Annotated in this window: 54 protein-coding genes and 1 riboswitch (2 of these 55 running past the window's edge); of the genes, 30 read left to right on the top strand and 24 right to left on the bottom strand. The window is 66.5% G+C overall.

Going from position 1 to position 55,900, the window contains the following annotated elements; all coding sequences use genetic code 11:
* On the bottom strand, positions 1-40 hold the 5' end (the start) of the coding sequence (locus ACQPZ2_RS08230; RefSeq protein WP_433525005.1) for an AraC family transcriptional regulator. 947 nt of this gene lie to the left of the window's left edge; 40 of the gene's 987 nt are visible here — the first part of the coding sequence; the start codon lies at positions 38-40; its stop codon lies off the left edge, out of view.
* A 164-nt stretch (positions 41-204) separates the two neighbouring features.
* Between ACQPZ2_RS08230 and ACQPZ2_RS08225 the strand changes: the two genes are divergently transcribed.
* A complete protein-coding gene (locus ACQPZ2_RS08225; RefSeq protein ID WP_433525004.1) occupies positions 205-1,155 on the top strand; it encodes an alpha/beta hydrolase in 951 nt (316 codons plus the stop codon).
* A gap of 147 nt (positions 1,156-1,302) precedes the next feature.
* On the opposite strand, the gene ACQPZ2_RS08220 is transcribed toward ACQPZ2_RS08225, so the two are convergent.
* Positions 1,303-2,808 carry an FAD-dependent monooxygenase gene (locus ACQPZ2_RS08220; protein ID WP_433525003.1) on the bottom strand — a complete coding sequence of 502 codons (1,506 nt, stop codon included), beginning with the start codon at positions 2,806-2,808 and terminating at the stop codon, positions 1,303-1,305.
* 144 nt (positions 2,809-2,952) lie between these two features.
* On the opposite strand from ACQPZ2_RS08220, the gene ACQPZ2_RS08215 reads away from it, so the two are divergent.
* Entirely contained in the window at positions 2,953-3,708 is a 756-nt protein-coding gene (locus tag ACQPZ2_RS08215) for a TetR/AcrR family transcriptional regulator (protein WP_433525002.1), read from the top strand.
* Positions 3,709-3,792: 84 nt separating this feature from the next.
* On the opposite strand, the gene ychF is transcribed toward ACQPZ2_RS08215, so the two are convergent.
* The 3 genes from ychF to ACQPZ2_RS08200 form a co-directional block, all read right to left on the bottom strand.
* Positions 3,793-4,872: a redox-regulated ATPase YchF gene (gene ychF / locus ACQPZ2_RS08210; RefSeq protein WP_433525001.1), complete on the bottom strand. Its 1,080-nt coding sequence runs from the start codon at positions 4,870-4,872 to the stop codon at positions 3,793-3,795.
* Between the two features lie 234 nt (positions 4,873-5,106).
* Positions 5,107-6,030, bottom strand: coding sequence for a quinone oxidoreductase family protein (locus tag ACQPZ2_RS08205; RefSeq protein WP_433525000.1), 924 nt, complete (start codon positions 6,028-6,030; stop codon positions 5,107-5,109).
* Positions 6,031-6,156: 126 nt separating this feature from the next.
* The gene (locus ACQPZ2_RS08200) at positions 6,157-6,732 is read right to left on the bottom strand and encodes a TetR/AcrR family transcriptional regulator (RefSeq protein WP_433524999.1); all 576 of its coding nucleotides are present in this window, start codon (positions 6,730-6,732) and stop codon (positions 6,157-6,159) included.
* A 78-nt stretch (positions 6,733-6,810) separates the two neighbouring features.
* On the opposite strand from ACQPZ2_RS08200, the gene ACQPZ2_RS08195 reads away from it, so the two are divergent.
* The 3 genes from ACQPZ2_RS08195 to ACQPZ2_RS08185 are packed head-to-tail and all read left to right on the top strand — an operon-like array spanning position 6,811 to position 8,760.
* Complete coding sequence (locus ACQPZ2_RS08195; protein ID WP_433524998.1) at positions 6,811-7,443, top strand: NAD(P)-dependent oxidoreductase; 633 nt, start codon at positions 6,811-6,813, stop codon at positions 7,441-7,443.
* Between the two features lie 41 nt (positions 7,444-7,484).
* Entirely contained in the window at positions 7,485-8,321 is an 837-nt protein-coding gene (locus tag ACQPZ2_RS08190; RefSeq protein ID WP_433524997.1) for a helix-turn-helix domain-containing protein, read from the top strand.
* Positions 8,322-8,331: 10 nt separating this feature from the next.
* The gene (locus tag ACQPZ2_RS08185) at positions 8,332-8,760 is read left to right on the top strand and encodes a VOC family protein (RefSeq protein ID WP_433524996.1); all 429 of its coding nucleotides are present in this window, start codon (positions 8,332-8,334) and stop codon (positions 8,758-8,760) included.
* A 27-nt stretch (positions 8,761-8,787) separates the two neighbouring features.
* Here the strand turns inward: ACQPZ2_RS08185 and ACQPZ2_RS08180 are convergent, their stop codons facing one another.
* From ACQPZ2_RS08180 to ACQPZ2_RS08170, 3 genes are read right to left on the bottom strand one after another with little or no spacing between them, the layout of a single operon-like run.
* Positions 8,788-9,660 (bottom strand): carbohydrate ABC transporter permease, encoded by an 873-nt coding sequence (locus tag ACQPZ2_RS08180; protein ID WP_433527357.1) that lies wholly within the window; start codon positions 9,658-9,660, stop codon positions 8,788-8,790.
* Positions 9,661-9,689: 29 nt separating this feature from the next.
* Positions 9,690-10,616 carry a carbohydrate ABC transporter permease gene (locus tag ACQPZ2_RS08175; protein WP_433524995.1) on the bottom strand — a complete coding sequence of 309 codons (927 nt, stop codon included), beginning with the start codon at positions 10,614-10,616 and terminating at the stop codon, positions 9,690-9,692.
* Positions 10,613-11,905 (bottom strand): ABC transporter substrate-binding protein, encoded by a 1,293-nt coding sequence (locus tag ACQPZ2_RS08170; protein WP_433524994.1) that lies wholly within the window; start codon positions 11,903-11,905, stop codon positions 10,613-10,615. The genes ACQPZ2_RS08175 and ACQPZ2_RS08170 overlap by 4 nt, the downstream gene beginning before the upstream one ends.
* Before the next feature lie 203 nt (positions 11,906-12,108).
* On the opposite strand from ACQPZ2_RS08170, the gene ACQPZ2_RS08165 reads away from it, so the two are divergent.
* Positions 12,109-14,421, top strand: coding sequence for a carbon starvation CstA family protein (locus ACQPZ2_RS08165; protein WP_433524993.1), 2,313 nt, complete (start codon positions 12,109-12,111; stop codon positions 14,419-14,421).
* Positions 14,418-14,681 (top strand): YbdD/YjiX family protein, encoded by a 264-nt coding sequence (locus tag ACQPZ2_RS08160; RefSeq protein ID WP_433524992.1) that lies wholly within the window; start codon positions 14,418-14,420, stop codon positions 14,679-14,681. The genes ACQPZ2_RS08165 and ACQPZ2_RS08160 overlap by 4 nt, the downstream gene beginning before the upstream one ends.
* Positions 14,682-14,690: 9 nt before the next feature.
* Here the strand turns inward: ACQPZ2_RS08160 and ACQPZ2_RS08155 are convergent, their stop codons facing one another.
* Both ACQPZ2_RS08155 and ACQPZ2_RS08150 read right to left on the bottom strand, forming a co-directional pair.
* Positions 14,691-15,209 carry a methylated-DNA--[protein]-cysteine S-methyltransferase gene (locus tag ACQPZ2_RS08155; RefSeq protein ID WP_433524991.1) on the bottom strand — a complete coding sequence of 173 codons (519 nt, stop codon included), beginning with the start codon at positions 15,207-15,209 and terminating at the stop codon, positions 14,691-14,693.
* The gene (locus ACQPZ2_RS08150; RefSeq protein WP_433527356.1) at positions 15,206-16,834 is read right to left on the bottom strand and encodes a DNA-3-methyladenine glycosylase 2 family protein; all 1,629 of its coding nucleotides are present in this window, start codon (positions 16,832-16,834) and stop codon (positions 15,206-15,208) included. Before ACQPZ2_RS08150 ends, ACQPZ2_RS08155 begins: the two co-directional genes overlap by 4 nt.
* Before the next feature lie 200 nt (positions 16,835-17,034).
* Here ACQPZ2_RS08150 and ACQPZ2_RS08145 point away from each other — a divergent pair, with 200 nt between their 5' ends.
* The 3 genes from ACQPZ2_RS08145 (at position 17,035) to ACQPZ2_RS08135 (ending at position 20,428) form a co-directional block, all read left to right on the top strand.
* Positions 17,035-18,723 (top strand): protein kinase domain-containing protein, encoded by a 1,689-nt coding sequence (locus ACQPZ2_RS08145; protein WP_433524990.1) that lies wholly within the window; start codon positions 17,035-17,037, stop codon positions 18,721-18,723.
* Positions 18,720-19,619, top strand: coding sequence for a hypothetical protein (locus ACQPZ2_RS08140; protein WP_433524989.1), 900 nt, complete (start codon positions 18,720-18,722; stop codon positions 19,617-19,619). Before ACQPZ2_RS08145 ends, ACQPZ2_RS08140 begins: the two co-directional genes overlap by 4 nt.
* A 449-nt stretch (positions 19,620-20,068) precedes the next feature.
* On the top strand, positions 20,069-20,428 hold the full coding sequence (locus ACQPZ2_RS08135) for a hypothetical protein (RefSeq protein ID WP_433524988.1): 360 nt from the start codon (positions 20,069-20,071) through the stop codon (positions 20,426-20,428).
* A gap of 165 nt (positions 20,429-20,593) precedes the next feature.
* Here the strand turns inward: ACQPZ2_RS08135 and ACQPZ2_RS08130 are convergent, their stop codons facing one another.
* Together ACQPZ2_RS08130 and ACQPZ2_RS08125 are read right to left on the bottom strand one after the other, a co-directional pair.
* Entirely contained in the window at positions 20,594-23,872 is a 3,279-nt protein-coding gene (locus ACQPZ2_RS08130) for an AAA family ATPase (RefSeq protein WP_433524987.1), read from the bottom strand.
* Positions 23,873-24,078: 206 nt separating this feature from the next.
* The gene (locus tag ACQPZ2_RS08125) at positions 24,079-25,260 is read right to left on the bottom strand and encodes an exonuclease SbcCD subunit D (RefSeq protein WP_433524986.1); all 1,182 of its coding nucleotides are present in this window, start codon (positions 25,258-25,260) and stop codon (positions 24,079-24,081) included.
* Between the two features lie 381 nt (positions 25,261-25,641).
* On the opposite strand from ACQPZ2_RS08125, the gene ACQPZ2_RS08120 reads away from it, so the two are divergent.
* A complete protein-coding gene (locus tag ACQPZ2_RS08120; protein WP_433524985.1) occupies positions 25,642-26,799 on the top strand; it encodes a DNA recombination protein RmuC in 1,158 nt (385 codons plus the stop codon).
* Positions 26,800-26,855: 56 nt separating this feature from the next.
* Positions 26,856-27,851, top strand: coding sequence for a DUF6542 domain-containing protein (locus tag ACQPZ2_RS08115; protein ID WP_433524984.1), 996 nt, complete (start codon positions 26,856-26,858; stop codon positions 27,849-27,851).
* A 93-nt stretch (positions 27,852-27,944) separates the two neighbouring features.
* On the opposite strand, the gene ACQPZ2_RS08110 is transcribed toward ACQPZ2_RS08115, so the two are convergent.
* Positions 27,945-28,955, bottom strand: coding sequence for a 4-hydroxy-3-methylbut-2-enyl diphosphate reductase (locus ACQPZ2_RS08110; RefSeq protein WP_433524983.1), 1,011 nt, complete (start codon positions 28,953-28,955; stop codon positions 27,945-27,947).
* Positions 28,956-29,180: 225 nt separating this feature from the next.
* Between ACQPZ2_RS08110 and ACQPZ2_RS08105 the strand changes: the two genes are divergently transcribed.
* The 4 genes from ACQPZ2_RS08105 to ACQPZ2_RS08090 are packed head-to-tail and all read left to right on the top strand — an operon-like array spanning position 29,181 to position 31,754.
* Positions 29,181-29,804 carry a lipid droplet-associated protein gene (locus ACQPZ2_RS08105; protein ID WP_433524982.1) on the top strand — a complete coding sequence of 208 codons (624 nt, stop codon included), beginning with the start codon at positions 29,181-29,183 and terminating at the stop codon, positions 29,802-29,804.
* Between the two features lie 23 nt (positions 29,805-29,827).
* Complete coding sequence (xseA, locus tag ACQPZ2_RS08100; RefSeq protein WP_433524981.1) at positions 29,828-31,168, top strand: exodeoxyribonuclease VII large subunit; 1,341 nt, start codon at positions 29,828-29,830, stop codon at positions 31,166-31,168.
* Between the two features lie 2 nt (positions 31,169-31,170).
* Entirely contained in the window at positions 31,171-31,413 is a 243-nt protein-coding gene (locus tag ACQPZ2_RS08095) for an exodeoxyribonuclease VII small subunit (RefSeq protein WP_040695202.1), read from the top strand.
* Positions 31,410-31,754, top strand: a complete 345-nt coding sequence (locus ACQPZ2_RS08090; protein WP_063036456.1) for a VOC family protein — start codon at positions 31,410-31,412, stop codon at positions 31,752-31,754. Before ACQPZ2_RS08095 ends, ACQPZ2_RS08090 begins: the two co-directional genes overlap by 4 nt.
* 116 nt (positions 31,755-31,870) lie before the next feature.
* Here the strand turns inward: ACQPZ2_RS08090 and ACQPZ2_RS08085 are convergent, their stop codons facing one another.
* On the bottom strand, positions 31,871-32,437 hold the full coding sequence (locus ACQPZ2_RS08085) for a DUF4245 domain-containing protein (protein WP_433524980.1): 567 nt from the start codon (positions 32,435-32,437) through the stop codon (positions 31,871-31,873).
* Positions 32,438-32,606: 169 nt separating this feature from the next.
* Here ACQPZ2_RS08085 and glpX point away from each other — a divergent pair, with 169 nt between their 5' ends.
* The 3 genes from glpX (at position 32,607) to ACQPZ2_RS08070 (ending at position 35,897) form a co-directional block, all read left to right on the top strand.
* A complete protein-coding gene (gene glpX, locus ACQPZ2_RS08080; protein ID WP_063036460.1) occupies positions 32,607-33,650 on the top strand; it encodes a class II fructose-bisphosphatase in 1,044 nt (347 codons plus the stop codon).
* A gap of 115 nt (positions 33,651-33,765) precedes the next feature.
* Positions 33,766-34,329: a YbhB/YbcL family Raf kinase inhibitor-like protein gene (locus tag ACQPZ2_RS08075; protein WP_433524979.1), complete on the top strand. Its 564-nt coding sequence runs from the start codon at positions 33,766-33,768 to the stop codon at positions 34,327-34,329.
* A 161-nt stretch (positions 34,330-34,490) separates the two neighbouring features.
* Positions 34,491-35,897: a class II fumarate hydratase gene (locus ACQPZ2_RS08070; RefSeq protein ID WP_433524978.1), complete on the top strand. Its 1,407-nt coding sequence runs from the start codon at positions 34,491-34,493 to the stop codon at positions 35,895-35,897.
* A 45-nt stretch (positions 35,898-35,942) separates the two neighbouring features.
* Here the strand turns inward: ACQPZ2_RS08070 and ACQPZ2_RS08065 are convergent, their stop codons facing one another.
* The 3 genes from ACQPZ2_RS08065 to ACQPZ2_RS08055 all read right to left on the bottom strand — a co-directional run bounded on the left by ACQPZ2_RS08065 (position 35,943) and on the right by ACQPZ2_RS08055 (position 39,048).
* A complete protein-coding gene (locus tag ACQPZ2_RS08065; protein ID WP_433524977.1) occupies positions 35,943-36,812 on the bottom strand; it encodes an acyl-ACP desaturase in 870 nt (289 codons plus the stop codon).
* A gap of 148 nt (positions 36,813-36,960) precedes the next feature.
* Positions 36,961-37,497, bottom strand: coding sequence for an LGFP repeat-containing protein (locus ACQPZ2_RS08060; protein ID WP_063036474.1), 537 nt, complete (start codon positions 37,495-37,497; stop codon positions 36,961-36,963).
* A 156-nt stretch (positions 37,498-37,653) separates the two neighbouring features.
* Entirely contained in the window at positions 37,654-39,048 is a 1,395-nt protein-coding gene (locus ACQPZ2_RS08055; RefSeq protein ID WP_063036468.1) for a PhoH family protein, read from the bottom strand.
* Positions 39,049-39,329: 281 nt separating this feature from the next.
* Between ACQPZ2_RS08055 and ACQPZ2_RS08050 the strand changes: the two genes are divergently transcribed.
* The gene (locus ACQPZ2_RS08050) at positions 39,330-39,602 is read left to right on the top strand and encodes a hypothetical protein (protein ID WP_357468071.1); all 273 of its coding nucleotides are present in this window, start codon (positions 39,330-39,332) and stop codon (positions 39,600-39,602) included.
* A 2-nt stretch (positions 39,603-39,604) separates the two neighbouring features.
* Here ACQPZ2_RS08050 and ACQPZ2_RS08045 read toward each other — a convergent pair whose 3' ends face one another.
* Positions 39,605-40,024 carry a limonene-1,2-epoxide hydrolase family protein gene (locus ACQPZ2_RS08045; RefSeq protein WP_433524976.1) on the bottom strand — a complete coding sequence of 140 codons (420 nt, stop codon included), beginning with the start codon at positions 40,022-40,024 and terminating at the stop codon, positions 39,605-39,607.
* Positions 40,025-40,041: 17 nt separating this feature from the next.
* Positions 40,042-40,788, bottom strand: a complete 747-nt coding sequence (locus ACQPZ2_RS08040; protein ID WP_433524975.1) for a TetR/AcrR family transcriptional regulator — start codon at positions 40,786-40,788, stop codon at positions 40,042-40,044.
* Between the two features lie 113 nt (positions 40,789-40,901).
* On the opposite strand from ACQPZ2_RS08040, the gene ACQPZ2_RS08035 reads away from it, so the two are divergent.
* The 4 genes from ACQPZ2_RS08035 (at position 40,902) to ACQPZ2_RS08020 (ending at position 45,141) form a co-directional block, all read left to right on the top strand.
* On the top strand, positions 40,902-42,095 hold the full coding sequence (locus tag ACQPZ2_RS08035) for an FAD-dependent monooxygenase (protein WP_433524974.1): 1,194 nt from the start codon (positions 40,902-40,904) through the stop codon (positions 42,093-42,095).
* Between the two features lie 135 nt (positions 42,096-42,230).
* Positions 42,231-43,790 carry a hypothetical protein gene (locus tag ACQPZ2_RS08030; protein WP_433524973.1) on the top strand — a complete coding sequence of 520 codons (1,560 nt, stop codon included), beginning with the start codon at positions 42,231-42,233 and terminating at the stop codon, positions 43,788-43,790.
* On the top strand, positions 43,787-44,527 hold the full coding sequence (locus tag ACQPZ2_RS08025) for an ESX secretion-associated protein EspG (protein WP_433524972.1): 741 nt from the start codon (positions 43,787-43,789) through the stop codon (positions 44,525-44,527). The genes ACQPZ2_RS08030 and ACQPZ2_RS08025 overlap by 4 nt, the downstream gene beginning before the upstream one ends.
* A 425-nt stretch (positions 44,528-44,952) precedes the next feature.
* Positions 44,953-45,141: a hypothetical protein gene (locus ACQPZ2_RS08020; RefSeq protein WP_433524971.1), complete on the top strand. Its 189-nt coding sequence runs from the start codon at positions 44,953-44,955 to the stop codon at positions 45,139-45,141.
* A gap of 272 nt (positions 45,142-45,413) precedes the next feature.
* Here ACQPZ2_RS08020 and glyA read toward each other — a convergent pair whose 3' ends face one another.
* Both glyA and ACQPZ2_RS08010 read right to left on the bottom strand, forming a co-directional pair.
* Positions 45,414-46,709, bottom strand: a complete 1,296-nt coding sequence (gene glyA / locus ACQPZ2_RS08015; protein ID WP_063036523.1) for a serine hydroxymethyltransferase — start codon at positions 46,707-46,709, stop codon at positions 45,414-45,416.
* Positions 46,710-46,823: 114 nt separating this feature from the next.
* A riboswitch (ZMP/ZTP riboswitch) is annotated at positions 46,824-46,908 on the bottom strand.
* Positions 46,909-46,942: 34 nt separating this feature from the next.
* Positions 46,943-47,512, bottom strand: a complete 570-nt coding sequence (locus ACQPZ2_RS08010) for a TetR/AcrR family transcriptional regulator (protein WP_433524970.1) — start codon at positions 47,510-47,512, stop codon at positions 46,943-46,945.
* A gap of 175 nt (positions 47,513-47,687) precedes the next feature.
* On the opposite strand from ACQPZ2_RS08010, the gene ACQPZ2_RS08005 reads away from it, so the two are divergent.
* Positions 47,688-48,134: a PaaI family thioesterase gene (locus tag ACQPZ2_RS08005; RefSeq protein ID WP_433524969.1), complete on the top strand. Its 447-nt coding sequence runs from the start codon at positions 47,688-47,690 to the stop codon at positions 48,132-48,134.
* A gap of 13 nt (positions 48,135-48,147) precedes the next feature.
* Positions 48,148-48,597, top strand: a complete 450-nt coding sequence (locus tag ACQPZ2_RS08000) for a nitroreductase family deazaflavin-dependent oxidoreductase (RefSeq protein WP_433524968.1) — start codon at positions 48,148-48,150, stop codon at positions 48,595-48,597.
* A gap of 42 nt (positions 48,598-48,639) precedes the next feature.
* Here ACQPZ2_RS08000 and ACQPZ2_RS07995 read toward each other — a convergent pair whose 3' ends face one another.
* Positions 48,640-49,836, bottom strand: coding sequence for a DUF885 domain-containing protein (locus tag ACQPZ2_RS07995; RefSeq protein WP_433524967.1), 1,197 nt, complete (start codon positions 49,834-49,836; stop codon positions 48,640-48,642).
* A 177-nt stretch (positions 49,837-50,013) separates the two neighbouring features.
* On the opposite strand from ACQPZ2_RS07995, the gene coaA reads away from it, so the two are divergent.
* Positions 50,014-50,946: a type I pantothenate kinase gene (gene coaA / locus ACQPZ2_RS07990; protein ID WP_433524966.1), complete on the top strand. Its 933-nt coding sequence runs from the start codon at positions 50,014-50,016 to the stop codon at positions 50,944-50,946.
* Between the two features lie 3 nt (positions 50,947-50,949).
* Here coaA and ACQPZ2_RS07985 read toward each other — a convergent pair whose 3' ends face one another.
* Both ACQPZ2_RS07985 and ACQPZ2_RS07980 read right to left on the bottom strand, forming a co-directional pair.
* Entirely contained in the window at positions 50,950-51,546 is a 597-nt protein-coding gene (locus ACQPZ2_RS07985; protein ID WP_433524965.1) for a hypothetical protein, read from the bottom strand.
* 29 nt (positions 51,547-51,575) lie between these two features.
* Positions 51,576-52,364 carry an isoprenyl transferase gene (locus ACQPZ2_RS07980; RefSeq protein WP_063824599.1) on the bottom strand — a complete coding sequence of 263 codons (789 nt, stop codon included), beginning with the start codon at positions 52,362-52,364 and terminating at the stop codon, positions 51,576-51,578.
* A gap of 122 nt (positions 52,365-52,486) precedes the next feature.
* Here ACQPZ2_RS07980 and trhA point away from each other — a divergent pair, with 122 nt between their 5' ends.
* The 3 genes from trhA to ACQPZ2_RS07965 form a co-directional block, all read left to right on the top strand.
* A complete protein-coding gene (trhA, locus tag ACQPZ2_RS07975; protein WP_433527355.1) occupies positions 52,487-53,176 on the top strand; it encodes a PAQR family membrane homeostasis protein TrhA in 690 nt (229 codons plus the stop codon).
* A 97-nt stretch (positions 53,177-53,273) separates the two neighbouring features.
* Positions 53,274-55,559, top strand: coding sequence for an MMPL family transporter (locus ACQPZ2_RS07970; protein ID WP_433524964.1), 2,286 nt, complete (start codon positions 53,274-53,276; stop codon positions 55,557-55,559).
* A protein-coding gene (locus ACQPZ2_RS07965; protein WP_433524963.1) for an adenylate/guanylate cyclase domain-containing protein crosses the window boundary here: on the top strand, positions 55,556-55,900 show its beginning. 1,236 nt of this gene lie beyond the right edge of the window; only the first 345 of its 1,581 coding nucleotides appear in the window; it begins with the start codon at positions 55,556-55,558; its stop codon lies off the right edge, out of view. The genes ACQPZ2_RS07970 and ACQPZ2_RS07965 overlap by 4 nt, the downstream gene beginning before the upstream one ends.

Raw genomic sequence — 55,900 nt, 5'->3', positions numbered from 1 at the left:
TTTCCGCGGGCACCTCGCGCTCACCGGCGAGCTCGGTCATCAGCAAGATGCTCGACGGGGTACGGGGCAGGTCCCAGTGCATGTTGCCGAATCTAACAACTCGTCTGCCGCACATCGTCTGTTGCCGCTGATCCGCAGCGGGAATCGTGACAGCCGGACGGAACGGCAGCGGTAGCCACGCCCCGAACATTCGAAGGGAAACACATGCCAACGACCCTGCGCTATTACCGGGACCAGCGGGACTGGCGTGACCTGCAGCAGCGCCTGCGCCTGGCCGACGGCGACACGCCCCAGGAAGAATTCTGGGACTGGCATGGACACAAAATCCACCTCGACCGGTACTCCAACCCCGACGCGCGGGCAAAGGTGATCCTGCACCACGGCGTCGGCACCAACGGCCGTCAGATGACCTTGATCCTGGGCGCGCGACTCGCACGACGCGGCTTCGAAGTGGTCGCGCTCGACAATCTCGGCTATGGGTTGACCCAGGTCAAGCTCGGCACCAACCCGTCCTACGACGACTGGGTCGACTTGGTCGTCGACTTCATCGCGCATGAGCGCACGCGTGACCGGCGCCCGATAGTGCTCTACGGCCTCAGCGCCGGCGGCATGCTCGCCTACCACGTCGCGGCCAAGACTCCCAAGGGCAGTCTCTGCGGCATCGTCGGCATGACCTTCCTCGACCAGCGGATCCAGCAGGTCCGAGATGAAACAGCGCGCGACCTGCTAACCGCGCGGCTGGGTGTGCCGATCATCTCGGTGCTCGCCAAAACCGCAGTCGCACAAGCCAAAATGCCGATGAGTCTCGCCGCGAAGATGAACGCGCTGGCCAACAACCGCGAGGCGATGAGGAAGGTCCTGCTCGAGGACCGCACCGCGGCAGCCAACTGGGTATCGGTGCGCTTTCTCGACCGATACGGGAACTACGCCCCGGCCGTCGAGCCCGAGGACTTCGACGCCTGCCCGATCCTATTGACCCAACCCGTCGCAGACCGATGGACGCCCCTGCATCTGAGCGAACTCGTCCTATCGCGCATCACCAAAGTTCCCGTCACCACCGTGCTACTCGACAACGCCGGTCACCTACCACTGGAAGACCCCGGCCTGCAGCAGATGGAAGACGCCATCGCCGAATTCGTGACACTGCAGTCCTGACAGAAGACCCGGGTCGGGCAGTCCCAGCCGACCGATTTCTTCGCAGAAGCTGAAACGCTATACATTGAAAAGGAATTCGACCCGCCGCCAGCTCGCGCCGCCCGCAGCGACCGACGCGAACGGCGGAGGACCGCCACACGTTCGCGGTCACATCGCGGGCACCTGGGCGGCGGAGGTGAACCAGCGGAACGCGGCGCGGGTGAGTTCTGCCGGGTCGGGGCGCTCGTCACAGGCCCAGGCGACCACGCCGTCCGGACGGACGAGCACGGCCGCGAGGCCCAGCCGTTCACGCACGTCGCCGGGGACGTACTTCAGGTCCCTCCACAGTGCGCCGGCCTGTGCGAGCTCGCCGTCGAAGTCGAGGAGCAGACCCTGCCCGTCCCGGAGCAATTCGGCGACACGGGTGCCGTCGAGCAGCTCGAAGTCGGGAACGCTGCGGCCGATCAGCGGATGCGCTCCACCGAGGTCGTAGCGCAGCGCGGCGTTCCACATTCGCTCGGCGAAATACGTTGCGCCGGAGGGTGTTCCGATGAGGTCGCTGATGATGGAGCCCATCGCGAGCGATTGCGGAGCGGGCAGCATGATCGCGGTCTGCGCGCGGGACCATTCCAGGACCTGCGCGCCGACCGGATGCCGTTCGTCCTGATAGGTGTCGAGGAGACCTTCGGGCGCCTCGCCGCGGATGGTGGCGGCGAGTTTCCAGCCCAGATTCATGGCGTCGCCCAGGCCCGCGTTGAGACCCTGCGCGCCGAGTGGGGAGTGGATATGGGCGGCGTCTCCGGCGAGGAGCACGCGCCCGTCGCGGTAGGTAGTCGCCTGCTGGGCGCGGTCGGTCCAGGTGGTAGCGAGGCGAAGGGCGGTCAGGGTGACATCGGTCTGGGAGACGCGGCGCAGGACCTCCTGGATGTGTTCGAGGGTGAGCGGTGCGGTGCGGTGGGCCGCGCCGCCGTCGAACTCGAGCATCGCGATCATGCCGGGGTCGGGCTGGAGGTAGAAGCCGGTCGAGGTGATGGTGCGTTCCTGGCGGATCGCCTCGGGATCGGCGATCTCGACCTCGGCCATGTAGCCGGTGAAAAGCGGTTCGCTGCCCGCGAAGTCGAAGCCGCCCTGCTTTCGGACGGTGCTGCGGCCGCCGTCGCACCCCACCAGCCAGCGACCGCGCACGGATTCCGCGCCGATGCGCACGGTCACTCCGTTCTCGGTCTGGCCGAAGTCGTCGACACCGTGGCCACGCCGGATCTCGGCACCCAGGCTGCGGGCACGATCGGTCAACACCGCCTCGATCTGCTTCATCTCCGCGGCCATGTTGGTGTCGGCCGGGCTGGGCAGCCGATACTGCCACCGGGAGGTCTCGATATTGCTGTCCTCGAACTCGATACCGGCGAAGTGACCGGCACGACGGCGGGGCGCGCCGTCCTCGCCGACAGCCAGATGCGTTGTGCCACCGGCGATGTCGTCGAGCAACCCGCGGCGGTAGAACGTCTCGGCAGTCGGGACCGTGATGCCGCGCATGCCGAAGGGAAGCTCCTTGAGCGGCGAGTACGGGTCTTCGGCTCGCTCGAGCACCAGGACCGAGCAGTCGGCAAGGCGTAGTTCGCAGGCCAAGAGCAGTCCGACGGGGCCCGCTCCGGCAATGATGACGTCGTAAAGCACTGCGGCACATCCTTTGTCGTGATGTCGAAGTGGTGGGCGGAGACCGTCATCGTGCGGCGGGACCACCGTTTACGAACTTAGTTCGTTATTGACGAACTAAGTTCTACTCGTCGAACTAAGTTCGTGTCAACTATGCTCGGTCCCATGCCAGTGGATCCGAAACAACGTCGTGCCGCCCGGCACGCTCAGCCGACCACCTCCCCGGCGCAGCCGTCACGCCGGAAGGCGCCGATCACGGTCGACCGGATCACCGACGCGGCCCTCGAGGTCGTCGCCACCCAGGGATACGACGCCCTGACCATGCGCAGTGTCGCCGCAGTCCTCGACACGGGCCCCGCCTCGCTGTACGCGCACGTCGTCAACAAGGCCGACATCGACGAGCTGATCATCGGCCGCCTCTGCACCCGACTGGTGCTACCCGAACCCGACCCGGCAGCCTGGCGCGTGCAGATCCGCGACGTCTGCGCCCAGATGCGCGACCAGTACCTGAAATACCCTGGCATCTCCCGCGCCGCCCTGGCCATGGCCTCCACCAACCTCGACGTGATGCGCGTCAGCGAAGGAATGCTCGCCATCCTGCTCGCGGGCGACATCGAACCCCAAACCGCGGCCTGGGCGATGGACGCCCTCGGTCTCTACGTCGCCGCCTACACCCTGGAGATCTCCCTCGTCGCCCAGCGGCAAAGCAAATCCGACGACACCTGGGTCATAGGCCGCGACGAGCTCGTGACCCGCTTCACCGCCCTCCCCGCCGACCAATTCCCCCAAACCAAACGCTATGCGGCTGAACTGACCGCCGGCACAGGCTACCAACGCTTCGACTTCGCCCTCGACCTGATCCTCGACAACCTCGACCAGCGCGCGCCCACTATCGCGACTCCGGCCGACGACTCGCACTGACCGAACCGGTTAGCCCGTCGAGACGGATAACCAACCGGCCGCGTGTGGGCGGCGATTCAGCTCTCGCGTTACTTCTTCCAGACGCTATACGTTGAAACGGAATTCGACGACGTCGCCATCCGTCATGACGTAGTCCTTGCCTTCCATGCGGACCTTGCCCGCCGCCTTGGCTGCTGCCATGGAGCCTGCTGCGATGAGGTCGTCGTAGGCGACTACTTCGGCCTTGATGAAGCCGCGTTCGAAGTCGGTGTGGATTACGCCTGCGGCCTTGGGGGCGGTGTCGCCCTGGTGGATTGTCCAGGCGCGGGCCTCTTTTGGACCGGCGGTGAGGTAGGTCTGCAGGCCGAGGGTGTGGAAGCCGGTGCGGGCCAGGGCGTGCAGGCCAGGTTCGGACTGGCCGATCGACTCCAACAACTCCAGGGCGGACTCGTCGTCGAGTTCGAGGAGTTCGGCTTCCACCTTGGCGTCGAGGAAGACCGAATCCGCCGGTGCGACAGCGGCTTTCAGCTCGGTCACCTTGGCCTCGTCGGTGAGCACCGACTCGTCGGCATTGAAGACGTAGAGGAACGGCTTGGTGGTGAGCAGCGAAAGTTCCTTCAGCAGTTCGCCATCCAGCTGGTCACGCGCGGAGAAAAGGGTTTTGCCGCTGTCGAGGACCTCCTGGGCGGCCTTGGCCGCGTCGAGCAGCGGCTTGCGGTCCTTTTTGACCTTGGCTTCCTTTTCGAGGCGCGGGATGGCCTTCTCCAGCGTCTGCATATCGGCGATGATCAGCTCGGTTTCGATCACCTCGATATCGGCGAGCGGGTCGACGCGCCCGTCGACGTGCACCACATCATCGTCGGCGAAGACCCGCACCACCTGACAGATGGCATCGGCCTCGCGGATATTGGCGAGGAACTTATTGCCGAGTCCGGCACCCTCGGATGCGCCCTTCACGATGCCCGCGATGTCGACGAACGACACCGTGGCGGGCAGGATGCGCTGGGAGCCGAAGATCTCGGCCAGCTTGTCCAGCCGCGCGTCGGGCAGCGGAACCACCCCGACGTTCGGCTCGATGGTCGCGAACGGATAGTTCGCGGCCAGCACGTCGTTCTTGGTCAGCGCATTGAACAGCGTCGACTTTCCGACGTTGGGCAGGCCGACGATTCCGAGGGTGAGACTCACGCGGCTACCTCGCTTCGCTCGGCAGCCGCGTACGTCTCAGACGCTGTGTTGGATGGTTCGCTCGCACACTCGCTCACGAGGAACAGAGTCTACGCGGCAGGACGTAGACCTTCGGCAGCGGCCGAGCGAGCCGATTGCCGTAGCGCATGTTCACCGACAACACGGCGGACTTCGCAGGACTCGAGGATCTGGTGACGCTCTCGCCCGTTACGCACCCCGACGCACGCTGACGGGTCAGGGAATCAGGATGACCTTGCCGAGGTTTGAGCGGTTCTCGATGACGGCGTGGGCCTCGGCGGCGTCTTCCAGCGCGAATTCCGCGTGGACGACGGGGCGGAGTAGGCCGGATGCGAAGTATTGCCAGAGTTCTTGGCGCCAGTGTTCGTACAGGTCCGGGGAGTTGCGGGCGATGCGGGCCATTTGGAAGCCGACAACTGATTTCGCACCGACGAGCAGGTCGTAGGCCTGGATGGTGCCGCCGCCGGAGCTGTATGCGACGAGTCGGCCGCCGGGGGCCAGGGCCGCGATGGCCGGAGTGAGGAGGTCGCCGCCCACGGCGTCGAGGACGTAGTCGACGGGCTCGCCCCAGGATTCCTCGTCGTAGGCGACGACTTCGTCAGCACCGAGACCGCGCAGGAAGTCGGCCTTGGCGAGGTCGGAGACCGCCGCCACCACGCGCGCGGCCCCGCGCACCCGCGCCAATTGCAGGGCAAGGTGGCCGACACCACTGGCGGCGGCCGTGATCAGCGCAGACTCGTCCGGCCTTGGATTCGCGGCATCGAGCGCACCGAGTGCGACCAAACCGCTGCGGACCAGCCCGACCGCATCGACGGCCGAGGCGCCGTCGGGAATCGGCGAGGCCATCGCGGCAGAGAGCAGCGCGTAGTCGGCATAACCGTGGCCGAAGACCAGACCGGTGACGCGGTAGCCGGGCATACAACTGGTCACGCCCTCACCGACGGCGACCACCTCGCCCGCAACCTCGCCACCCAGCGCGATCGGCTCCCGCGGCTCACGCACCTTGCGAACCACCGGCAGTGTCACACCAACCGCGTCGACCCGGACCAGCAGTTCCCCGGGGCCCGGCGTCGGCACCTCGGCCGACACCACCTCGAGTACCTCCGGACCACCGCTGCGCTGGTATTGCACCCGCCGCATCACACCTCCAAAATCCTTAGGAGGGGTAAAGGTAGCCCGACGCTGCGACAACCCCCACCTATTTACCGCGCCGAGTGCGAAATCTCACCGCCGTGGCAGTCCAGGTGCGAGGCGCTGCTCGTCGGATCATCCGAGACCGTGCACGAGCGTCCGAGCCAGGCTGTCGGCGAACTCGTCCGGGGCGGCAGTCGCATCAGGCCCCTCCTCGTAGAACCGCAGAAAGGCCTGGTGGAAGCAGGTGCCGTCGAGGAGCGCAGCCGCGGTTTCGACATCGGCTTCGGGACCGAGTCGGCCGAGTTGCTGTTCGCCCCTCAGATAAGCAGCGATTCCGGCGATGCCGTGGCCGGGACCCGCACCGTGCCGACGCATCGAATCACGATGTGCCGCCATGCGTTTGGGTTGTGCGAGCAGTCCGCCGAGGAGGGGCAGGGACTGCTGGTAGAAGGCCAGTGCGGCACGGGCGAGGGCGGCGAGGTTTGCTTCGATAGTGGCCGAACCCGGTTCGGGTCGAGGCACGGCGGGTCCGGGCATGCGGTGTCGGAGGACGTTCAGGATCAGGTCCTCTTTATCGCTGAAGTGCTTATAGAGCGCGGCCTCGGAGTAGCCCGCCGTCTTGGCGATCTCCTTGGTCGTCGCCTCGACGACGCCACGGTTGCGCATGATTTCCGCCGCGGCGTCGAGAATCTGGTCACGCGTGCCCATGCGGCCTCCCGGTTGACAGGTTAGTAAGTACTCACCCATCCTAGGTTAGTAAACACTCACCAACCTGGAGGGATCTACATGCGACTCACGATCTTCGGAGCGACCGGCCGCACCGGCGGACACCTCGTGCGCCAGGCACTCGCCGCCGAACATGAGGTGACCGCCGTTGTGCGCGGTCGGCACCCACTCGCGGATCACCCACAACTGCGCGTGATCAAGGCCGACGTCATGAATCCCGATGACATCGAGACGGCCATCCGAAGCGCCGATGTCGTGTTCGACACCATCGGGTCACGGGACACGGGCCCGACGACGGTCGCCACCGATGCCGCACTCGCCATAACCGCGGCCATGGCATCGGTGGGCGTGCTACGACTGATTCTGATCAGCAATAGCGCCAGAATCGCTGGGCCGGGCGACGATTGGTGCACCCGCTTCGTGGTGAAGCCGCTCATTCTGCGTCCGTTGCTGCGGCACAGCCTCGACGATATGGCCGCTGCCGAGCAGGTGACGCGGGACACCGAACTGGATTGGACCATCGTGCGAGCACCGCAGCTCACCGACGGTCCGGCGAAGGGTTCCTACCGAACCGCGGTCGATCGCAACGTGACATTCGGCATCCGCATCAGCCGCGCGGACCTGGCCACCTGCCTGATCGACCTGGCGGCGGATCCGCAGTCGATCCACCACCACATCAACGTCGCCGACTGACTCGCCTTGCGATAGCCGATCGGCGGCGTAGCGTTCCGGGTATGAAGCCGACCACCGAAGTGGTGACGGCACGTCCGGCACCTGCGCTCGCGGCGTTCATCGATGGGTACCTCGGGTATCGACTGAGCGGGTTCGCGCCCGGGTTGCATCGGGGGCTGCCGTCGCGGCATATGACGTTCATCGTGTCGATCGGACCGAGTATCGACGTTGTGACGCAGACGGATTCACGGCAGTCGCCGGAGGACTACCGGTGTGTGCTGAGTGGGTTGCAGGCAAGTTCGGCGGTTATCTCGCACAACGGTTATCAGGAGGGGATCGGGATCGAGTTGACGCCACTCGGGAGCCGGGCACTGTTCGGGATGCCCGCGAGTGCGCTGTGGAACACCTCGGTGGAATGTGCCGAGGTGGCAGGGCCGGTCGGGCGACAGCTGTGGGAGGAATTGCAGGAGCTGTCGTCCTGGCCGGAGCGGTTCGCCGCCTGCGATCGGGTATTGACCAGACTGGCCTGTCACGATCGCCTGGTGGCGCCCCAATTGACTTGGGCCTGGCGCACTTTGGTCGAATCCAATGGTGCGGCGCAGATCGGCCCGCTCGCCGGGGAGATCGGTTGGAGCCGTCAACATCTGGCCCGACGCTTCGGCGCCGAGTTCGGGCTCGGTCCCAAACTCGCCGCTCGGATCGCCCGCTTCGAACGCGCCAGGCGGATGATCGGACACACGCCGTCCTATGTGACGATCGCGCAGGTGGCTGCGACCTGCGGATATTACGACCAGGCCCACCTCGACCGCGACTTCGCGGAACTCGCCGGTTGCAGCCCGACCGCATGGCTCGCGGAGGAGATTCCATCTGTACAAGACCCGGAGGGGTCCGGCGGGTGAGGCTGGATCCATGACAACACCAACGGATTCACCGCAGACCACGGCAACTCGCACCGCCGTATGGCCGTGCCTCAATTTCACCGACGCTCGCGCGGCAGTGGCCTTCCTGACCAGTACATTCGGCTTCGAGGAAGTCGCGCTCTACGCGCGGGAGGACGATCCGTCGTTCATCGAGCACGGTCAGTTGCGCTGGCCGCTCGGCGGCGGAATCATGTTCAGTTCGATCGGCAAGGGCGACAACCCGTTCTGTGAGCGCGGGCCGGGCACCGATTCGATCTACCTCGTCTGCGAGCAACCCGACGCCCTGCACGACCGTGCGGTCGCGGCGGGCGCGGAGGTGGTGCGCGGCCTGCGCGATGAGGACTACGGTTCGCGCGGCTTCACCGTCCGTGATCCGGAGGGCAACCTCTGGAGCTTCGGCACCTATTGGGGCGAGTGACAACGACGGCCGCCACCAGCGCGGCCGTCAACGCCCGCCCAGACCCGATGCCGCGATACCGCGCACGAACGCCCGCTGCGCGATCGCGTAGACGACCACCAGCGGCAGCAGGATGACCACCGCCGCGGCCATGAGAATCGGCCATTGCGTGTGGTACTGACCTTGCAGCCGCACCAAACCCAAGGTGGCGGTGGCGATGTCGTTGCGCTGGATCATGATCAGCGGCCACAGGAAGTCGTTCCAGACCGTGATCCAGGTCAGCACCCCCAGCACCATGAGCCCAGGACGAGTGTGCGGCAACAAGACTCGCCAGAACACCTGCCAGGTGGTGCATCCGTCGACGATCGCCGCCTCCTCGAGTTCGGCGGGCAAGGTTCGGAAGAACTGGCGCATCAGATAGGTGCCGAATGCGCTGCCGAACAGGCCGGGGACGATCATCGCCCACGGCGTGTCCACCCAGCCGAAGGCGCGCATGATCAGGAATTGCGGAATCACGGTAACCGTCAACGGCACCATCAGTGTGCCGAGGTAGGCGAGGAAAAGTACATCGCGTCCGCGAAATCGCAAGCGCGCGAACGCATATCCGGCCAGCGAACAGAAGAAGACCTGCCCCGCCGTGACACACAACGCATAGAACGCGGTGTTGAGCAGCATCCGCCCCAGCGGCAGCAGGTCGAAGACCTTCCCGTAGTTGGACCACTGCGGACGCGCGGGGACCAGTGTCGGCTCGGTGATCTCGCCGTCGCGCTTCAGCGAACCCGACAATGCCCACAGAATCGGGAACAGCGCACACCAGGCGACACCGACGAGCGCCACATAGATCAGGACGCCGCGCAGCGTCCGGCGCAGAATGGCCCGCTCCACCCGGCCGGTACTGTGCGCCCGCACACCGATCCGCATCGGAAGCGACCGAACCGCCTCGTACGCATTCACAACTCCACCTCCGCCCGGCGCGCGAACCGCAGCTGCAATAGCGTCAGCACCAGCAGAATCGCGAAGATCACCCAGGCCAGCGCCGCCGCATAGCCGACCTCGTAGAACCCGAAGGCGTTCTGGAACAACATGATTCCGAGCAGATAGGTCCCGGTCTCCGGGCCGCCGTTGCCGCCGGTCAAGGCATAGGCCTGATCGAAGGCCTGCACCGAGTTGATGATGGTGATGACGAAGACGAACGACAGTGGCCCGCGAATCAACGGCAGTGTCACCGACCAGAAGCGCCGCAGCGCTCCCGCGCCATCGATGCGCGCCGCCTCGTACAGCGTCTCGGGCACGCCCTGCATCGCTGCCAGCAGGATGACCGTCGCGAAAGGCACACTCTTCCATACGGTCACGATGCTCAGCGAGACCAGCGCCCAATCCGGGTCGGTCAACCACGGCACCGGATCGATGCCGACCCAGCCGAGCATGATGTTGAGCAGCCCGTCATCGGTGGTGAAGATGAAGCGCCACACCACCGCCATGGCCACGGTCGAGGCGACCAGTGGGAGGAACGCTATGGTTCGAAAGATGCCGATACCGGCCAACTTTCGATTGAGCACCGCCGCAACCGCGAGCCCGATCACCACCGTCGGCACCAGCGTCAACAGCGTGAACACCGCGGTATTGCGCAATGCGATGAGGAACAACGGATCCGACACGAACAGCCGCCGATAGTTCGATATCCCCACGAACCGTGGCGCACTGAACAAGTCCCACGAGTGCAGACTCAGATACAACGAAACTCCGAGCGGAAGCAGCAAGAACACCAGCACCGCCGCCAGATTCGGCGCCACGAAGACCCAGCCCGCCCGCTCACGCCGCCGCGCAAGCCGCCCCTGCTCGTGTGGCGCACGCATCCTGCTGCCGATCAGTTTCATGAGGATTCCAGAAGGGTATTGATATCGGCGGTCAGGGACGCGCTCACCGATTCAGCGGTTGCGGCACCGCGTAACACCCGGTTGCCGCCGCGCTCGAGCAGCGCGGAAACCTTGCCCCACACAGGAGTAACCGGCAGCGCCCGCGAATTCTCCGGCCCCTCCGTGAACACCTCGAGGTTGCGTATCTCGCGATGCGCGTCCGCGAATCCGGCAGAGCCCATTGCGGATTTCAGCACCGGCACGAAGAGTCCGGAGGCGGCGATAATGGCCTGCCCCACCGGCCCGGTCGCGAATTTGACGAATTCCCAGGCTTGTTCGATGCGCGGACTATCCGCCGCAATCGACAAACCCGTGCTCCCCACATCCGTGATCGCCCCCGGGCCACCATGTGGCCCGACCGGCAACACCGTGACATCGATGGGCAGACCATCCTGTCCGGCGAACTCGGAATACAGCCAATGCCCACCCATCGCCATGGCCGCCCGCCCACGACGGAACAGGTCCGGTGCCGAAACCGATTGCTGGTCGGAAACTTTCGGCGCAACTCGGTGGCGAACCGCGAGATCGGCATAGAACTGAAACCCCTCGGCGAACCGTGGATCACCGAGATTGGTCCTGGTCGGATCCACCGACGGCGAGAACCACTCCGCCCCATTGTTCATACCGAAACACGCGGCCGAGAAATACGGCACCCAGGCGTCGGCAAAGCCCCACTGCCGGTTCCGCCCGGATGACTCATGCCGCGTGAGCGCCCTTGCCGCATCGAGGAATTCGGTGAAGGACCAGGCCTCCCGCCACCGGGTCGGCGCGGTCACTCCGGCTTCGGCGAACAACTCCCGGTTGTAGTAGAGAAACACCCCCGACCACTGTTCCGGCAGCGCGTACTGCCCACCGCCATAGGTGAAGGTGTCGTAGAGCGCCGGATAACTGTCGGCGCGCAGTGCGGCAGCGTATTCGGGCTCCCGATCGAGCAGCGTGCGCAGATCCAGCAGCACCCCGCGCTCGGCGAGTCCGGCATAGAGCAACTCCCACGCCATCATGACGTCGGGACATTTGCCGCCCGCACAGTAGGTCAGCATCTGCTGCAGCGGATCCGGCCCGGACATGACGGTGCGAATCCGGATCTCCGGATGCCGCCGCTGGAACTCGTCGATGATCTTCAGCCGGACCCGCGCCTCCTCCGGCCTGGCCTGAAAGAAGAAGGTCAGCGCGTCGTCATCGGATCCGCAGCCGGTGGTGGCGAGCAGCGGCGCGGCCAGCACCGAGCCGAGCAGCGTGCGCCTGCGCAACGAGGCCCTCCTCCAGGCGGGTGTGGAGCTTGGCGGAATCGCATGGCAGCATACGTTCGGCAACACCGACGTGATGGCCGACACACGAACAAAACTTAACGTTGTCCAAAGCCGATCGGAAACGAGCCCGATCGACATCATCGATCGGATACGTTGTCAGATGTTTGAGCAGGATCCTGCGCGTTTTTCAGGAGAGTAAGCGGATGGCGACAATCGAATATTTGCGGACGGATCCCGATCTGCCGCCCGTCGGGGTGGTCGATCACTCCCCGATCACGCCACGGAAGAAGGCGATCTTCGGGGCGATCGCGGTCGTCGGAGCGATAGCCTGGGCCGTCCTCGCCATCTCCCGCGGTGAGAACGTGAACGCGGTGTGGATCGTGGTCGCGGCGATCTGTACTTACGTGACCGCCTACCAGTTCTATTCCAGGCTGATCGAATACCGGATCACCAAGCCGCGCGACGATGTGGCCACCCCCGCTGAGGAATTGGAGAACGGCAAGGACTACATGCCGATGGACCGGCGGGTGCTCTTCGGGCACCACTTCGCCGCCATCGCGGGCGCCGGTCCACTGGTCGGACCGGTGCTGGCCGCGCAGATGGGTTATCTGCCGGGCACGATCTGGATCATCGTCGGCGTCGTCCTCGCTGGCGCGGTGCAGGACTACCTGGTGCTGTGGGCCTCTTCGAAGCGTCGTGGACGCAGTCTCGGGCAGATGGCCCGCGACGAACTCGGGCCGATCGGCGGTGTCGCCGCGATCGTCGCCGTGCTGGTGATCATGATGATCCTGCTCGCGGTGCTCGGCATCGTGGTCGTGCAGGCGCTGGCCGCGGTCAAGGGTCCGGACGGCGCATTGCACGGCGGCAGTCCGTGGGGTGTGTTCTCCATCGGCATGACCATCCCGATCGCCCTGTTCATGGGCCTGTACCTGCGCTTCGTGCGGCCGGGGCGGGTCGGTGAGGTATCGGTCATCGGCTTCGCACTGCTGCTGTTCGTGATCATCTCCGGCCGTTGGGTTTCCGAATCCGGTTGGGGTCGTGACCTGTTCACGCTGTCCGGCACCACCATCGCCTGGCTGCTGATCGTCTACGGTTTCATCGCCTCGGTACTGCCGGTGTGGTTGCTGCTCGCACCGCGCGATTACCTGTCGACGTTCATGAAGATCGGCACCATCGGCCTGCTCGCACTCGGCATCGTGTTCACCATGCCGGTGCTGAAGGCGCCCGCGGTGTCGCAGTTCGCGCACAACAGCAACGGTCCGTCCTTCGCGGGCAGCCTGTTCCCATTCCTTTTCATCACCATCGCATGTGGTGCGCTGTCCGGATTCCACGCCCTGGTCTCCTCCGGCACCACGCCCAAGCTGCTGGAGAAGCAGTCGCATGCGCGGATGATCGGCTACGGCGGCATGCTGATGGAGTCGTTCGTCGCGGTCATGGCGATGATCACCGCGAGCATCATCGACCAGCACCTGTACTTCGCCATGAACGCGGGCGCGGGTCTCACCGGCGGTACCGCCGAAAAGGCCGCCGCGTACACCAATTCCCTTGGTCTGAGCGGTGATCCGATCACCGCGGGTGAGTTGACCCAGACCGCCAAGGATGTCGGCGAGACCAGCGTCATCTCGCGCACCGGTGGCGCGCCGACGCTGGCGATCGGTATGTCCCAGGTGATGTCCGGATTCATCGGCGGCTCCGGGCTCAAGGCGTTCTGGTACCACTTCGCGATCATGTTCGAGGCGCTGTTCATCCTCACCACCATCGACGCCGGAACCCGCGTCGCGCGTTTCATGCTTTCGGATTCGCTCGGAAATCTGGGCGGTCCGGCGAAGAAGTTCAAGGATCCGTCGTGGCGGCCCGGTGCGTGGCTGTGCTCGGCCATTGTGGTCGCGGCCTGGGGTTCGGTGCTGCTGATGGGTGTCACCGATCCGCTCGGCGGCATCTACACGCTCTACCCGCTGTTCGGCATCTCCAACCAGTTGCTGGCCGCGATCGCACTCACCGTCGTGCTGACCATTCTGATCAAGAAGGGCCTGGTGAAGTGGGCGTGGATTCCCGCGCTGCCGCTGATCTGGGATCTGATCGTGACGATGACGGCGTCTTGGCAGAAGATCTTCTCCGCCGATCCGAAGATCGGCTACTGGAAGCAGCACGATAACTACAGTGCCGCCCGCGATGCCGGAAAGTTGTTGGCACCGGCCAAGACTGCCGACGATATGGACAAGGTCGTGCGCAACACGTTCATCCAGGGCACGTTGTCGATCATCTTCGCGGTGTTGGTGTTGGTCGTCGCGGTGGTCGGTGTGGTGGTCTGCTTCCGTGCCTGGCGGGCGGGCGGCGGACCGAGCAGTGAGACGCCGGACGAACCGTCGAAGATCTTCGCACCGCGCGGCTTCATCGCCACCGCGGAAGAGAAAGCGGTGCAGAAGGAATGGGATGCCCTGATCGAATCGGGGCAGGTCCGGGCACCTGGCGCCGCCCATACCAAGGGCGCGACGGTGGAAACACCAGCACATTGACCGCAGCAGCGCAGCCGAATGACGGCCGGTCACCTCGACCGGCCGTCATTCGGCGTCTGCGGGTGGCCGGAAGTGCCGGTGCGGCAAGGGTTCGCGCATTCGCTTCATGGTTCAACGCGGTGCTCGGCGGCCAGGATTACCGGCGCTATGCGGACCATCTGCAGCGCAGACATCCCGGTTGCGAGATTCCGTCGGAGCGCGAGTATTGGCGGCGTCGGCACGCGGATGCGGATACCAATCCGCAGAATCGGTGCTGCTGAACGATCCGACTATTCGACGGTCAACTGAGCGTCGCCACGCTCGTGATCCAGCAGCCAGCGCTTGATCGGCAGCCCCCAACGGAAGCCGCCGAGTGCTCCCCCGATGCGCAGAACCCGGTGGCACGGCACGAAAAGTGCCGCGGCATTGCGGGCGCAGGCATTGGCGGCCGCACGGGTGGCGTCGGGACGACCGGAGATGGCGGCGTATTCGGTATAGGTGACCGGATCGCCCGCCGGGATTTTGCGCAGCACTTCCCAGGCGTGCATGAGAAATTCGCCGGATTGCTGACGCACCTCGATCGCGTCGATCGCGGTCAACTCGCCGCGATGGTAGGCGGTGACCGCGCGGGTCACCTCGCCGAGGTCGGCATGCCCGCGTAGCTCGCTGGGCCGCAGACTCGGGTGGATCAACTGCCGCAAGTTCTCGGCGTCGTCGGTCCAGCCGGAGGCGAGCACGGCACCGTCCGCATCGACAAGTGCGGTGAACGGGCCGATCGGAGTGTCGGAGGTCGCGAAATCGGTTGTCACGATCGGGTTGTCGCTTTCGGTGTGGCGACGGCTTTCATCGCGGTAGCTTTGGGCGGTGTGGCCTTGCGACCGGCGAGCGCGGCCTTCCATAGGTGCATGGATAGATACGAACGCCACGGGGCCCAGCGCGCGGTATCGGTGAGATCGGTGCCGAGGATGGTGGCGCCTTGGCGGACAACGAGATCGGTGTCGAGCAGCACATCCGGATCGGCGAGCAGTCGCATGGTCACATAGTCGGCGGTCCACGGTCCGACGCCTTCCAGTGCCAGCAGGTCGCGGCGCAGATCGGTAGCGGTGCGGCCCTGGTGCAGCACCAGATCGCCGGAGGCGAGAGCCGAGGCCGCGCCGATAATCGAGCGGATCCGCCGCGCCGGGCCGGTCAATACCTCGGCCCCGCGTTCGGCGATCGCGGCCGGTGTCGGGAACAGCCGTGCGACCGGTCCGTCGATCGGCTCGCCGAGCGCCTCGACCAGTCGAGCGGTGTGGGTCGCGGCGGCCGACACCGAAATCTGCTGACCGATCATGGTGCGCAGCAATAACTCTGGACCATCGAGCGCGCCGGGCACCCGGATACCGGGAGTGAACGGCGGGCGGGCTCGGCCACGGCGGACGGTGGCCGCACCGACATTGAAGGGATGGTCCGCCGGTGCCGCACCGGCGTCCGGGAGATCTCGTCCGGACGCCTCGATGACGTCGGTATCGGCGGGCACCACGCCGAGCGCCTCATCGATGCCGACCGGGTCCGCGTCCAGGTCCAGCAGATGCCGTAGCCGTGCAACGGTCGGTGCGAGATCACGCATATCGTGCAGGGACAGTTCGGCGCGCACGTGATCACGTTGGAAACTCAGCCGCGTGGTCGCATGTCCGTGCGGGGTGCGCAGGCTCCGGGTGTAGGCACGCTCCTCCCACAGCTCCATGCCCGGCACGACGTGTGAGGAGAGGAACCATTCGAGCCAGCCGCGGTCCAGCGGCTCCCGGAAAGGCAGCCGCAGCGTCAGCGATCCGTTGGTGGCGGGCACCAGGTGGCTGCCGGAGCGGGTCACCCGCTGCGCCTCGATGCGCATGGTGGTCGGACTGACCGCGAATACCTCGCGGACGGTGTCGTTGAACTGGCGAATGCTGGCGAATCCGGCCGCGAAGGCGATATCGGACATCGGCATATTGGTGGTCTGGATCAGCAGCCGAGCGGTGTGCGCACGATGCGCCCTGGCCAGGGCCAGCGGACCGGCGCCCAGTTCGGTGGTGAGCACCCGGGTCACCTGGCGCTGCGAATAGCCCAGCGTGGCGGCCAGTGCGGGCACTCCGCCGCGCTCGATGACGCCGTCGCCGATGAGCCGCATCGCCCGTGCGGCCAGATCGGCGCGGGTATTCCACAGCGGCGAGCCGGGGGCGGCATCGGGCAGGCAGCGGCGGCAGGCCCGGTATCCGGCCTGCTGCGCCGCGGCGGCCGTCGGCAGGAATGTCACATTCGTGGGCTTCGGCGTAATCGCTGGGCAGGAAGGGCGGCAATAGATTCCGGTCGTTCGCACCGCGGTGAAGAACTGGCCGTCGAATCGGGAGTCCCGGGTCGATACCGCCCGATAGCAGCGTTCGAAATCCAAAGCCGTGATCGTCACCCAATCCACAATGGCAGCAACCCGCACCGGACGCTAGCGGAAATCCGCCACAAACCCCTGTGACACGTGTGGACGAGACCGACCGGAACAGAAAGCCGTGGTCACGAATTATCGAGCAGCACAACGGAATGTAGCCCTGAGCGTTAAACTGCGTTCGCGAGATTTGGGCCGGAATATCGGGATATGGGCCGAATTACGAGGGCGGGCGCATGGTTGGCGTCGGAGACCGCATCGCGGGCCGGTACACGCTGCGGGAGCTGTTCAAGCTCGGCGGCGAGGGGATGGCCTGGCGGGCGACGGATGAGGACCTCGGCCGCGACGTCGTGCTCAAATGTCCGCGCCCGGACGATCCGGACAGCGCCCAGCGGCTGCGCACCGCCGCCCGCAATGCGGCAGCCCTGCGCCATCAGCACATCATCGGCGTCTACAACATCTTCGAAGACGACGATGTGTGCTGGCTGGTAACGGAATACGTGCCGGGCTATTCGCTCGCCGAGGTAGCACGCGAACAACGCAAACTCGGCCCGGCCCGGGCGGCAATGGTCGGCGAGCAGATCGCGAGCGCGCTCGCACACTGCCACGATCGCGGCATGCTGCACTGCGATATCTCCCCGGAGAACATCATCCTCGCCGACGACGGCGACGCCTGGCTGACCGACTTCGGCAGCTCGCTCGACCTGCGCAATGCGGGCACCGGTGACACACCGGATATCGCGCGTGGCAAATGGCGGTATCTGGCACCAGAGGTCACGGCGGGCGGTCCGGCCGGTCCCAAATCGGATGTCTACGCACTCGCGGCCACACTGCTCGCGGTGACGGAACGGCAGCGCCGTCCGGGACCGTTCGAGGCCCTGCTCACCCAGTTGACGCTGCCCAACCCGATCCACCGGCCCGCGGCCGCCACGGCCGCGACTCGCTTCGGGCGCCTCGACCAGACGCCGCGCGGCTGGGATCGCACCATCGTGCGCCGGGCCGCGATGGGCGCCGCAGAGGTGGTCGCGGTGACGCTGATCGTCGCGGCCAGTGTGGTGATGCCCGGCGTCGCGGCGCTGAACCCCATCCCCGATCCGCGGGCGGCCGACCCGTGCGCGCTGCTCGACCCGACCGCTCTGGCCGAATTCGGCCGGATCGATCTGTCCACCGACGGCGGCAACTTCGATACCTGCGACCTGCGGGTGCGCCAGTGGGGCGAGGATTTCCACCCGGATATCGGCCAGGTCCGGCTGACACTGTCCGCCGAGGCGCCCGAGCAGACCTCGCAGGTCTCCTTCACCCGTATCGGCAATGTCACCATCGCCTCGGAACCCGCTGGTAGCACCAGATGCGTTCGGACACTGATGCTTTCGCCCGGTGCGAATATCGCGATCATCGGCGAGCGCAAGGTTTCGACCGGACCGGATCCGTGTGTGCTGGCCGATATCACGGCCACGCACGCGCGAGATATCTTGCTGCACGGTCCGATTCCGCGTCGCCCGGGGACATTCCCGACCGGATCGCTGGCATGGCGCGATGCCTGTGCCCTGGTCGATGTGCCGACCCTGGGCCGGGTGCCGGGCGTCGACGCGGTGCGTCCGGCCCCCGGATTCGGCAGATGGTCCTGTCGTTGGGACAGCACAATCGACGGTCACGTCACGGTGCGCTACGACCGGGACTCGCTGAAAACCGCGGAGTCCGGACAGCCGCTGACCCTCGCGGGCCTGCCGAGTTTCCGCCGGTCCGGCACCAAGAACACCGACGATTGCATCGTGCAGATCCAGTACCGCAGCTTCCGTGGCACATCCAGCAGCGACCGGGCCGAGGTCGTCGTGGTCAAGTTCTACGGATCGCTGCCCGCCGAGCAGCGCTGCGCGACCGTCACCGATCTGGCGACGACCGTGGCGGCCAGCCTGACCAGATGATGCGCGGACCGGTCCGGCGCATTCGGTGCGACGCTTCGGATCCGGACCAGACCAGCAATGAGGAGGCCGTTGTGCCGCAGGGAAAGCCGAGACGTAAAGGCGTGTATCCGATGTCCCCGTCGGGTCACGGATTGGCGAGAGGAGCCGTAGGTACCGCGCCGGGCACGATCTCGGTGCTGTCGACGGCAGGCGGAGTCCATGGCACGCCGCACGACGGGAACTTCATCGAGTTCGGCCGCAATGTCGGGGAGGTGGATGTCGGTGTCGGCGGTGACGATCTGCGGATCAGCCGCGTGCACGGAACGCTGACCTACCGGTGGAACCGCTGGCAGCTCGACAACACAGGCGGCGTTCCCATTCGATTGCCGCAGGCCAGGCTGGTGTTCGAAGGCGAGGAACCGTTCCCGCTCGGCACCGGCTACACCCCGATGTTCATTCGCGGGTCGCACAATCGGGAACACCTGCTCGAGGTCTACGTGACCGGCGTCGACGGCGATCTGCCCGCGCCGCGGCATGAGCATGTCACCGCGAAGCCCGAGCCGTGGCCGCTGGATGCGGACGAGAAGTTGGCGCTTGTCGCGCTCGGCCAGCCCTACCTCTACCAGGAGCGCTGGCCACAGCCGTGGACCTGGAAGGAAACCGCCGCACTGCTGCACGCGCTGCGACCGGATGCGGGCTGGACCGATCGGCGGGTAGCGGATGTGATCGGGCGCGTTCGGGTGCGCCTCTCGGATGAGAAGTATGCCCGCGCCTGCGGCCATGAGCCGGTCCCCGGGCTGACCAGGGATCAGCTCACCGAACCGATCGGCAATATGCTCAACCACAATCTGCTGCAGGAACTCATCCAGTCGACGACCATCGTTCCGCGCGATCTCCAGTTGCTCGACGGGCCCTGAGGTCAGTTCGCTGTCCCGAGCGATGAAAGACGCTGCAGCCGTGCAAAAGCCCACTGCGGGAGTTGATTGCGCTCGGTCGCGTTTCGTCACGATGTGACTGTTGGCCAGTTGTCATCGCCACCGCCGCTTCGGCGGGGCCGCGAAGATCGCGGCAGCGGCTCCGAATCTTCGGTGATGCATGAAGTCTATTCTCTCCCAAGGCAATTGGATGCACGAACTCAGCCCTATGAGCGGCTGCTCCGGACCGGTCCGGAAGTGCTCAGGAGAGCATGTTCGAACCGACGTCGGGATCGACCGAACCGGGCGATCTTCCGGCGGGCGTCCGAGCGGTCGAGGGGTCCAGCACGGGCACCGCCGGGAGTCGCGCGACCGGAGCACATCCGACCGGACCGGAAATGTTGCCCGACATCGGATTGCCGCGTCCGCGGTTGCCTCGGAAAGGCCGACGAATGGATCGAACGATGCAGGTGGACCGGCCCCGTGACCCGCTCGCGGTCGCACCCGGCAACGCGTCGATGCTCGGCATCGGGTACTTGCTGCTGCGGCAACGCTACCTGGCCATTACCACCACGGCGATCACGTTCGGGCTGGTCGCCCTCCTCGCCTGCTTTGCCCGAGATCTGTGGTTCGAGGTCATAGTGCTGCTGTGGTGGGTCGCAGTCAGCGCGCACGGCTGGATCCTGGCGAGCGGCCGGAAATCTCGGCAGGACCGAGCATGGAAGCAGCGGCTGATCGCGCTCGCGGTCACCGATGCCGATGTGCGTGCCGCGTTCGACTGGCTGATCAATCCGCGAGAAACGCCCCGGTAGACCCGGAGATCCGAATCCAGTTCCACGTGGATTACGGCGAGGTCGAGATGGCGCTCTTCGCGGGCGGTTCTGCCGAGTTCGGACGCGACCGAACGGCCGTGAGCTGGACCTCTACCGGTCCCACCAGCGCAGTTGTCACGCTTGCCACGCAATGATCAGCACCCCTCAGGCGACGGTGGTGCGGAGTTGGGAGCCTGCTCGACCACGGATGACGTGCAGGCGGCTGGGAATACGCTGGCGCATTTCGTCGACGTGGCTGACCACGCCGACCACGCGCCCGCCCGCGCGGAGTTCGTCGAGAACGCCCATGACCGCATCGAGGGTGTCGGCATCGAGGCCGCCGAAACCCTCGTCGATGAAGATGGTGTCGAGCACCACGCCGCCGGATTCGGCCGCCACGGTATCGGCGAGGCCGAGGGCCAATGACAGTGCGGCCATGAAGGATTCGCCGCCGGAGAGGGTTTTGGCGGGGCGGACGGCGCCGGTGTAATCGTCGCGGATATCGAGGCCGAGGCCGCCGCGCCGGCCGCGCGGGCCCGCCTTGTCGGAGTGCACGAATTCGTAGCGGCCGCCGGACATCCGGCGCAGACGAACCGAACCCGCCAATGCCACCTCTTCGAGCCTGGCGGCAAGGACATAGGAGCGCAACGACATTCGACGGTTGTTCTCGCCGCGGCCCGCGACGACCTCCGCGAGTGCGGCCAGTTCCTCATGGGCGCGCTGTACCGGGGCGATCCGATCGACCGCGGCCCACAGCTGACCACCCAAATCCTCCAGCAGGTTCACTCGCCGAGTGGCCTCCGCATGCGCGGCGACGGCCGCGTTCAGCTGGGTCTGCGCGGCGGCCACGGCGGACTCCAACTCCGCGAGATCGCCGGGTTCGGTCGAGGCGGCGGCTCGGATCTCCGGCTCCGCGAGGACGGCCTCCGCATGCGCGCGAGTCCGATCCGCGGCCACCAACTCCGCTTCGATCTCGTTCTGCCGCTGCCTGGTTCGCGAGGCGGCGGCGACTACTCGCGCGTATGCCGTCAACAAGGCGACGTCGTCGCGCGGTTGCGTGCCATCTTCGGCCGACCTCGAACCGACTGCACCCCTGGTGGTCTCCGCATTATCGACGCGCTTCCCGGTCGAATCGGAGACCGCGCCAGTGCCATCGGCATCGGCATTACCGCTGGCCGCGCCGTGTGGATCGGCGACCCGAGAAGCATTGGGGCCATCCGCCCGAACGGGCGTTGCCCGTGGCCCGGTTGCGACGGAGTCCTCTTCCTGCTCGATGGCGAAACCTGCTGCCAGCGCGAGGCTTTCGACTCGGTCGGCGATCACGGTGACCTGCTCGATTGCGACGGACTCGTCATTGCGTGCGTCGCGGAGGGCAGTGGCGTCGCCGATCAGGTTGTCGAGGCGGGCGCGGCGGCGGTCGATGGTTCCGTCGCCGCCCGCGGCGGTGCGCAGGCGGTCGGTGAGTTCGGTGAGACGCACGGTGGCGGCGGCGATGCGGGTGGTGACGGTACTGCGTCGGGTGTCGGATTCGCGGAGTTCGTCGTGCAGACGCGATTCGTCGGTGCGCAGGCGGGACAGTTCGGCGGTGAGGCTGTCGGAGAGGGTGGCGAGTTCGGCGGCGTCTTCGTAGCGGTCGGTCGCGGCGCGCAGGGCGGCGGCCAGTTCGACGCGATCGGCATCGCCGCCGCGGGCGATCAGCGCGTCGATTTCGCGTTCCAGATCGGTGACTCGGGCCAGTACGCGGTCGCGGGCGTCCTCGGCCACGCGATCGGCGGTGGCCGCCGCATCCTCGGCGTCCTTCGATACCGCGCTGGCCGCGGCGCGGGCCGGTGCGGGGTGATCGGCCGAGCCGCATACCGTGCACGGCTCCCCGTCGAGCAGTTGCCCGGCGAGTTCGGCGGCCATCCCGGCCAGCCTGCGCTCGCGCAGGTCGAGTACGCGTTCCTTGGCATCGAGGTGCGCCGCGCGGGCCGACTCCGATTCGATCCGGGCGTGATCGAGACTTGTTCTGCGACCGGCGAGTTCGACCGCCGCCATCGCTGCGGCCTGCAGGCGTTCGCATTCGGCCGTCAGAGTGGGCAGTGCGGCCGCGGCCTCGGTGGTTTCGCGCAGCCGGGCCTCGATCGTGGCGATCGATTCGGGCAGTTGCTGACGCATTCGGGTCAGCTTGTCCACGCGGCCGGTGAGTGCGGTGTCCTCATCGCGCAGCGTGGCCAGTTCGGAGGTGAGCCGGGTCGCGGTGGTCGCATCGGCGCTCACCGCGTCGAGCGCGCCGATCTGGGCGCTCCACCGTCGAATGGCCGCATCGACATCCGTGTCGGCGACGACGATCGGCTTTCCGTCCGGCCCGCGTTCGACCGTGATCAGCTCATAACCCGCGACATCCGCGCCAGCGGGTTGGGCGAGCAGTGCGGCCAATCGTGCCGCGATGCGGTGGGTTTCGTCCGACTTGCGCCTGGCGTGCATTACCGCGGCGCGGGCCTCATCGATGGCCTCGGCGACCGGTGCGGCACGGCGGGCCGATTCGAGTTCGGCTTGCAACTCGGCGCGGTGGGCGGCGGCGGCCGCGTACTCGTCGAGCCGCTCGCGGGCCGCGGTCATGCGGCGGCGCAGTTCGTGCAGGCGGCGTTGCTCCTCGGCGCGGGACCTGAGGCGCGCCGATTCCTGTTGGCACCGTTCGGCTTCGGCTGTGGTCGTGGTGAGTACCGCACGCGCGGTCGCGAGCAGATCTTGCGACCAACTGACTGCCTCGAATGGCCCGACGGTTTCGGCCGCCGTCTCCCCCGCCGCCACCGCGACCTGTGCGATCAACCGATCGATGCCTTGCTTACGCGACTCCACGTCCGCGGTCGAGGCCCGGCGCTTGTCTGCCAACCACTGCTCGGCACTGCCGAAACGTTCGGTATCGAAGAGCTTTTCGAGAAGCTTCTCGCGCTCCTCGTTCTCCGCGCGCAGAAATCGCGCGAAATCACCCTGGGGCAACAGCACGACCTGGAAGAACTGGTCCGCGCTCATGCCGAGCAGGCGGATGATCTCGTCGCCGATATCGGTCAGGCGAGCGAGGTTCGCGCCGCGCCCGTCCAACCATTCCAGCGTCGCTGCGGCATTCTCCTTGACCCAGCCGCTTTTGGCTCGTTTGCTCGGCCGCTGGAATTCCGGCGAACGCGTCAACCGCACTCGTCGCCCACCCAGCGTCGCCTCCAGCACGACCCGGGGCGGCGTCTGCTCGTCGGCATGATCGGAATGCAGGCGCTTACTCTCGCCACGTGCGCCGGGCACGCTGCCGTACAACGCGAATGCGATCGCGTCCAGCACCGTCGTCTTTCCGGCTCCGGTCTGCCCGTGCAGCAGAAACAGCCCGTCCGCGCCGAGCGCGTCGAAGTCGACAACCGTGGTCTCGGCGAACGGACCGAATGCGGTTATCTCCAGCCGGTGCAGCCTCATTCACCGCTCCCGTCGGGCGCAGTCGACATCGCGGGCATGCGGAGCGTCGTCCGGCGAACCAGAAAACGTCCACCGAACGCGCTCCTGCCGCAAGAACCCACGCCCTGAGGCAAAGCTGTCTCGATAACCGATGCCGCGAAGGGTGTTCGGCACGGATTCCCGGAAACGGTGTCCGCTGGTGACCGGTCCGGGCGCACGACTGCCGCTCATGCGGACAGTTCCCCGGCAAGCGTGACCGCTGCGGGCACCTCCCGGTCGGGTTCGCGTATCGCGGCGGCGAGTGCTCGCTCCAGCCAGGCCATTTCACCCGAGGTTGGTTCGCCGCGGACGTCGGTGAGGAAGCTCTGCGCTACTTCGGTATCGCGGCGACCGTGCACGCGTTCACGGTAGCGCAGTTCCGGGTTGCCCTCCGGGCGCGACCATTCCACGTGCACCGTATGCGGGAAGCGTTCGCGCAGTTTGCGCATGGCGTCGACGGGGCGGGCGTAGTCGGTGAGCGTCGCCGAGACGTAGTGTTCCTCGGCCTCGGAATAGGCTGCTTCGCTGAGCAATTCGTCGAGGGTGCCGCTGAGACGGCTCAGGCCGCGTACGAGTGGGAGGTCGCGGCGCTGCACCGAATGCAGGCCCGTGGCGTCCAGATCGACGAGCCATACCGCCTTGCGATGCGAGGTCTCGGCGAACGAATACGGCAGCGGGGAACCCGAATACCGCACCGATTCCGAGAGCTTCTGCGGTGAATGCAGATGGCCGAGCGCCACGTAGTCGATGCCGTCGAATGCCGACAGCGGCACGGTCTCCACGCCGCCGACCGAAATCGAACGCTCGGAACCGGTCGCCTCGCCACCGACCACGAAGGCATGGGCGAGTACCACGGTGCGGGTGCCGGGACGCTCGGCGATATCGGCCCGGATTCGGCGCATTGCCGCGTCCAGGATGTCCGCATGCGAACGCGCCTGCGGCACACCGAGTTCGGCGCGAGTGATCTCCGGCTCGAGATACGGGATGCCGTAGAAGGCGATCGCGCCGTGCTCGTCGGACAGCAGCACCGGCTGATCGGCAGCGGCGACCGTCGTGCGCAAATGCAGCCCGCCCGCCGCCGCGAAACTCGCACCGGCGCCGAGCCGCGTCGGCGAATCGTGATTGCCGGAGGTCGCGACGATCTGCGCCCCGGCCGCGCGGATCGCCTCGAATCCCTGGATACACACCGCGATCGCGTCGGCGCTCGGAATGGATCGGTCGTACACGTCCCCCGGCAGTACGACGACGTCAACGGATTCCGTGGCCACCAATTCGGCAATGGCCGCGAGCGCGGCGGCCTGATCGGCGAGCAGGTCGACCCCATGGAATGTGCGCCCGATGTGCCAGTCCGAGGTGTGCAGCATCCGCATGCCGCGAAACCGTAGGCGATCGCACCGACACACTCAACAATTTGGCCGCGCGGGCGCGGCGTGTGCTGTGTTTTTGGCCGCGTGGCCGCGGCGTGTTCGCGGCCCCCGGGTGTCTCGCGTCCGAGCCGTCGAGACTAGCGACTTCGTCGCATGCGCTTCGACGACTCGGACGCGAGACGGGCCGCGAACGGTCGCTCGTAGGACTCGCTCCGTTGTGGTCGCCAATGCAGAATGCGCGACCCAACCACGGTGTTTGCTACGCGCGGGTTCGTGGTCGGCTGCCCTGTACGAATCCGCGGGCTCCAGCTATTCGTCGACGCGCTGCTGTCCGATAGCTCGCGGGTTTCGAACTTGTCGGTGTCATGCGGCACTATCTGCGCTATGACCGCACCGATGCTCGTCGCACTGATGCTGGTGTTCGCCGCCGGGGTAGGGCTCGGCTGGCTCGGGCATGCCGCGCGCGCGGGGCAGCGCGCGACGGCCGCGGAGGCGAGACTGGCCGCCGCCACCGATAATGAGCGGCTACTGCGGCAATCGCTCACCGCGGCGAATGAGGATGCGGCACGCCGACATTCGCATGCCATCGGCGCGATGGTCGATCCGCTGCGCGAGGCCGTCGGCACGCTGAACCAGCACATCCAGCAGGTCGAACATCACCGGATCAACGCCTATTCGAGTCTGCGCGAACAGGTCGCGGGGATGCAGCGCACGTCACATCAGCTCACCAGCCAAACAAGTCAGCTTGTCGCCGCACTGCGCGCACCGCAGGTGCGCGGTCGCTGGGGCGAGATCCAATTGGAGCGGGTGGTGGAACTGGCGGGCATGACCCGGCACTGCGATTTCGACACCCAGGTGAGCCGGGCGGCGCGCAGCGACGGGGCTACCGAACGCACCGGCATGGTGCGGCCGGACCTTGTGGTCGATCTCGCAGGCGGCAGGCAGATCGTGGTCGACGCCAAAGTGCCGTTCACTGCCTATCTCGACGCCACCATGGCCGACGACCCGGACGAACGCGCCGAACTGCTCGGCCGCCATGCCAAACATCTGCGTGCCCATATCGATCAGCTGGCCGATAAGGCCTACTGGCTGGCCTTCGATCCCGCGCCGGAATTCGTGGTGCTGTTCGTACCGGGCGATCCATTCCTCGATGCCGCACTCACCACCGACTCGGGCCTACTCGAGTACGCGTTCGGCCGCAACGTGATCCTCGCTACTCCGACGACTTTGATCGCGTTGCTGCGCACAGTCGCCTTCGGCTGGCGGCAGGAAGCACTGTCCCGCGATATGGCTACCGTTCAGCAATTGGGTCGCGAGCTCTACAACCGGCTCGGCATGACCGGCCGACATCTGGACCGCCTCGGCGCGCAACTCGGTAAGGCCGTAGACGCTTTCAACTACACCGTCGCCTCGGTGGAGTCGCGGGTGATGGTCACCGCACGCAAACTCCACGATCTTGAAATAGCCGCGCAGGAGGTGCCGGCAATCCATCGGGTCGATTCATTGCCGCGGGCCGTCGGCTTCGCCGACGCCGACGATTAGCCCTGCGACGGCCGTGCCGTAACGCCGCCGAGCGCGGCGGCAGTTAGTGTCATGGGGTGGCTGCTTCCCAACGTGTGCGAACCCGGGTGCCCGCGCCGCATCGTTCGATCCTGCCCTCGGTGCCGGGGATTCCGGCCGGGGCGGCGGTTCTGATCGCGGTGGCGTGCACGTTTTTGGGGTTCCTGATCGATGCCCACGGCGAGAATAACGAGCTGACCGCGACGTTCAACACGTTATACGTCCTCGGCTGCGTCGCGGCGGTGCTCGCCGTTCGCTATCGCGCACTCTTCACGGCGATGGTGCTGCCACCACTGTTGCTGTTCGTCGCGGTGCCGCTGGCTTATCAGCAGCTCACCGATGGCGCTTCGACCGGCCTCAAGGACATCCTGCTGAATCTGGCGATCCCGCTGGTGAACCGGTTCCCGATCATGGCGCTGGCCACCGTGCTCGTGCTGGCGATCGGCGCCGGGCGGATCCTGCTACACAGGCGTGAGGAAGCCGCCGGCCGCGCCGACGAATCCCGTCGCGGCACCAGTTGGGGCCGCGGCAACGCAACCAAACGCACCAGGTCGGAGCGCACCGATGACGGCTCGCTCGCCGATGCCGCACGCCGCCGCACCCGCCGTCCCCAGGTCGATAACTCCGACCTCGATACCGATCTGCATCTGCCGCGACCGAGTCGGCGCGGTAGTTCGGAAGTAGCGGACACCCCGCCGCGCGTCGGCGGCGCGAAGAGCGCCCGGGGTGACGAACGCCCGAGCCGCGAACGCCGATCGAGCACCCGAGCCGCCCGCCCCGCCACGGCAGCGGCCCGAAACGAGGGCGAACCGACCCGGGCCGCGCGACCCGCTGCGGCAGCGGCCCGAAGCGAGGGCGAACCGACCCGAGCCGTGCGACCCGCTGCGGCAGCCCCTCGGGCCGATGCAGATTCGAGCCGAGCGGCAGCGACCAGGCGGCGCGGTGAAGCCCCGCCGCCACATCCGCAGCCCAATGTCCGCTACCGCGAACGTGATTCGAGCCGCACCGAGCGCCGTCGACCGGAAAACCTCTAGCCGGACGGCTTCTCGAAGCCGTTTACGCTGCTCAACGATGCGAAGCGCGCAGCACCCAACATCGCGCCAAGCGCTGGAAATCCTCGCCGCAGCTCAGCGACGCGCCGCCCGCAACTCCCTCGGCAGTGCGAATACCAACGTCTCGTTGGCCGTGGTCACCGGCTGCACCTCACCGAAACCGTGCTCCGCCAACATATCCAGCACACCGCGCACCAGGATGTCGGGCACGGACGCACCCGAGGTGATGCCGACCGTGCGCACACCTGCCAGCCACGCCGGGTCGACCTCGCGGGCGTAGTCCACGAGGTAGGAGGCCTTCGCGCCCGCGCCGAGCGCGACCTCGACCAGGCGCACCGAATTCGACGAATTGCGCGAGCCGACCACGATCACCAGATCGCATTCCGGCGCCATCGCCTTCACCGCCACCTGACGGTTCTGGGTGGCGTAGCAGATGTCATCGCTCGGCGGATCCTGCAGTCCGGGGAATCGCTGGCGCAGCCGCTGCACCGTCTCCATGGTCTCGTCGACGCTGAGCGTGGTCTGGGAGAGCCAGATCACCTTGGACTCGTCGCGCACGGTGACCCGGTCGACCGCATCCGGACCGTCGACGAGCTGCACATGCTCGGGGGCCTCGCCCGCGGTGCCCTCGACCTCCTCATGCCCCTCGTGACCGATCAGCAGAATGTCGTAGTCGTCGCGGGCGAAGCGCTTGGCCTCCTGATGCACCTTGGTCACCAGCGGGCAGGTGGCGTCGATCGTGCGCAGATTGCGCGCCGCCGCCGACTCGTGCACCGCGGGTGAGACACCGTGCGCGGAGAATACGACCAGCGCACCCTCGGGCACCTCGTCGGTCTCGTCGACGAAGATCACGCCCTGCTCACGCAGCGTCTCCACCACATGGCGGTTGTGCACGATCTCCTTGCGCACGTAGATCGGGGCGCCGTGCTTCTCGAGCGCCTTCTCCACCGTCTCGACCGCGCGGTCCACACCGGCGCAGTAGCCACGCGGTTCGGCTAGCAGCACACGCTTACCACCGTCGGCATCGGCGGATCCGGAACCGGCCGTGCTGGCGATTCCGACGTTCAAAGGGATGGCCGAAGACATGCCCCTCAGCTTACGTGCGGCCGATGAGTAGTGGACGCCCGGTCGCGTCGTTCTCGACACACTCGCACCGGGCGAAAATGCCGCCGGATAATGCAGAACCCCTGGCGCGCGTGGTCAGGCCCGGAGGAGGCTGCGTAACCACGCAGGGCCCCGCGCGCCAAAGTAGATTCCGTGTCTGTGACACCAGTGCTTTGCATAACATCCCGTATCGGGCAGGCTAGGAGCATGTTTCGACCACCGTTCCTGGCCCGGGTCGCCGCCGGCGCGGCCGTATACGCCATCGAAGAAACCCGGCGGCTACCAACTGCCGCAATGAATTTCCCGATCACCGCGATCAGCCAGATGTTGCAGACCACCATGCACGTCCAGCAGTTCGTGACCAGCCTCGCCCTCAAGGGCGACGGCGTATTCGACCGTCTCACGAACGCCCCCGTCGAACAGCCCGACTGGGCCACCTTCGACGAGGACACCGAGCCGGAGTTCACCGCTCCCGGCCGCGCCAGCAGTTTCGACCTGTACGACGACGAACCGACCGACTTCGCCGCCGATGCCGCGCGCGCAGGTGAGACCAATGGTCACGCCGCCCCGGTACAGACCATCGCCGTCCCGGAGACCGAGGTTTCCGCGGTCCCCGAACCCCGGCCCGAGCCCGAACCAGAGGTCGTCGAGCCCGAGGTGGCCACCCGCTACGACTACGCCAATATGACCCTGGCCCAGTTGCGCGCCCGCCTGCGCATGCTGACCGTCGAGGATCTGAACGCCCTGCTCGAGTACGAACAGCAGACGCGTGCCAGGGCGCCGTTCGTGACCATGCTGACGAACCGGATCGCCACCGTGCGGGCCCAATGAGTTCAGCGTCGCGGAGCGATTCGATGGGGGGTGGCCGGGAGACGGGTGGGCCCGAACCCCCCGCGTCATCGTCGACGGTTGGCCGGGAATCCGCCGGCCAACCCGACCGAGCGGCTCCCGCCAACTCCGCCGAACAGCCATGGCCGGTGCGCTCGGTGGCCATCAAGGTCGCGCAGTGGATCGATCGGCTGGGCAGCATCTGGGTGGAGGGCCAGATCACCCAGATCAATCTGCGTCCCGGCACCAGCACCGCATTCCTGGTGTTGCGCGATACAGCCGCCGATATGTCGCTGTCGGTGACCTGTCATCCGGATCTCATCCGCCGCTCCGCCGTCCCGCTGCAAGAGGGCAGCCGGGTGGTGGTGTACGGCAAACTCGCGTATTTCACCGGTCGCGGCACGATTTCGTTGCGCGCCATGGAGATTCGCCCGGTCGGCATCGGTGAACTGCTGGCCCGCATCGAACGATTGAAGGCACTGCTCGCCGCGGAGGGACTGTTCGATCCCCGGCTGAAGCGGCCGATCCCGTTCCTGCCCAAGACAATCGGCCTGATCACCGGCCGAGCCAGCGCCGCCGAGCGCGATGTGCTGACGGTGGCCAGAAATCGTTGGCCCGCAGTGCGTTTCGAGATACGCAATACCGCGGTGCAGGGCCCGACCGCGGTGCCGCAGATGGTGCAGGCGCTGGCCGGACTCGATCGCGATCCGGCCGTCGAGGTCATCGTGCTGGCCCGCGGTGGCGGCAGCGTCGAGGATCTGCTGCCGTTCTCCGATGAGACGCTGTGCCGCGCGATCGTCGCGGCGACTACGCCGATCGTCAGTGCGATCGGCCACGAACCCGATAACCCACTGTGCGATCTGGTCGCCGACCTACGCGCCGCCACCCCCACCGATGCCGCCAAGCGCATCGTGCCCGACGCGGCCGCCGAACTGGCCGGGGTCCGCGATATGCGCGCCCGCGCCGCCGCCGCACTGCGCGGCTGGGTCGACCGCGAAACCAGAGCACTGGCCCAGTTGCGTTCCCGGCCGGTGCTGGCGGATCCGCTGCGCGAACTCGATCGCCGCTATGACGAGATCGAACGCCTGCGCACCGCCGCCCGCCGCAGCGCTGACCATCTGATCAGCACCGAAACCACCGCAACCCGGCACCTGCGGGAAAAACTCACCGCGGTGGGACCGGCCGCGACGCTGGCCCGTGGCTACGCTGTCGTGCAGCGCGTCAGCGGTAAGGAGCGGCATGTGGTCCGCTCGATCGAGGACGCGCCCGCGGGTAGTCAGCTGCGGATCCGGGTCGCCGACGGTGCAATCTCCGCCGCCGCACTGGGCACCCGGGCATTGGGCAAGACCGACACAGGGAGGAACTGACCTTGGCCGACCCCGGCAAGGACGACGAGCTGGCCGAGATCTCCACCTTCGGCTACGAACGCGCCCGCGACGAACTGGTCAACGTCGTCAAGATGCTCGAACAGGGCGGCCTCGACCTGGACGAATCCCTCGCACTGTGGGAACGCGGGGAGGCGCTGGCCACCCGCTGCGAGGAACATCTGGCGGGCGCTCGTCAGCGGGTCGAAAACGCCCTCTCCCGCACCGACCTCGAAACCGACGAATGACCATCCGCCGCGCGACCCCTGATATCCGCACCGAGGACATGGCGGCCAGCCGCGAGTTCTACCGGCGGCTCGGCTTCGAAGAGGCCATGGACCTCGGCTGGGTGGTGACGATGGCATCCCCCACGAACCCGACCGCGCAGGTCCTGCTGGTCGGCCCGGAAGCCGAGCGGCCGCAGCCGGATATCAGCGTCGAGGTCGAGGATGTGGACGCCGTGCACGCGGAGTTGGTCGCGGTGAATGCGGACATCGTCTATCCGCTCCGCGATGAGCAGTGGGGCGTGCGCCGGTTCTTCGTTCGCGATCCCAGCGGCACGATCGTCAACGTGGTCAGCCACCGCTGACCGGCCGCCTCGATCAGGCTGGTCCCCGCGCATCGCACGCCGCACATGCTCGAGGCCCAGTGAATTTTACGCGCGGCGCGAAAGGGTGCGTAGTGTCCTCAGTCGCTGCTCGGTCGCTAGCGATTCAAGGGCTGAGCTGCGCCGATGGCCGCGGCCAACGTGGTGAACGCGGCGTGGTTGCCCGCGCCCGTGATGAGTACCCGTGACTGGCCGAAGTCGGCGATCCACGCCGTCTCCGAGCCCTGTTCGGCGTAGACGACCCACTTCTGATCGCCGACCTGCTCGGTGCCGGTGCCGTAGCGGGAGCCGAGCACGAAGCGCGACAGCGCCTCCTCGGTCGCGCTGCTCTGACTCATCCGCATGTACGTGCCCTGCGGTGTGATGAAACCAACAGTGCTGACCGGCCCGCCGCCGGTGGTGGTGATCGTGTCGCGGCTACCGGAGTTCGGGGTCCAGTGTTCGGGCAGGCTCGGATTGCGGATCGGGAAGGGCATGGTCTTCGCGTCGTTGCCGAGTGCCGCCGTCACATCGAAGTGCGGAATCTGCCCCTCTGTCGGTCCTTTCCCCGCGAAACTGCACTGGCTGGCGAGCCCGGCGAAGACCACGGCGATCAGCACCAACGGGATCAGTGACCAGAACAGATCCCGGTAGTCGTTGAGGATTCGCGGCTTTTGGTAGGACACGCTCCCAGTATCCACGCCGGTTGCCGCACACTCCCGCACAGGTAGCCGGAGATCTGGAGCTGACCTTTTCGAGCGACCTGCGAGCAATCGCTACGGGCAGTACCTGATCGAGAACGGTCACGCTTCTGAGAGAATCAGCGGTAGCAACGACCGTAGGAGGCACACCGTAATGACGGCATCTTCGCCCGCACCCAGCCGCCGCGAGGCGCCGGACCGCAACCTCGCGCTCGAACTGGTCCGGGTCACCGAGGCCGGTGCGATGGCCGCGGGCCGCTGGGTCGGCCGCGGCGACAAGGAAGGTGGCGACGGTGCGGCCGTCGACGCCATGCGTCAGCTGGTCAGCTCGGTTTCCATGCGCGGCATCGTGGTCATCGGTGAGGGCGAGAAGGACGAAGCGCCCATGCTCTACAACGGTGAGCTGGTCGGCGACGGCACCGGTCCCGAGGTCGACTTCGCGGTCGATCCGATCGACGGCACGACGCTGATGTCGAAGGGCTCCCCCGGCGCCATCGCGGTGCTCGCGGTCGCCGAGCGCGGCGCGATGTTCGACCCTTCCGCGGTGTTCTACATGCACAAGATCGCGGTCGGCCCCGACGCTGCGGGCGTGATCGATATCTCCGCCCCGATCGGCGAGAACATCAGCCGGGTGGCCAAGGCCAAGGGCCTGTCGAAGTCCGATCTCACCGTCTGCATCCTGGACCGGCCGCGCCACGCGGACCTGATCCAGGAGGTCCGCGATGCCGGCGCCCGCATCCGCCTGATCTCCGACGGTGACGTCGCGGGCGCCATCGCCTGCGCGCGCCCCGACTCCGGCACCGACATCCTGGTCGGCATCGGCGGCACCCCCGAAGGCATCATCGCCGCCGCCGCCATGCGCTGTATGGGCGGCGAACTCCAGGGCATGCTCGCCCCCAAGGACGACGCGGAACGCCAGAAGGCCATCGACGCGGGCCACGACCTCAGCCGCATCCTCACCACCAACGACCTGGTCGCGGGCGACAATGTCTTCTTCTGCGCCACCGGCGTCACCGATGGCGACCTACTACGCGGCGTCCGCTACTACCCAGGCGGCGCCTCCACCGAGTCCATCGTCATGCGCTCCAAGTCCGGCACCGTCCGCATGATCGACGCCTACCATCGCCTCACCAAGCTCCGCGAATACTCCTCGGTCGATTTCGTCGGCGACGAGGATGCGGTGCCGCCGATGCCCTGATCTTCTCGAACGAGTCGAGCCCGGTCCGCTTCGGATCGGGCTCGATTTTTCGTCATGTGCGGTGCTCTTTCCACGACGGTAAGCTCCGGAATCCCCAGCAGACCAAGGAGATCCGGTGTCAATTATCGGGAAGCTGTTGAAGAACCGCCGTGCCGGAGCGCAGGGCCTCGCCTGGCATCTGCCGAACCTCGCCGCGGACGCGACCTTCGAAGTCACCAGCCCGGATTTCACCCACGAGTCGTCACTGCCAAAGGTGCACGCGTCCAAGCGGATCGGTGGCCGAGACGCATCCCCCGCGCTGGCGTGGACCGCGCCCGACGGTACGGCGCAACTCCTCCTGGTCGTCGAAGACCCGGACGCACCAACAGGATTGCCATTCGTGCATTGCGTGGCCCTGCTGGAACCGACCCTCGCCGAACTGCCCCGAGACGGACTGCGTGCCGACGCTCCCGCGCCCGGCGTCAGCATCCTGCGCTCCGGCTTCGGCCGCGGCTACCAAGGTCCGGCCCCGATCAAAGGCCACGGACCGCACCGCTACGCCTTCCAGCTCTTCGCCCTGACCGAGCCGATCACCACCATCGGCGGCAAGCCCGCCGCGAAATCGAAACCGCGCCACGTCTTCTCCGCCGCCAAGGCACTCGCCCACGCCCGCATCGACGCATTCTACGAACGCCCATAACTCGCCGCAGACGCCCTGATCAAGATCAGGTGGAACTGGTGGCGGGGTCTACTCGCGATGCCGCCATAGATGCCACCTGATCTTGATCGGCGGGGGCGGTGTGTGGATTGCCTCAGGCGTGGCAGCCCCACGGCTGGCGTATGCGGCATAGGGTCGGGATTATGACGACCGAGGAGACGCAGTTCCGGATCGAGCACGACACGATGGGGGAAGTTCGGGTTCCCGTGGATGCGTTGTGGCGGGCGCAGACGCAGCGGGCCGTGGAGAACTTTCCGATCAGCGGGCGCGGGTTGGAGCGGACGCAGATCCGGGCGCTCGGCCTGCTCAAGGCCGCGTGCGCCAAGGTGAACAAGGATCTCGGGCTGCTCGATCCGGTCAAGGCGGATGCCATTATCGCCGCCGCGAACGAGATCGCCGAAGGTCTGCACGACGAGCAGTTCCCGATCGATGTCTTCCAGACCGGCTCGGGCACCAGCTCGAATATGAACGCCAACGAGGTGATCGCCTCGATCGCGAAGGGCAACGGCGTGACCGTGCACCCGAACGACGACGTCAACATGTCGCAGTCCTCGAACGACACCTTCCCCACCGCGACCCATCTCGCCGCCACCGAGGCCGCGATCAAGGACCTGATCCCGGCGCTGGAGCATCTGCGGCTGGCGCTGCTGGACAAGTCGGCCGAATGGCGCACCGTGGTCAAGTCCGGGCGCACCCACCTCATGGACGCCGTGCCGGTGACCCTCGGCCAGGAATTCGGCGGCTATACCCGCCAGGTCGCGGCGGGTATGGAACGCATCATGGCGGTGCTGCCTCGGCTCGGTGAGCTGCCCATCGGCGGCACCGCGGTCGGCACGGGACTCAACGCGCCCGCGGGTTTCGGCGCGAAAGTCGTCGCCGAACTGGTGCTGTCGACCGATCTCGACGCACTGTCGGAAGCACAAGATCACTTCGAGGCGCAGGCCGCCCGCGACGGTCTGGTGGAGGCGTCCGGCGCAGTGCGCACGGTCGCGGTGAGCCTCACCAAGATCGCCAACGACATTCGCTGGATGGGTTCGGGCCCGCTGACCGGTCTCGGCGAACTCCGGCTGCCGGATCTGCAGCCCGGCAGTTCGATCATGCCCGGCAAGGTGAATCCGGTACTGCCCGAGGCGGTTACGCAGGTCGCCGCGCAGGTGATCGGCAACGACGCGGCGGTCGCGTTCTCCGGTGCGAGCGGCGCGTTCGAGTTGAACGTCTACATCCCGGTGATGGCGCGCAATCTGCTCGAGTCGATTCGGCTGCTCGCCAATGTGTCCCGGCTGTTCGCCGATAAGTGCATTCGCGGTCTGGTCGCCAACGAGGATCATCTGCGCACCCTCGCGGAATCGTCACCGTCGATTGTGACGCCGCTGAATTCCGCCATCGGCTACGAAGAGGCGGCGGCGGTCGCGAAAGAGGCGCTGAAGGAAAAGAAGACCATCCGTCAGACCGTGATCGATCGCGGTCTGCTCGACGAGAAGCTCACCCTGGAAGAACTCGATCGCCGCTTGGATGTGCTGTCGATGGCCAAGGTCGAGGACGAAAAGTAGAAAAACCGGTCGGCGCACAAATCGTGCGCCGACCGGATTCGAGACTCAGGCCGGCGAACCGACCCGCAGGCCCGCGAGTTCCGCGCGCGCCTTCTCACCGTCCGCACCGAGACCGGTGCGGGTGAAGAACTCCCACCGCTCCAGCAGCGGACCGAAAACCAATTCGTTCTCCTTGGAGCGGTCGTAGATGCCCGCCTCGGCGAGCACATCATCGCTGCTGCGCCCGTCGGGCAACGCCACCGACGGCACCTCGAACCGCGCGACGCTGTCGGCGATGGCGCGCATCGTCTGATCCGGTGCGACACCGAACGCCGCGGTGATCAGGTCCGCGAAGAAGATCGACTGCAGTTCATCGTCGATCGCGATGCGCTCGGCGATGGCGGTGACCATCTTGTTCTCCCCGAGCGCGGCGGTGTTGCGATGCCGGATGGCCGCGGCCGCCTCCTCGAACGCGCAGGTGGCGAGCACGTCGAGCAGGTGCAGTGCGGGACGCCGGAAACCCTTGGTCATATGGTCCATCCGCAACCGCTCCAACTGCACCGGGTCGACCGACCGGGTGACCATGAGGTAGTTGCGGATCATGATCTCGTGCCGGTTCTCCTCGGCCGTCCACCGGCCGACCCAGCGCCACCACGATCCGGTGCGCAGGTACTTACCGACCTCACGGTGGTACGAGGGCAGATTGTCCGCGACGAGCACGCTGACCGTCAGCGCCAGCTTGGCGGTCTCGCTCAACTCGGATTGCTCCGGCTCCCAATCGATTCCGCCGAGGAAGCGGAAGTTGCGGCCGTCGTCCCACGGCACGTAGTCGTGCGGCTGCCAGCCGTCGGCGGCGGCGATGTGGCGGCGCAGATTCAGCTCCACCTCATCGGCGAGGGACGCGAGCAGTTCGCGATCGGTCAAGAGAGTTTGCACTAGCACAACCTAGCGGCTGGGCCCCGCGATGCGGGGATCTACGAATAGGAATCGGTACCGGCGTCCGAGCGTACAAGCACCAGCTCTTTCGAGCGAACCGCGAGGCACTCACCAATAATGGCACGTGAGCGCCCGGACGCCGGGCGGATCAGGACTTCGGTGTGACGGTGGTATTGCCGTCCACCCAGGTGATGGTGCCGCCGACGAAATCGCTCTGCTTGCCGCCGGGGATGTCCTTCTCGTCGCTGGTCGGGTACCCGATCTTGCCGTCGGGGCCGTCGTTGTCCTCCCACGCCTTGCGGATTTCGCCCCAGACGATATGCGCGCCGCCGTCCTTGCTCCAGACGATCGCGCCGCCGGTGAAGTCCTGCCACTTGCCGTCGTTGGGGGCGTCCTCCTGCGACTTCAGCGGAGCGCCGAGCGGACCGGTCGGGCCGCCGGACTGCACGTACTTGTCGAAGATGATGCCGGAGACGGTGATGTCGCCGCCCTGGGTGGCGATCTTGGTCTCCTCCGCCGCGCCGGACATGTGCTCCTCGCCGTGGGCGGCCGCCGAGGTGGTCGTCATGGACGCGGCGGTGTTCTTGTCCTTGTTGTCGTCATTGCCGCAGCCGGTGGCCAGCAGCAGTGCCGCGGCCGCGGTGACCGCGGTGAATCCAGCCGTTCGTCGAGCGAAGTGGTGCATTTCCATCCCTCTCGTCGCGCGTAGCCTGGGCCGATGCTCGGCAACGGCCCGGCGAATCGATGTGAGACTCGCCGGGCCGTCGCTGAACAGGTATCACGCGGATACTACCCGCTCGATTGTGATGGGAAACACACCCTGGGTAGTTGCTGCTACCCGCTATGCACTCGGGCCGTACTCCTCCAGCATCTCGGTCACCAGCGCCGCGATCGGCGACCGTTCGCTACGGGTCAGCGTGATGTGCGCGAAAAGCGGATGGCCCTTGAGCTTTTCGATCACCGCGGCGACACCGTCGTGCCGACCGACCCGTAGGTTGTCGCGCTGGGCCACATCGTGGGTGAGCACGACGCGCGATCCGGTGCCCAGTCGGCTGAGCACCGTCAGCAGCACATTGCGCTCCAGCGACTGCGCCTCGTCCACGATCACGAACGAATCGTGTAGCGAGCGACCGCGAATGTGGGTGAGCGGCAAGACTTCCAACATGTCGCGGCTGAGCACCTCCTCCATCACCTCGCGACTGGCCAACCCGTCGAGCGTGTCGAAGACCGCCTGCGCCCAGGGGCCCATCTTCTCGCTCTCCGATCCCGGCAGATAGCCGAGATCCTGCCCACCGACCGCGTACAGCGGACGGAACACCACCACCTTGCGTTGCGTGCGACGCTCGAGCACCGCCTCCAAACCGGCCGTCAGGGCCAGCGCCGACTTGCCGGTACCGGCCCGGCCGCCGAGCGAGACGATGCCGACGCTCTCGTCCAACAGCAGATCCAGTGCGATGCGCTGTTCGGCCGAGCGGCCGTGCAGTCCGAACGCCTCGCGTTCACGCACCAACTGCACCCGCTTGTCCGGCGTGACCCTGCCCAGGGCGCTGGAGCTTGCCCCGAGCAACCGGATTCCGGTGTGGCACGGCAGTTCCCGCGCCTCGTCCAGATCGATCACGGCCTCGGTGTAGAGCTGATCGATCTGTGTTTTGGAGACATCTATCTCCACCATTCCGGCCCAGCCGGAGGTCACCACGTCCTGGGCGTGGTATTCGTCGGCGTGCAAACCCACCGCACTCGCCTTGACACGCAAGGGAATGTCCTTGGACACCAGCACGACCCGACGGCCCTCGGCCGCCAGATTGAGCGCACAGGCCAGGATGCGGGAGTCATTGGTGTCGGTGCGGAATCCGACCGGGAGTACCGCGGGGTCGGTGTGGTTGAGTTCCACCTGCAGCGTTCCGCCCTCGGTGCCGATCGGCACCTGCTGATCCAGCCTGCCGTGTTGCAGACGCAGATCGTCGAGGTTGCGCAGGGCTTCCCGCGCGAACCAGCCCAGTTCGTGATGGTGGCGCTTACCTTCGAGTTCGCTGATCACGACCAGCGGTAATACGACATCGTTTTCGCCGAACCTGGTGAAAGCCCAGGGATCCGACAATAGAACCGAGGTGTCGATGACGAAGGATTTCGCACCGGAATTCTGGGAATGCGAGGGGCGGGCCCCCTTCGCGGCGGCTTCGCCTTTCGCGGAGCTGGAGTGCGCCGAGGGAGCGGGAACGGAGCGTGCAGCAGTCACGGTGGGCTCCTTTGTGTTCGCGCGGCACCCGCACGAACGATCTCGCTGGACCGGTCCGTCCCGATGGGATCCGACTTGCGTCAGATGCCCAGAGGGCCGGGTGCCGGCCCTCTCGTACTGAGTAGCTCAGTCACGGTTCAGGACCTCCCGTACGAGCCACACCGACGCGGCCCGCACCAACGACGCTACCGCCGACTGCCCGGTCTCCGCTCGGGCACAGGTAGGCGTGTCCGTGAATTTGTCGTTAACCCCGCATTGGTGCAGGGGATAGAGTCGCAGGTATGGCCGGTAACGAGGAGTTGGAGAAGCTGTCGTCCAAGGAGCTGCACGACCGTGCGGTCCGGCTCGCAGCGCGACGCGGCGACATCAAATATCTGTGGCGGCTACTGAAGTCGATTCCGGCCGCCGAGGCCGCCGCGGGCAACCTCGGCGAGAGCGAGGCCGATATCAAGTACGTGCTGCCGATGATCGACGACTACATCCACGCGGGCGACGGCAAGATCGCCGAGGTCCTGCGGCCCTACTACCTCGATTACCTCGCCAAGCACACCTGACCTCAGCGCTGGGGCAATGCGGCGCGGAAGAGTCCGACGGCGGTGCCGCGCAGGAAGTTCTCCCAGCTGAAGTGGTCGTCCCACAGGATGATTCGGCCGTCGCGCAGTTCGAAAGTGCCGCAGACCCAGAACCCGATCCGCAGCGGGCCGACGCGCAGGGTATCGGTGCGGTCGGTCAGCACGAAGTCGCCGTCGGCGGCGATGTGATGCATTTCGGCGGCGAAGCCGATGGTGTCGCGGTTCAGCCCGCGCAGGATCTTGCGCGTGAGCCCGCCGCCGACCGTCGGCAGTGAGCTGTTCTTCCAGACGACATCGGGGTGCAGGAGGTCCAGTGCCTCCTCCACCGCGCCGATCTCGAGTGCGGCGAAGAATTCCCGCACCGTGGTGATCGCGTCCTGCTTCAGTTCCAGTTCGTCGGTCATGCACTGAGCCTAAGCCGCTAGGGTCGGCGACGGTCGGCGATGAGGACACCCAGACCATCGAGAATTCGGTCGATGCCGAAGCTCAGCGCATCGCCCGGGCCCTCGCTCGCCGGTGCCGCGCCGGTGGCCGCGGCCTCCTCGGCGAAGGCGGCGGAAACCAGCGGAAACCGGTCGCCCGCGGCGGCCATCATCTCGGCGAACTGGCCCGCGATCTGCTGCGCAGTGTCCTGCCGGTCCCCGGTCGTCACCTGCTGCACGAGGCTGCGGATGTGCCCGTTGAGCAGCACGATGGTGTCCAGCCGCTCCGGCCCGGTCAACCCGGTGCCGTCGAGCGCGGTCAGCGCGGCGTTCATCCAGCCCATTTCATTGGGTCCGATCGCACGCACGCCGATGGTCAGGCTGATCGACCAGGGGTGTGCGCTGTAGCGCTCGAAGATCGTCTCGGCCCAGCGGCGCAGTCCGGCTCGCCACGGTTCCTCATTCGAATTCTGGTGCGCCGCAACGACATCCGGCGGGTCGCCCATCGCGGCATCCACCATCAGCGCGGTCAACTGTTCCTTGCCCGGCACATACCGGTACAGCGACATCTTGGTGAAGCCGAGGCGTTCGGCCAGGCGCTGCATGGACAGGTTCGCCAGTCCTTCGGCATCGGCGAGGGCGATGGCCTCCGCGACGATCCCCTCCAGTGACAGCGCGGGCTTGGGTCCGCGCTTGGGCCGCTGCTGGGTGCCCCAGAGCAGTTCGACGGTGGTCGGTGCAGGCATTTCCACATCCTTACGCATTGCGTGTTGACAAGTAACTGCGTCCACCATACTCTAATTCGTGTCCAGCGGATACAGATTCCATCGGACGCAGATACTGAACCTCGGGAGATATCATGCGCAACAAGACCGTTCTCATCTCCGGCGCGAGCATCGCCGGCCCCGCACTCGCCTACTGGCTGAGCCGCTATGGCTTCGCCGTCACGGTGGTCGAGCAGGCACCGCAGTTGCGACCGGGCGGCCAGGCCGTGGACTTCACCGGCAAAACGCACCACGAGGTGCTCGAGCGGATGGGGATCCTGGACGAGATCTACGCGCACCGCACCGGCACCACCGATATCGCGATCGTCGACGGCGAGGGCGAGCAGCAGGCGGTCATCTCCGGCGATTTCACCGGCGGCGACGTGGAGATCCTGCGCGGGGATCTGGCGCGGATCATGTACGAAAAGACCTACCAGGACTGCGAATACGTATTCGGCGACTCGATCAGCGCGCTGACCGAGACCGACGACGGTGTGTGGGTCGAATTCGAGCAGGGCGCGCCGCGTAGCTTCGATCTGGTCTTCGGCGCCGACGGCATCCATTCGCGGGTACGGCGTCTGGCGTTCGGACCGGAAAAGGAATTCGTCAAGCACCTCGGCCACTACTACTGCGTCGCCGGCGCGAGCCCGTGGGCTACCAAGTCCGAGGGCACACCCGAGCGGGTGACGGCCTACGGCTACAACGAGCCGGGCAAATGCGTCATCACCGGCGGCTCGAAGGCACAGCAGCTCTACATCTTCGCCTCGCCCGAACTCGACTACGCCCGTGACGACATCGAGGCACAGCGACACATCATCGAGGAGACCTTCGCCGACGTCGGCTGGGAGGCGCCGCGCATTCTCGCCGAAATGGCGGAGTTCGACGACTTCTTCCTCGACTCGATCAGCATGGTGCGCAAGATGAAGAGTTACAGCCGGGGCCGGGTCGCGTTGGTCGGCGATTCGGGCTACGGAAACACCCTGGGCGGCTTCGGAACCGGACTCGCGGTGCAGGGCGCCTACATCATGGCCGGTGAACTCGCGCTCGCCGACGGCGATTACCGGATGGCCTTCGCGCGCTACGACGAGCTCATGCACTCGCTGGGCAAACTCGCGGACTACAGCAACGCGGGCCGCTTCTTCGCGCCGAAGACCGCGCTCGGCATCAAGTTCCGCAACTGGTTCCTGCACTCGTGGATGTTCGACAAGATGGTGAAAATGACCGAGAACGTCAAGACCATCGAGCTGCCGGACTACCCGGCACTGGTCGCGGCCATCGATGCGAACTGACACCGGTAGCACCGGCACCCTGCAGCGGACCGAATGGTCTGGCGCGGCGAGATCGGCTGTGTTTCGATGGAACCGGGGTGGGGTCGAGTGCGTCTATAAGGTCAGACGGCACTGACGGAAGGGGCTGGCTCGGCCATGACAGCACAGATGGACGGCCGCGCGATCACCAATCCCGAGAACGCGCAAAACTTTTCGCACGCGGAGATCAAACAGGCTGCCGACCAGATGAATCCGGACGGACCGGACGGTGCGTTCGATGCCTGGGCCGCCATCGCGGCAGCGGTGACCAAGGCCGGACAGCAGTTCGAAACCGCGATTCAGCAAGCGGTGGATCAGCATTGGGAGGGCGCGGCGGCGGACCGGGCGGTGCGCGGCATCCGGGAGTATGCCGCCCGCGTCGGTGAGCTGGGCGAGTCGCTGGATCAGCAGTCGACACCGCTGTCGGCGGCGGTGAGCGCGGCGGGGCGGTTCAAGGTGGCGGTGCCGCCGGTGGTGGATAGTTCGGATAGTGCGCGGGGGCCCGAGTTGCGAAATTCGCAGGAGGAACAGGCCCGGGATGACATGAGCACGTTTTATATCCAGCCCTATGGGAGTACGGCGCCGTTGATTCCTACGTTGCCGCCGCCGGTCGATCCGATTTCTGGGGAGTCGGGGTTTTCGGGAGTGCTGGGGGCTTTTCCGGGTGGGGATTCCGGGAAGGCCGGGGATCCGAGCCCGGTGGAGGGTCCCGGCCAGGGTGGGATTTCCAGCAGAGCAGGAGATACAGGCACGCCTGACGGCACCGGCAGGGCTGGGGATTCCAGCAAAGCAGGAAATACAGGTACGACGGAGGGGACCAGCGAGGCTGCGGATACAGGTAAAGCGGCGGGCAGCAGCGGGACTGGGAATTCCGGCAAAGCGGAAGAGACGAGCGGCGCCGGGGATGCAGGTAAGGCCGTGGATCCGAACAACAACGGGGGCACCGGCAAGGCCGATGGGGCGGATCGATCCGAAGCTGTTGCCCCGCAGTCTATTTCGTCGAGTCAGAACAATGACTCATCGACCACGCCCGCGTCCTCTACCCATGCATCAGCAACTTCGGCCATCCCCTCGGCGGCCGGTACGCAGATTTCACCGACTACAGTCACATCCGACGGGATCGGGCCGGGAACCTCGACCTCGACGGGCGCTTCCCTCAGTCCCGGTAGCGCACCCAGTCTCGGTGGCGCGTCCAGTCTCGGTGGCGCGTCCGGTCCCGGTGGCGCACCCAGTCTCGGTGGCGCACCCAGTCTCGGTGGCGCACCCAGTCTCGGTGGCGCGTCCAGTCTCGGTGGCGCACCCAGTCTCGGTGGCACGTCCAGTCACGGTGGCACGTCCAGTCCCGGCGGTGCGCCCAGTCCCAGCGGCACGTCCAGTCCCGGCGGTGCGCTCAATCCTGGTGGTGCGCCGAACACCGGCGAGACTCCGAGTCCTGGCAAGTCGGTGCCGGGCGCCACACCGGGAGCGACGACTGCTCAGCCGAGCACCAGCACGCCGAGTCGGGTGGGTGCGACAGCTACCGCCGGATACTCCGGGATGCTGCCGCCCGGCGCGCGAACCCGACGAGGCGAAGACGGTGAACACAAGTCGGCGAAGTACTTGCGCACCGAGGAGCACGGCGAGGAACTCGTCGGCGAAGTGGAGAAGACCGTGCCGCCCGTACTCGGGGCGCAATGATGACGCAGTGGACCTTGTCCGCCGAGCAATTCGCGGCGGCCTGGTTCGGCACCGGCCTGGATCGCATGCCCTTTCCGTTCCGCTTCACCAGCCGCTTTCCCGGACTCCACGAATATCGGGCCTACCAGCGGCAATTCCGCGCCGAGCTGGACCGTGCGGACAATGCGTCGCTGCAGCGTGCCATCGGGGTGCTCGCAAAACCCGAGTGGCGCATCGAACTGTTCGGCATCGATAACACCCGCGGCGCGATCGAACTGCGCGCCATCGGCTGCGCCACCCGCACCGGACCGGGCGTCATCGCGCTGCAGGCTGCGGCTCCGGATGGCGGCAAGGTACGGCTGCGCCGCGTCCGCGTCGACCAACTCGCCACCGAACTGATCCGCCTGCTCCCCGATCCGCCACCCGGCACCGCGGCCGAAAAGAGCTACCTCCTCGACGATCTCGACGACGACCGCCCCGACCCCTTCGGCAACTCCCCCTCCCGCGCCATCCAAGACCGCTACCGCCGCTTCTGGCGCCAACCCTGCGACACCAGGGGCACCGCTACCGTCCTGGTCGGCCCCCGCAATGCCGAACCTCTGCGCACCGGAAAACTCCGCTGGATCGACACCAAGGCCGGCCGCTACTGCGAAGTCCCCGCCAACCGCGCCCTCATGATCCGCCCCGCCACCAGCGCCGACATCACCCGCTACCTGGACGAGTCCATCGTCCGAGCCAAAGCCCGCGTCGACTCATAGGACTCGCGGGCGGAGCAAGATCTGGTCAGCGACGCTTTCGCAGGAACCGTCGGCACCGCCGCCGAGATGACCGAGGGGCTGGCACAGTCCCACCCGCTCGACGATGTCGAGGGCGATCCGCTCACCGACAGCGACACGAATACCCGCTGCGCCGCGACGACGACGGCCAACTGCGCGCGTACGTCGCGGTCGCCATCGACGAAATTGAAGAAGCTCGCCGAGCGAGCCGCCGAAAGGGTATTCAGCTCTGAATCCGGTTGTCGTCGAACCTGATCCGTTTCGACGACACGAGCCCGCCGTCGTGGCTGCGGTCCGGTCGAACCGAAATATGCTGCGGCCGAGGCGAACTCGATGAACACCAGGCGATGAAGGTGTCGTATATCCAGTGGCTACCTCGCACAGGTCACACGGCATGGTCACTGGATGTGCGGCAGCACGATCACCCCCGCCTCGCCGTTCCCATCCACTACGCCTTCACCAGCGGTACCCTCGGCGACCGCCTGATGACCAAATCCACCCGCAACCGTCCCGACCTCTATCGCGATGCCACCGCCGACCTGGCCCCGGACACCACCGTCCGCATCCTCGAACCCGGCCACCCCCTGCCCCTCTGAACCATTGCACGCCCGGGTTGTTGCGCCCGCCGACATTCTCGCTACCAGCTCGGGCGGGTGCGCATCGCATCGGACCGATGCACGGTCCGGTAACCGACGAGCACAGCCAGCTGCCACTGCGGCGATCTCGATGCGGGCGCGACAGGAACCGCCCAGAAATCCGGCGACGGAGCGGCTTTCGACCTCGGCTACAGACGATTTCGCCTGGGAACCCACGTGCACCGACGACTACCGTTGGCGCACAGCCGGATTCCCAGGCGAATAAGAGGGGCTCAGCCGAGCAGGTGCCAATCCTCGAGGCCGTTGTAGAGCGGCAGGTCCCGGGCCAGCTTGGTGACGCGAGCGCGCAGCGCGTCGACATCGGAGCCCCCGGCCAGTGCGGTGGCGATGATGTCGGCGACCTCGGTGAATTCGGCGTCGCCGAAGCCGCGGGTGGCCAGGGCTGCGGTGCCGATGCGCAGGCCGGAGGTGACCATCGGCGGGCGCGGGTCGAACGGAACGGCGTTGCGGTTCACCGTGATTCCGATTTCGTGCAGCAGATCCTCACCCTGCTGACCATCGATCTCGGAGTTGCGCAGGTCGACGAGCACCAGGTGCACATCGGTGCCGCCGGTGAGGACGCTGATGCCCTTGTCCTTGACGTCCGCACCGCCGAGCCGCTCGGCCAGAATCTTCGCACCGGACAGGGTGCGCTCCTGGCGCTCTTTGAATTCGGCGCCCGCCGCGATCTTGAACGCGACGGCCTTGGCGGCGATCACGTGCATGAGCGGGCCGCCCTGCTGCCCCGGGAACACCGAGCTGTTGAGCTTCTTGGCGTACTCCTGCTTGGCCAGGATCAACCCGGAGCGCGGACCGCCCAGCGTCTTGTGCACGGTGGAGGACACCACATCGGCGTAGGGCACCGGCGAGGGGTGCAGACCGGCGGCGACCAGACCGGCGAAGTGCGCCATATCGACCCACAGCTTCGCGCCGACCTCATCGGCGATCTCCCGGAACGCCGCGAAGTCCTGGTGCCGCGGGTAGGCCGACCAACCGGCGACGATCACCTTCGGACGCGAGCTGAGCGCGGTCTTGCGCAGCTCCTCCATATCGATGCGGTGATCTTCCTTGCTGACCCCGTAGGAGTGCACCTCGTAGAGCTTGCCGGAGAAGTTCAGCCGCATGCCGTGGGTGAGGTGTCCGCCGTGCGCGAGGTCGAGGCCGAGCAGCCGGTCACCCGGCTCCATCAGCGCCATCAGCACCGCGGCATTCGCCTGCGCGCCGGAATGCGGCTGCACATTGGCGAATTCGGCGCCGAAGAGTTCCTTGGCACGATCGCGGGCAAGGGTCTCGACGACATCGACGTGCTCGCAGCCACCGTAGTAGCGACGGCCCGGGTAGCCCTCGGCGTACTTGTTGGTGAGCACGCTGCCCTGCGCCTGCAGCACCGCGCGCGGCACGAAGTTCTCCGAGGCGATCATCTCGAGGGTGTCGCGTTCGCGGGCGAGTTCGCCTGCCATCGCGGCAGCGAGCTCCGGATCGAGCTCACCGAGGGATTGGGTATTGACAGAGGCGGTCGTCTGCGTCACCTGGCCGAGTCTATTGGCCGTCCGCGCCGCGCCGATCAGGGGGTTCTGTGTCTCGGTGTGCATCGCAACCTCCGTGGTCCGGGTGCCCCGGAGTGCGCACCCCAAGGCCCATGAGCCCAGCACCCAGGCGCGCGGTGCGGGGCGAGGGTGCTTCCCGGTGGTTGCTTCCACCTCGAGTGCGCCAGTCGCGGTCCAACCATCTTATCCGTGGGTCGGCGACGGTCCGCGACCCGTCAAGCCCCGGGTACGGCGGACCGCAACAAGGCGGTGAGGTGCATTTGCGCATCGTCGAGTGGCCGGGTCGATTTCAGCGCCCGTGATTGGATGATCGCGCCCTCCAGCGCACTGATGACGAATCCGGCCAGCGACCGCGCCTCCTCGGCCGATAAACCCTTGTCGCGCAGCCCATTCGCGAGTTGGTCGGTCCACTCGGTGAAGACGGTGCCCGCGGCGGCCTGCACCCGCGGTTCGGATTCGGCGAGAGCGGCGCCGACAATCGGACATCCCGTGGTGAACGCGGACTTTTCGAGAGCGCGCCGCCACCAGCCGACGAGCGCGGCGATCCATTGTTCGGCGGTTCCGGAGCCGGTGATCTTGTCGGTCACCGCGGCCAGACGTGCACCCGCCGTCTTGGTCGCGACCTCGACCAACTCGCTTTTACCGGATGGAAAGTGCTGGTAGAGCGAGTTTCGGGAGGCACGACCGCGTTCGAGCAAAGTGGCGAGCCCGGCGGCGTGCACGCCCTGTTCGCGCACCAGCTCGATGGCGCTCTCGATCAACCGGTCGCGCGGACCCAAGGTCATCGCCATCCTCCTCGCCCATGCTTGCGTGAACCGATCGGTCCATGCTGCAATCATGACAGATATGGACCGATCGGTTCATCGAAAGGACGGGATTCATGAGCGAGCACAGCGAGCGAAAGATCAACACAGCCGCCTGCGCGGTCATGACGGAGCCGAGCGCCAGTGAGGCGAAGGCATGAGCGCGCCGACCGATCTGTCACAGCTGTCGGGACTCGAACTACTGCGCACCGCGATGACGACCGACTCGCGACGACCGTTTATCGGCGATCTGCTCGGCCTGGAGGTCGAGGAACTAGAGTTCGGGAAGGCGGTCTTCGGGCTGCGTACCCGGCCCGATTTCGCCAACCCGCTCGGCACCACGCACGGCGGCATCTGCGCCACCCTGCTCGATTCGGTAATGGGCTGCGCGGTGCACACCACGCTCGACGCCGGTGTCGGCTACACCACGCTGGAACTGAAGATCAACTACATCCGCGCGGTACCCACCGACGGTCGTCGCCTGACCGCGACCGGCACCACCATCCACGTCGGCCGCACTACCGCGACCGCCGAGGGTCGCGTCGTGGACGACCAGGGCAAGTTGGTCGCACACGGCACCACGACCTGCGTCATCTTCCGCTGAAGGGAGTACAGCCATGACTCAACGCAGCACAGCCGCAGCGGCGCGCAAGTTCCGTCGGGAACGGCTCATCGGGCGCTATCTGGTCAACCCCGCTGTCGGACTGCTGGATCGAATCGGCATCCGTTCCTCGATGATCGCCGAGTTGGAGACCATCGGCGCCAAATCGGGTCAGCCGCGCCGCGTGCCGGTCACCGTTTCGATCGATGACGAGGGCGCGTGGCTGATCTCCCAGCACGGCCACCGCGCGGGCTGGGCCCGCAATATCGCCGCGAATCCGCAGGTCCGGCTGCGCCAGGGCAAGCGCTGGTACACCGGTACCGCGGCCTTCGTCCCCGATGACAATGTGGCCGCCCGCGCCCGCACTTTCGCCAGGGGCCACGCCGCCGAGTCGGCCACGGCATGGACGATCAAGGCACTGGAATCCGACCCCATCTCGGTGCGCATCACCTTCACCGCCGCCTGAGGATGTGTCTCTCGCCACCGGTTTCACGGGGGTCATCCAGAGTCACATGGTGCGAAGGGCTCCCGGGGTGAGCGGCTCGTCGAGGAGGCGGCGGAAGCGGTCGGCGCGGTCGTCCGCGTCGGCGGCGCGGTCCAGCCAACTGCCGAGCAGGCGGTAGCCCTCGACGTAGGTGCTGATGTAGGCGCGCCAGAGGGGCGAGGACAGGAAGCGCAGGGATTGGCGGGCGCGTTCCTGAGTGGTCAGGCCCCAGCGCTGCAGGAATTCGGCGACCTCGTCGGCGTCGCGGCGCCGATCGTGCAGCAGCAGCGCGGCATCCTGCCTGACTCCGAGCAATTCGGCCGAGGCATTCGAAAGCTGTTCGGCGCGTTCACCTTCGAAACGCAGACCCAGATCGGCGTAGATCTCCTGCGCCCATTTGCCCCAGCCGGATCCGACGATCGAGCGCAGCGCCAGATCCGCCAGCCCCTCCGCCATCAGGCACTGCGGGGTATTCACCAGGAACAGCGTCTGCTCGGCCTGCCCGTTCGCGACCAGACCGGCCTCTTTTCGGCAGTGCTCGGTGTGGTGTCCCGGATAGGCCTCATGCGCGATGAGGCCGGGCAGATGCGCCATGTGCTGTTTGAGATCGGAGTTGATCGCCACCCGGGAGTGGTAGTTGCCCAGGTAGTAATTGAAGCCGGACCAGGGCTTATCCCCCACCACCTCATAGGTGACGTGCTCGTGGTCGGGCAACGGATAACGCTCGCGCACCCGTTCCCGCAACGCACTCGAGAACGCCTCGACGCAGACACTCAACCGCTCCGGCGGAATCTCATCGGCCTTGCGGAATGCGGTCACCCGTTCGGCGAGCGGGCCGTCACCGGGCAGCACCTCGTCCATCTGCCGGTGCGCGTCGCGGTAGTCCTCGACATCGCCGGGTGCGATATCGACATCGAAGTACGCGCGCACCTCGTCGACGAACCTGATGTCGTCCCCGGCGAACTTGCGACCGGAGCATTCCAGCGCGCGCAGATGCACATCGAGGAATTCGGTGCGCTGCCGCGGCAATCCGGCCGCGGGCAGTTCCGCACGCAATGCCGCCGCCCGCCGCGCCAACTCGCGCGGCTCGGGAGCGGGCGCGTTCTCCACCTCGCGACGCAACGCCGGATCGCCGGTATAGGCGTCGACGAAACCTTCCTCCAGCCGGTCGAATGCCAAGCCGAGCCGCAGGTACTCGGTCACGAGGGGATGCGCTTCCATGTCCGCCGACATTAGCCGCTGAAGGCCATGTCATCGACCGGTTACCACCCGGTATCGGCACCCCGCTTTTCACACGATGTTGACGCAGAGCAGAATTCGGCTATGCGAGAGCTGGACCGAATCTCATACAGTCGGCGCGCGACGTATGCGTGTTTGCCTGAACGGAGTGTCGGGTAAGTGGCACGAATGAGCGAGCCGAGTCCCTATGTGGAATTCGACCGGAAACAGTGGCGGACCCTGCGTAAGTCGACTCCCCTGGTGCTCACCGAGGAAGAACTGATCGGACTTCGCGGCCTCGGCGAACAGATCGATCTGGAAGAGGTCGCCGAGGTCTACCTCCCGCTCGCTCGTCTCATCCACCTGCAGGTCGCCGCACGTCAGCGGCTGTTCGCCGCGACCGCGACCTTTCTCGGGGAGACCCATCCAGACCAGCAGGTGCCATTCGTGATCGGTGTCGCGGGCAGTGTCGCGGTCGGAAAATCCACCACCGCCCGCGTACTACAGGCGCTGCTCGCGCGGTGGGATCACCATCCGCGTGTGGATTTGGTCACAACCGACGGATTCCTATATCCCACCGCGGAACTGAACCGGCGCGGCATCATGCATCGCAAGGGTTTTCCGGAAAGTTACGACCGCCGCAAACTACTGCGCTTCGTCACCGAGGTGAAATCCGGTGCGGCCGAAGTATGTGCGCCGGTGTATTCACATATCTCCTACGACATCGTGCCGGGCAAGTTCCACTGCGTGACTCAACCCGACATTCTCATCGTGGAGGGTCTCAATGTGCTGCAGACCGGTCCGCGGTTGATGGTCTCGGATCTGTTCGACTTCTCGATCTACGTCGACGCGCGCATCGAGGACATCGAGAACTGGTATGTGCAACGGTTTCTCACGCTGCGCGAGACCGCGTTCGCCGATCCGAACGCGCATTTCCACCACTACGCGGGCTTCACCGACGACCAGGCGACGGTCGCCGCGAAGGAGATCTGGAACTCCACCAACCGGCCGAATCTGGTGGACAACATTCTGCCCACCCGTCCGCGCGCGACGCTGGTGCTGCGCAAGGACGCCGACCACAGCATCAACCGGCTGCGGTTGCGCAAGCTCTGACCATCACAGCTTCCAGGCCGCGTCCAACCGGGCGGCGACATCGATATCGCGCACCGCGGCGATATGCGGTTTGCGGATTTCGGTGGCGAGATAGCGCGCGACGAAGCGCCGGATCTCGTGGTCGACACTGGCCAGGATGCGCAGCAGCTGCCCGCGTTTGGTGGCGGTGGCCACATTGATGCGAACATCGCTCGGGCGCGGTTCGGCGATATCGATGACGACCCGCAGCGGCTCCGCGGTGCGCACGGTCAAGTGCAGGTGGATATTGCCGTCGATGTGGAAGCGGTGCCGATCGACGGCGAGATCGAGCAGCAGATCGACATCGAGCGGAATGACCAGCTCGAAGGAGATGACCTCGTCGACGTACCGTTGCAGCTTCGGCTCGCCGAGTCGCACCTGCGCGGCGACCTTCGCCAATTTGGCGGGCCCGACACCGATCGGGCCGAAATCGAAGGCGGCGCCGGTCAACTGGGCGAATGCACCTGAGATGCGCTGTTCCGAGGCCGCATATTCCAGGAAGCGCCGACCGAATTCCGCATAGCCGATGTAGGACATCTGCTCCCCCTTCGGCCCGGGCACAGCATTCGTCGACTCGTCCACAAACCGGACGGTACGCGAATGTCGTTGCGTCAGATGCCGAAGCGGCGATGTCGAGCGGCGTAGTCGCGCAAGGCGCGCAGGAAGTCCACCCGGCGGAATTCCGGCCAGTACGCCTCGGTGAACCATATTTCCGAGTATGCGCTCTGCCACAGCAAAAACCCGGAAAGACGCTGCTCACCGGAGGTCCGGATGACCAAGTCGGGATCCGGTTGGCCGGAGGTGTAGAGGTGCTGGCCGATGGAGTTCACGGTGATCGACTGGACCAGATCCTCCCCGGTCTCCCCCGCCGCGATCTCCTGGCGGACCAGCTTGCGGACCGCGTCCGCGATCTCCTGCCGACCGCCGTAGCCGACCGCGACATTCACGTGCACACCGTCGCGTCCGATGGTGCGTTCGGCGGCGGTGCGCAGCCGCTTGGCGACCAACTCCGGAAAGCCGTCGAGGGTGCCGACGATGCGCACACTCCAGTTCTGTTCCGGTGCTGACAGCTCCTCGACGACATCGGTGATCACCTCGAACAGGGTCTCCAGTTCGTCGGGATCGCGCTGCAGATTCTCGGTGGACAGCAGATAGACGGTCACCATCTCGATGCCCTCGTCCGCGCACCAGCCGACCAGTTCGGCGATTTTCAGCGCACCGACCCGATGCCCGTGGGTCACATCGGTGAAACCGTTTTCTCTGGCCCAGCGCCGATTACCATCGCACATCACCGCGACGTGCCGAGGATGTTGTTTGCCGGCCAGCTGCTTGGACAGCCGCGCCTCGTAGATGCGGTATGGCAAACCACGCACCTGACTGGGAAGCTCCACGGCGACCAACCCTACGCCTCAGCGGCGCGATCCCGGCATCGACTGCGGTTCCGGGTACGGTGACGATACGGCACAACTTACGGTACCGTAAGTTACTGACTAGTATGACCAGGAGGTAACTCGTGTCCGAAATGGTCGGCGCGACCGATGCGACACCGGTCGCGATCCCGGGCGCGTCAGCACTGCTCAAGCCGCGGATGCGGGGCTGGATTCACACCTGGGCGGTCGGCATCGCGGCAATCGCGGTGCTCGTTTTGGTCTCGAAGGCCGCGAGCGTCTCGGCGACGGCAGGCTGGTCCACTCTGGTCTACGGGCTGACCGTCTGCGGGTTGTTCGGCATCAGCGCCGTCTACCACCGGGTGACCTGGGCCACCGCGAAGGCGCGCGTCCAGATGAAGCGGGCCGATCATTCGATGATCTTCCTGTTCATCGCGGGCAGCTATACGCCGTTCGCATTACTCGGCCTACCGGGACGAACCGGCCAGATACTGCTGCTGGTCGTGTGGCTCGGCGCGCTGGCCGGTGTGGCGCTGAAACTGTTGTGGCCGACCGCGCCCCGATGGGTCGGGGTGCCGCTGTATCTGCTGCTCGGTTGGGCGATCGTGCCGGTGGCGGGGCAGCTCAATACGAATATCGGCATCGCACCGCTGATCCTGCTGCTCATCGGCGGTCTGGTCTACAGCGGTGGCGCGATCCTCTACGCGACCAAATGGCCGAACCCGTGGCCCGCGGTCTTCGGCCACCACGAGTTCTTCCACGCCGCGACGGTGCTCGCCGCCCTGTGCCACTACGCCGCGATCTGGCTGGTCGTGCTGCGCTGAGTGCAGCCGGGCAGCCGGAACATCGTGGGCATGCCGAATTGCCCTTTGCGGCAATAGAGTTGGGGACGGATGCGGATCCGGAAAATTGCGGGGCGAGATGGCACAGCAGACGATCGAGACCGGTAGACAGCAGGCGGGACGCGAGCGGGGCATCGGCTACCGCTGGGGCGTGGCGATGGCACAGCACCGGCGGATCGTCGTCGCGGTGTGGCTGGTGCTGATCGCCGCGTGCGCGGTCGCCTACCCACAGCTCAACGGCCGCCTGGAGGCCATGGAATTCCACGCCGACAAGGCGGAATCGACACGGATCACCGAACTGCTCGCCGCGCACTATCCGGATCTGGGAGCCGAACAGCTTGCGCTGGTCTTCGATTCGGAGCAGCGGACCGTCGATGATCCGGCCTACCGGGCGATCGTGGAGCGGGCGGTCGCGGATCTGCGCGATGTGCCCGGGGTGCGGGTCGCGGTCGGGCCGTTCCAAGGGGATCAGAAGTCGCAGATCTCGGCGAGCAGGCATGCGGCGCTTGCCGTCGTCGGGATCGACGGCACGATTCCGCAGCGCGCAGAGTTGGCCGGTGAGCTGCAGGAACGTGCAGGACAGTTCTCCGGTGACGGAGTGACCGTCGGGCTCACCGGCTTCTCACCCGTGCTGCGCGACCTGATGGAGATCGAGGTGGCCGATTCCGGCCAGGCCGAGGCGCTGGGCCTGCCGGTGGCATTCGTGCTGCTCATCCTGGCGCTCGGCACGGTGGTCGCCGCGTTGGTGCCGGTCATGGTGGCGTTGAGCGGGCTGTTGCTCGCGTTCGGCGGACTGTTTCTGCTTTCGCATGTGATGGCGACCAGTTCGCTGTTGCTGGCCGTCGCGACCATGATCGGCACCGGCATCGGGCTGGACTATGCGATGTTCGTGGTCAGTCGGTTCCGCGAAGAGCTCGCGAAGCCGGGCGGCAGTTCCGCGGCCGGTGTGGCGCATGCCTGCGGGATCGCGATCGCCACGGCGGGTAAAACGATCGTCGCCTCGGGCTTCATCGTGATGATCTCGCTGTGCTCGCTGGTGGTGGTGCGCGCGCCGGTGTTCCGCGGTATCGCGGTCGGCGTGGTGATCGCGGTCGTGGCCACGCTGATGGTGGCGCTGACGCTGCTGCCCGCGGTGCTGGCAATGCTCGGGTCGCGGGTGAATCGCGGTGCGCTGCCCGCGCGGTGGCAGCCGTTGGAGACCCGGCCGGGATCGGATGCCGATCCGGCGAGCGGGCGGTGGGCCCGGTGGAGTCGGATCGTGATGGCACGTCCGGTGGTATTCGGTATCGCGGCCACGCTGGTGTTGCTGGTGGCGGCCGCGCCGCTGACCGGAATTCGCTACGGCATGGATATGGGCACCGCGGCGATGGGCGACACCACCTCCGGCAAGGCGAGCAAGGTCGCCTCGGAGAATTTCGCGCCTGGACTGCTCGCGCCGATCACGATCGTGGTGACCGGCGCCGGTGATACGCCGCTGAACGCCACGGCGACCGGCGAGGTACAGAACTTCCTGACCGCACTCCGCTCGGATGAGCGCATCGAACAAGTGCTGCCGATCCAGCGGGACGGCCGGATCTTCGCAATGGTGGTCGCGAAGACCGCATTCGATTCCACCGAGGCCGATCAACTCGTCCGGGAGATCCGCGACCGGGCCACCGCACTGCCCGGTGACACGCTGGTCGGCGGTCCGACGGCGGAGTTCGCGGATATGTCCGACGAGATCACGGGGAAACTGCCACTGGTCGTCGCGCTGGTTCTATGCTGCTCGTTCGTGTTCCTCATTGCTGCCTTCCGCAGCATCGCGCTACCGATCAAGGCAATAGTGATGAATCTGCTGGCCACCGGCGCAGCCCTCGGCATCACCGTTGCGGTGTTCCAGTGGGGCGTCGGCGAGTCACTGCTCGGATTCCACAGCACCGGATTCATCCAGGTATTCCTGCCGACCATGGTCTTCGCGATTCTGTTCGGGCTGTCGATGGACTACGAGGTTTTCCTGATCCGCCGGATCAAGGAGTTCTGGGAGCACTCCGCGCGCACCGCGGCCGATAACGAATACGCCGTGGCGGCCGGGCTCCAGCACACGGCCCGCCCGATCAGTGCGGCTGCGGCCATCATGGTGGTGATCTTCGGTAGCTTCCTGACCGCCAGCGTGCTGGAGCTGAAGGAGGTCGGGCTGGCGCTGGCAGTGGCCGTGGCGATCGATGCGGCACTCGTGCGATTGGTCTTGGTGCCCGCGCTGATGAAGCTGTTCGGAACCTGGAACTGGTGGCTGCCCGGCTCGGGGACGCCCGTGCGCGTCGGGGTTTCGGTGCGCGCGCAGGCACCGGCGCAGGCGGGCTCCGCTCCGGATGTCAGGGCACCGTGATCACCAAGCTTGTTGTTTGGGCGCTGAAGGCGCGGTGGGGGCTGGCGGCGGTGGTGATCGCCGCGAACCTCGGTGGCCTCGGGGTGATCGTGACCGAGCTGTGGCTGAGTGGATTTTTCGGCCGGATCGGGGATGGCTGGGGGCGCATCATCGGGCTTGCGTCGATCTATCCGATGTTGGGATTCCTGGCCGGAGTCGGGCTCGCCGTGCGCGATCGGACCGTGTATTTCGGGTGGCTCGATGACGGGCGCAAGCCGACCGTCGACGAGGCGCGACGACTGCTGCGCCTACCGATCGCGATCACCACCCGAGCGCTGGCGATATGGCTGCCCGGCGTGATC

This window comes from Nocardia pseudovaccinii (genome assembly GCF_050942345.1).
GTDB classification, from domain to species: domain Bacteria; phylum Actinomycetota; class Actinomycetes; order Mycobacteriales; family Mycobacteriaceae; genus Nocardia; species Nocardia pseudovaccinii.
This window is presented reverse-complemented; position numbering and strand designations above follow the sequence as displayed.

What these genes read in the sequence shown, in the direction of transcription:
- ACQPZ2_RS08060 (WP_063036474.1), bottom strand. Translation starts at nt 37,497, where the DNA reads ATGCACCACTTCGCTCGACGAACGGCTGGATTCACCGCGGTCACCGCG.
- ACQPZ2_RS08010 (WP_433524970.1), bottom strand. Translation starts at nt 47,512, where the DNA reads ATGACCTTGGGTCCGCGCGACCGGTTGATCGAGAGCGCCATCGAGCTG.
- ACQPZ2_RS08205 (WP_433525000.1), bottom strand. Translation starts at nt 6,030, where the DNA reads ATGCGGCGGGTGCAATACCAGCGCAGCGGTGGTCCGGAGGTACTCGAG.
- ACQPZ2_RS08070 (WP_433524978.1), top strand. Translation starts at nt 34,491, where the DNA reads ATGACGACCGAGGAGACGCAGTTCCGGATCGAGCACGACACGATGGGG.
- ACQPZ2_RS08185 (WP_433524996.1), top strand. Translation starts at nt 8,332, where the DNA reads ATGACAACACCAACGGATTCACCGCAGACCACGGCAACTCGCACCGCC.
- ACQPZ2_RS08190 (WP_433524997.1), top strand. Translation starts at nt 7,485, where the DNA reads ATGAAGCCGACCACCGAAGTGGTGACGGCACGTCCGGCACCTGCGCTC.
- trhA (WP_433527355.1), top strand. Translation starts at nt 52,487, where the DNA reads ATGGTCGGCGCGACCGATGCGACACCGGTCGCGATCCCGGGCGCGTCA.
- ACQPZ2_RS08025 (WP_433524972.1), top strand. Translation starts at nt 43,787, where the DNA reads ATGATGACGCAGTGGACCTTGTCCGCCGAGCAATTCGCGGCGGCCTGG.
- ACQPZ2_RS08135 (WP_433524988.1), top strand. Translation starts at nt 20,069, where the DNA reads ATGGATCGAACGATGCAGGTGGACCGGCCCCGTGACCCGCTCGCGGTC.
- ACQPZ2_RS08090 (WP_063036456.1), top strand. Translation starts at nt 31,410, where the DNA reads ATGACCATCCGCCGCGCGACCCCTGATATCCGCACCGAGGACATGGCG.
- ACQPZ2_RS07970 (WP_433524964.1), top strand. Translation starts at nt 53,274, where the DNA reads ATGGCACAGCAGACGATCGAGACCGGTAGACAGCAGGCGGGACGCGAG.
- ACQPZ2_RS08145 (WP_433524990.1), top strand. Translation starts at nt 17,035, where the DNA reads ATGGTTGGCGTCGGAGACCGCATCGCGGGCCGGTACACGCTGCGGGAG.
- ACQPZ2_RS08175 (WP_433524995.1), bottom strand. Translation starts at nt 10,616, where the DNA reads ATGAAACTGATCGGCAGCAGGATGCGTGCGCCACACGAGCAGGGGCGG.
- ACQPZ2_RS08040 (WP_433524975.1), bottom strand. Translation starts at nt 40,788, where the DNA reads ATGCCTGCACCGACCACCGTCGAACTGCTCTGGGGCACCCAGCAGCGG.
- ACQPZ2_RS08195 (WP_433524998.1), top strand. Translation starts at nt 6,811, where the DNA reads ATGCGACTCACGATCTTCGGAGCGACCGGCCGCACCGGCGGACACCTC.
- ACQPZ2_RS08000 (WP_433524968.1), top strand. Translation starts at nt 48,148, where the DNA reads ATGACTCAACGCAGCACAGCCGCAGCGGCGCGCAAGTTCCGTCGGGAA.
- ACQPZ2_RS08110 (WP_433524983.1), bottom strand. Translation starts at nt 28,955, where the DNA reads ATGTCTTCGGCCATCCCTTTGAACGTCGGAATCGCCAGCACGGCCGGT.
- glpX (WP_063036460.1), top strand. Translation starts at nt 32,607, where the DNA reads ATGACGGCATCTTCGCCCGCACCCAGCCGCCGCGAGGCGCCGGACCGC.
- ACQPZ2_RS08165 (WP_433524993.1), top strand. Translation starts at nt 12,109, where the DNA reads ATGGCGACAATCGAATATTTGCGGACGGATCCCGATCTGCCGCCCGTC.
- xseA (WP_433524981.1), top strand. Translation starts at nt 29,828, where the DNA reads ATGGGGGGTGGCCGGGAGACGGGTGGGCCCGAACCCCCCGCGTCATCG.
- ACQPZ2_RS08140 (WP_433524989.1), top strand. Translation starts at nt 18,720, where the DNA reads ATGATGCGCGGACCGGTCCGGCGCATTCGGTGCGACGCTTCGGATCCG.
- ACQPZ2_RS08030 (WP_433524973.1), top strand. Translation starts at nt 42,231, where the DNA reads ATGACAGCACAGATGGACGGCCGCGCGATCACCAATCCCGAGAACGCG.
- ACQPZ2_RS08045 (WP_433524976.1), bottom strand. Translation starts at nt 40,024, where the DNA reads ATGACCGACGAACTGGAACTGAAGCAGGACGCGATCACCACGGTGCGG.
- ACQPZ2_RS08130 (WP_433524987.1), bottom strand. Translation starts at nt 23,872, where the DNA reads ATGAGGCTGCACCGGCTGGAGATAACCGCATTCGGTCCGTTCGCCGAG.
- ACQPZ2_RS08180 (WP_433527357.1), bottom strand. Translation starts at nt 9,660, where the DNA reads ATGCGGATCGGTGTGCGGGCGCACAGTACCGGCCGGGTGGAGCGGGCC.
- ACQPZ2_RS08125 (WP_433524986.1), bottom strand. Translation starts at nt 25,260, where the DNA reads ATGCGGATGCTGCACACCTCGGACTGGCACATCGGGCGCACATTCCAT.
- ACQPZ2_RS08035 (WP_433524974.1), top strand. Translation starts at nt 40,902, where the DNA reads ATGCGCAACAAGACCGTTCTCATCTCCGGCGCGAGCATCGCCGGCCCC.
- ACQPZ2_RS08200 (WP_433524999.1), bottom strand. Translation starts at nt 6,732, where the DNA reads ATGGGCACGCGTGACCAGATTCTCGACGCCGCGGCGGAAATCATGCGC.
- ACQPZ2_RS07995 (WP_433524967.1), bottom strand. Translation starts at nt 49,836, where the DNA reads ATGGAAGCGCATCCCCTCGTGACCGAGTACCTGCGGCTCGGCTTGGCA.
- ACQPZ2_RS08005 (WP_433524969.1), top strand. Translation starts at nt 47,688, where the DNA reads ATGAGCGCGCCGACCGATCTGTCACAGCTGTCGGGACTCGAACTACTG.
- ACQPZ2_RS08225 (WP_433525004.1), top strand. Translation starts at nt 205, where the DNA reads ATGCCAACGACCCTGCGCTATTACCGGGACCAGCGGGACTGGCGTGAC.
- ACQPZ2_RS08105 (WP_433524982.1), top strand. Translation starts at nt 29,181, where the DNA reads ATGTTTCGACCACCGTTCCTGGCCCGGGTCGCCGCCGGCGCGGCCGTA.
- ACQPZ2_RS08215 (WP_433525002.1), top strand. Translation starts at nt 2,953, where the DNA reads ATGCCAGTGGATCCGAAACAACGTCGTGCCGCCCGGCACGCTCAGCCG.
- ACQPZ2_RS08120 (WP_433524985.1), top strand. Translation starts at nt 25,642, where the DNA reads ATGACCGCACCGATGCTCGTCGCACTGATGCTGGTGTTCGCCGCCGGG.
- ACQPZ2_RS08050 (WP_357468071.1), top strand. Translation starts at nt 39,330, where the DNA reads ATGGCCGGTAACGAGGAGTTGGAGAAGCTGTCGTCCAAGGAGCTGCAC.